The 57671-nt window shown below is 49.1% G+C and carries 57 protein-coding genes, 4 tRNA genes and 1 other RNA gene (2 of these 62 only partly in view); 39 read left to right on the forward strand and 23 right to left on the reverse strand.

Going from position 1 to position 57671, the window contains the following annotated elements; translation table 11 throughout:
• From miaB to ABD028_RS10270, 3 genes are all read right to left on the reverse strand, one after another.
• A protein-coding gene (gene miaB / locus ABD028_RS10260) for a tRNA (N6-isopentenyl adenosine(37)-C2)-methylthiotransferase MiaB (RefSeq protein WP_343844685.1) crosses the window boundary here: on the reverse strand, window positions 1–979 show its 5' portion. The gene continues 461 nt to the left of window position 1, outside the view; 979 of the gene's 1440 nt are visible here — the first part of the coding sequence; its start codon is at window positions 977–979; its stop codon lies off the left edge, out of view.
• A 115-nt stretch (window positions 980–1094) separates the two neighbouring features.
• Complete coding sequence (locus ABD028_RS10265) at window positions 1095–1946, reverse strand: DMT family transporter (protein WP_343844687.1); 852 nt, start codon at window positions 1944–1946, stop codon at window positions 1095–1097.
• An 86-nt stretch (window positions 1947–2032) separates the two neighbouring features.
• Window positions 2033–2317 carry a hypothetical protein gene (locus ABD028_RS10270; protein ID WP_343844689.1) on the reverse strand — a complete coding sequence of 95 codons (285 nt, stop codon included), beginning with the start codon at window positions 2315–2317 and terminating at the stop codon, window positions 2033–2035.
• 201 nt (window positions 2318–2518) lie between these two features.
• Here ABD028_RS10270 and ABD028_RS10275 point away from each other — a divergent pair, with 201 nt between their 5' ends.
• Together ABD028_RS10275 and ABD028_RS10280 are read left to right on the forward strand one after the other, a co-directional pair.
• Entirely contained in the window at window positions 2519–3679 is a 1161-nt protein-coding gene (locus ABD028_RS10275) for an FAD-dependent monooxygenase (RefSeq protein ID WP_343844817.1), read from the forward strand.
• A 183-nt stretch (window positions 3680–3862) separates the two neighbouring features.
• Window positions 3863–4549: a hypothetical protein gene (locus tag ABD028_RS10280; protein WP_343844691.1), complete on the forward strand. Its 687-nt coding sequence runs from the start codon at window positions 3863–3865 to the stop codon at window positions 4547–4549.
• A 4-nt stretch (window positions 4550–4553) separates the two neighbouring features.
• Here ABD028_RS10280 and ABD028_RS10285 read toward each other — a convergent pair whose 3' ends face one another.
• The 12 genes from ABD028_RS10285 to lolB all read right to left on the reverse strand — a co-directional run bounded on the left by ABD028_RS10285 (window position 4554) and on the right by lolB (window position 12208).
• Entirely contained in the window at window positions 4554–5951 is a 1398-nt protein-coding gene (locus ABD028_RS10285) for an alanine/glycine:cation symporter family protein (protein ID WP_102798418.1), read from the reverse strand.
• A gap of 130 nt (window positions 5952–6081) precedes the next feature.
• Window positions 6082–6156 (reverse strand) — tRNA-Gln (locus tag ABD028_RS10290).
• 27 nt (window positions 6157–6183) lie between these two features.
• Window positions 6184–6258: transfer RNA gene (locus tag ABD028_RS10295), tRNA-Gln, on the reverse strand.
• 3 nt (window positions 6259–6261) lie between these two features.
• Window positions 6262–6346, reverse strand: a tRNA-Leu gene (locus ABD028_RS10300).
• A 5-nt stretch (window positions 6347–6351) separates the two neighbouring features.
• Window positions 6352–6428, reverse strand: a tRNA-Met gene (locus ABD028_RS10305).
• Between the two features lie 309 nt (window positions 6429–6737).
• Window positions 6738–7829 carry a redox-regulated ATPase YchF gene (gene ychF / locus ABD028_RS10310; RefSeq protein ID WP_102798419.1) on the reverse strand — a complete coding sequence of 364 codons (1092 nt, stop codon included), beginning with the start codon at window positions 7827–7829 and terminating at the stop codon, window positions 6738–6740.
• A gap of 14 nt (window positions 7830–7843) precedes the next feature.
• The gene (gene pth / locus ABD028_RS10315) at window positions 7844–8428 is read right to left on the reverse strand and encodes an aminoacyl-tRNA hydrolase (RefSeq protein WP_102798420.1); all 585 of its coding nucleotides are present in this window, start codon (window positions 8426–8428) and stop codon (window positions 7844–7846) included.
• Between the two features lie 5 nt (window positions 8429–8433).
• Window positions 8434–9063, reverse strand: coding sequence for a 50S ribosomal protein L25/general stress protein Ctc (locus ABD028_RS10320; protein WP_102798421.1), 630 nt, complete (start codon window positions 9061–9063; stop codon window positions 8434–8436).
• Window positions 9064–9194: 131 nt separating this feature from the next.
• Window positions 9195–9572 (reverse strand): hypothetical protein, encoded by a 378-nt coding sequence (locus ABD028_RS10325; protein WP_146027228.1) that lies wholly within the window; start codon window positions 9570–9572, stop codon window positions 9195–9197.
• Window positions 9573–9674: 102 nt separating this feature from the next.
• Window positions 9675–10622, reverse strand: a complete 948-nt coding sequence (locus ABD028_RS10330) for a ribose-phosphate pyrophosphokinase (protein ID WP_102798423.1) — start codon at window positions 10620–10622, stop codon at window positions 9675–9677.
• 153 nt (window positions 10623–10775) lie between these two features.
• Complete coding sequence (gene ispE, locus ABD028_RS10335; RefSeq protein WP_343844698.1) at window positions 10776–11633, reverse strand: 4-(cytidine 5'-diphospho)-2-C-methyl-D-erythritol kinase; 858 nt, start codon at window positions 11631–11633, stop codon at window positions 10776–10778.
• On the reverse strand, window positions 11618–12208 hold the full coding sequence (lolB, locus tag ABD028_RS10340) for a lipoprotein insertase outer membrane protein LolB (protein ID WP_343844700.1): 591 nt from the start codon (window positions 12206–12208) through the stop codon (window positions 11618–11620). The genes ispE and lolB overlap by 16 nt, the downstream gene beginning before the upstream one ends.
• A 125-nt stretch (window positions 12209–12333) precedes the next feature.
• Between lolB and hemA the strand changes: the two genes are divergently transcribed.
• The 9 genes from hemA to ABD028_RS10385 all read left to right on the forward strand — a co-directional run bounded on the left by hemA (window position 12334) and on the right by ABD028_RS10385 (window position 21422).
• On the forward strand, window positions 12334–13590 hold the full coding sequence (hemA, locus tag ABD028_RS10345; protein WP_343844702.1) for a glutamyl-tRNA reductase: 1257 nt from the start codon (window positions 12334–12336) through the stop codon (window positions 13588–13590).
• Between the two features lie 15 nt (window positions 13591–13605).
• The gene (prfA, locus tag ABD028_RS10350) at window positions 13606–14694 is read left to right on the forward strand and encodes a peptide chain release factor 1 (RefSeq protein WP_102798427.1); all 1089 of its coding nucleotides are present in this window, start codon (window positions 13606–13608) and stop codon (window positions 14692–14694) included.
• The gene (prmC, locus tag ABD028_RS10355) at window positions 14684–15532 is read left to right on the forward strand and encodes a peptide chain release factor N(5)-glutamine methyltransferase (protein WP_102798428.1); all 849 of its coding nucleotides are present in this window, start codon (window positions 14684–14686) and stop codon (window positions 15530–15532) included. The genes prfA and prmC overlap by 11 nt, the downstream gene beginning before the upstream one ends.
• 156 nt (window positions 15533–15688) lie before the next feature.
• On the forward strand, window positions 15689–17257 hold the full coding sequence (locus ABD028_RS10360) for a DUF3369 domain-containing protein (RefSeq protein ID WP_343844819.1): 1569 nt from the start codon (window positions 15689–15691) through the stop codon (window positions 17255–17257).
• Between the two features lie 190 nt (window positions 17258–17447).
• Entirely contained in the window at window positions 17448–17816 is a 369-nt protein-coding gene (locus tag ABD028_RS10365) for a SirB2 family protein (protein WP_342751428.1), read from the forward strand.
• 47 nt (window positions 17817–17863) lie between these two features.
• Window positions 17864–18667 carry a SirB1 family protein gene (locus ABD028_RS10370; RefSeq protein WP_343844706.1) on the forward strand — a complete coding sequence of 268 codons (804 nt, stop codon included), beginning with the start codon at window positions 17864–17866 and terminating at the stop codon, window positions 18665–18667.
• A 45-nt stretch (window positions 18668–18712) separates the two neighbouring features.
• On the forward strand, window positions 18713–19960 hold the full coding sequence (locus ABD028_RS10375) for a DUF819 family protein (RefSeq protein ID WP_102798431.1): 1248 nt from the start codon (window positions 18713–18715) through the stop codon (window positions 19958–19960).
• A complete protein-coding gene (gene kdsA / locus ABD028_RS10380) occupies window positions 19957–20808 on the forward strand; it encodes a 3-deoxy-8-phosphooctulonate synthase (protein WP_102798432.1) in 852 nt (283 codons plus the stop codon). Before ABD028_RS10375 ends, kdsA begins: the two co-directional genes overlap by 4 nt.
• Window positions 20808–21422 carry a hypothetical protein gene (locus tag ABD028_RS10385; RefSeq protein ID WP_343844710.1) on the forward strand — a complete coding sequence of 205 codons (615 nt, stop codon included), beginning with the start codon at window positions 20808–20810 and terminating at the stop codon, window positions 21420–21422. Before kdsA ends, ABD028_RS10385 begins: the two co-directional genes overlap by 1 nt.
• 49 nt (window positions 21423–21471) lie before the next feature.
• Here the strand turns inward: ABD028_RS10385 and ABD028_RS10390 are convergent, their stop codons facing one another.
• Window positions 21472–21735 carry a hypothetical protein gene (locus ABD028_RS10390; RefSeq protein WP_102798434.1) on the reverse strand — a complete coding sequence of 88 codons (264 nt, stop codon included), beginning with the start codon at window positions 21733–21735 and terminating at the stop codon, window positions 21472–21474.
• Window positions 21736–21941: 206 nt separating this feature from the next.
• On the opposite strand from ABD028_RS10390, the gene ABD028_RS10395 reads away from it, so the two are divergent.
• The 4 genes from ABD028_RS10395 to rlmM are packed head-to-tail and all read left to right on the forward strand — an operon-like array spanning window position 21942 to window position 24880.
• Complete coding sequence (locus ABD028_RS10395) at window positions 21942–22850, forward strand: transcriptional regulator GcvA (protein ID WP_102798435.1); 909 nt, start codon at window positions 21942–21944, stop codon at window positions 22848–22850.
• Entirely contained in the window at window positions 22837–23451 is a 615-nt protein-coding gene (locus ABD028_RS10400; protein ID WP_343844712.1) for an alpha/beta family hydrolase, read from the forward strand. The genes ABD028_RS10395 and ABD028_RS10400 overlap by 14 nt, the downstream gene beginning before the upstream one ends.
• Window positions 23448–23822 carry a DUF423 domain-containing protein gene (locus tag ABD028_RS10405; protein WP_343844713.1) on the forward strand — a complete coding sequence of 125 codons (375 nt, stop codon included), beginning with the start codon at window positions 23448–23450 and terminating at the stop codon, window positions 23820–23822. Before ABD028_RS10400 ends, ABD028_RS10405 begins: the two co-directional genes overlap by 4 nt.
• Window positions 23822–24880 carry a 23S rRNA (cytidine(2498)-2'-O)-methyltransferase RlmM gene (rlmM, locus tag ABD028_RS10410; protein ID WP_343844714.1) on the forward strand — a complete coding sequence of 353 codons (1059 nt, stop codon included), beginning with the start codon at window positions 23822–23824 and terminating at the stop codon, window positions 24878–24880. The genes ABD028_RS10405 and rlmM overlap by 1 nt, the downstream gene beginning before the upstream one ends.
• Window positions 24881–24894: 14 nt before the next feature.
• On the opposite strand, the gene ABD028_RS10415 is transcribed toward rlmM, so the two are convergent.
• The 4 genes from ABD028_RS10415 to ABD028_RS10430 form a co-directional block, all read right to left on the reverse strand.
• The gene (locus ABD028_RS10415; protein ID WP_343844715.1) at window positions 24895–26901 is read right to left on the reverse strand and encodes a transglutaminase TgpA family protein; all 2007 of its coding nucleotides are present in this window, start codon (window positions 26899–26901) and stop codon (window positions 24895–24897) included.
• On the reverse strand, window positions 26888–27664 hold the full coding sequence (locus ABD028_RS10420; protein ID WP_343844717.1) for a DUF58 domain-containing protein: 777 nt from the start codon (window positions 27662–27664) through the stop codon (window positions 26888–26890). The genes ABD028_RS10415 and ABD028_RS10420 overlap by 14 nt, the downstream gene beginning before the upstream one ends.
• Before the next feature lie 203 nt (window positions 27665–27867).
• Window positions 27868–28785, reverse strand: coding sequence for an AAA family ATPase (locus tag ABD028_RS10425; RefSeq protein ID WP_102798441.1), 918 nt, complete (start codon window positions 28783–28785; stop codon window positions 27868–27870).
• 214 nt (window positions 28786–28999) lie between these two features.
• Window positions 29000–29395 carry an H-NS family histone-like protein gene (locus ABD028_RS10430; protein WP_343844718.1) on the reverse strand — a complete coding sequence of 132 codons (396 nt, stop codon included), beginning with the start codon at window positions 29393–29395 and terminating at the stop codon, window positions 29000–29002.
• Window positions 29396–29935: 540 nt separating this feature from the next.
• Between ABD028_RS10430 and yoaA the strand changes: the two genes are divergently transcribed.
• From yoaA to ABD028_RS10485, 11 genes are all read left to right on the forward strand, one after another.
• Window positions 29936–31864, forward strand: coding sequence for a DNA repair helicase YoaA (gene yoaA / locus ABD028_RS10435; RefSeq protein ID WP_343844719.1), 1929 nt, complete (start codon window positions 29936–29938; stop codon window positions 31862–31864).
• Window positions 31861–32547 carry a tRNA (adenosine(37)-N6)-threonylcarbamoyltransferase complex dimerization subunit type 1 TsaB gene (tsaB, locus tag ABD028_RS10440; RefSeq protein WP_343844720.1) on the forward strand — a complete coding sequence of 229 codons (687 nt, stop codon included), beginning with the start codon at window positions 31861–31863 and terminating at the stop codon, window positions 32545–32547. Before yoaA ends, tsaB begins: the two co-directional genes overlap by 4 nt.
• Window positions 32548–32678: 131 nt before the next feature.
• Window positions 32679–32996, forward strand: coding sequence for a hypothetical protein (locus ABD028_RS10445; protein ID WP_102798444.1), 318 nt, complete (start codon window positions 32679–32681; stop codon window positions 32994–32996).
• Window positions 32997–33114: 118 nt separating this feature from the next.
• Window positions 33115–33738, forward strand: a complete 624-nt coding sequence (locus ABD028_RS10450) for a Slp family lipoprotein (protein WP_102798445.1) — start codon at window positions 33115–33117, stop codon at window positions 33736–33738.
• Between the two features lie 99 nt (window positions 33739–33837).
• The gene (locus ABD028_RS10455) at window positions 33838–34689 is read left to right on the forward strand and encodes an alpha/beta fold hydrolase (RefSeq protein ID WP_343844721.1); all 852 of its coding nucleotides are present in this window, start codon (window positions 33838–33840) and stop codon (window positions 34687–34689) included.
• 116 nt (window positions 34690–34805) lie between these two features.
• The gene (gene fadD, locus ABD028_RS10460) at window positions 34806–36461 is read left to right on the forward strand and encodes a long-chain-fatty-acid--CoA ligase FadD (RefSeq protein ID WP_102798447.1); all 1656 of its coding nucleotides are present in this window, start codon (window positions 34806–34808) and stop codon (window positions 36459–36461) included.
• 105 nt (window positions 36462–36566) lie between these two features.
• Entirely contained in the window at window positions 36567–37691 is a 1125-nt protein-coding gene (gene rnd, locus ABD028_RS10465; protein WP_343844723.1) for a ribonuclease D, read from the forward strand.
• Window positions 37692–37745: 54 nt separating this feature from the next.
• The gene (locus tag ABD028_RS10470) at window positions 37746–38039 is read left to right on the forward strand and encodes a YcgL domain-containing protein (RefSeq protein ID WP_343844724.1); all 294 of its coding nucleotides are present in this window, start codon (window positions 37746–37748) and stop codon (window positions 38037–38039) included.
• On the forward strand, window positions 38032–39030 hold the full coding sequence (locus ABD028_RS10475) for a lytic murein transglycosylase (RefSeq protein ID WP_343844822.1): 999 nt from the start codon (window positions 38032–38034) through the stop codon (window positions 39028–39030). Before ABD028_RS10470 ends, ABD028_RS10475 begins: the two co-directional genes overlap by 8 nt.
• Entirely contained in the window at window positions 39008–39676 is a 669-nt protein-coding gene (locus ABD028_RS10480; RefSeq protein ID WP_343844823.1) for a fumarylacetoacetate hydrolase family protein, read from the forward strand. The genes ABD028_RS10475 and ABD028_RS10480 overlap by 23 nt, the downstream gene beginning before the upstream one ends.
• Window positions 39670–40164, forward strand: coding sequence for a YcgN family cysteine cluster protein (locus tag ABD028_RS10485; RefSeq protein ID WP_343844726.1), 495 nt, complete (start codon window positions 39670–39672; stop codon window positions 40162–40164). The genes ABD028_RS10480 and ABD028_RS10485 overlap by 7 nt, the downstream gene beginning before the upstream one ends.
• Window positions 40165–40215: 51 nt before the next feature.
• Here ABD028_RS10485 and ABD028_RS10490 read toward each other — a convergent pair whose 3' ends face one another.
• Complete coding sequence (locus tag ABD028_RS10490; protein ID WP_102798453.1) at window positions 40216–40608, reverse strand: DUF3718 domain-containing protein; 393 nt, start codon at window positions 40606–40608, stop codon at window positions 40216–40218.
• Window positions 40609–40773: 165 nt separating this feature from the next.
• Complete coding sequence (locus tag ABD028_RS10495; RefSeq protein ID WP_343844728.1) at window positions 40774–41829, reverse strand: sulfite exporter TauE/SafE family protein; 1056 nt, start codon at window positions 41827–41829, stop codon at window positions 40774–40776.
• A gap of 149 nt (window positions 41830–41978) precedes the next feature.
• Between ABD028_RS10495 and ABD028_RS10500 the strand changes: the two genes are divergently transcribed.
• From ABD028_RS10500 to ABD028_RS10560, 13 genes are all read left to right on the forward strand, one after another.
• Window positions 41979–44387, forward strand: a complete 2409-nt coding sequence (locus ABD028_RS10500) for a hybrid sensor histidine kinase/response regulator (protein WP_343844730.1) — start codon at window positions 41979–41981, stop codon at window positions 44385–44387.
• Window positions 44388–44404: 17 nt separating this feature from the next.
• Complete coding sequence (locus tag ABD028_RS10505) at window positions 44405–45547, forward strand: response regulator transcription factor (protein ID WP_343844731.1); 1143 nt, start codon at window positions 44405–44407, stop codon at window positions 45545–45547.
• 576 nt (window positions 45548–46123) lie between these two features.
• Entirely contained in the window at window positions 46124–46780 is a 657-nt protein-coding gene (locus tag ABD028_RS23265) for a methyl-accepting chemotaxis protein (RefSeq protein WP_425542096.1), read from the forward strand.
• Between the two features lie 23 nt (window positions 46781–46803).
• Window positions 46804–47088, forward strand: a complete 285-nt coding sequence (locus ABD028_RS10515; RefSeq protein WP_102798457.1) for an STAS domain-containing protein — start codon at window positions 46804–46806, stop codon at window positions 47086–47088.
• A complete protein-coding gene (locus tag ABD028_RS10520) occupies window positions 47075–48769 on the forward strand; it encodes a SpoIIE family protein phosphatase (RefSeq protein ID WP_343844733.1) in 1695 nt (564 codons plus the stop codon). Before ABD028_RS10515 ends, ABD028_RS10520 begins: the two co-directional genes overlap by 14 nt.
• A gap of 7 nt (window positions 48770–48776) precedes the next feature.
• Window positions 48777–49145 (forward strand): response regulator, encoded by a 369-nt coding sequence (locus tag ABD028_RS10525; protein WP_102798459.1) that lies wholly within the window; start codon window positions 48777–48779, stop codon window positions 49143–49145.
• 12 nt (window positions 49146–49157) lie between these two features.
• Window positions 49158–51008, forward strand: a complete 1851-nt coding sequence (locus ABD028_RS10530; RefSeq protein WP_343844734.1) for a chemotaxis protein CheA — start codon at window positions 49158–49160, stop codon at window positions 51006–51008.
• Between the two features lie 2 nt (window positions 51009–51010).
• Complete coding sequence (locus ABD028_RS10535) at window positions 51011–51508, forward strand: chemotaxis protein CheW (RefSeq protein WP_102798461.1); 498 nt, start codon at window positions 51011–51013, stop codon at window positions 51506–51508.
• Window positions 51509–52147: 639 nt separating this feature from the next.
• Window positions 52148–54211: a methyl-accepting chemotaxis protein gene (locus ABD028_RS10540; protein ID WP_343844825.1), complete on the forward strand. Its 2064-nt coding sequence runs from the start codon at window positions 52148–52150 to the stop codon at window positions 54209–54211.
• Window positions 54212–54226: 15 nt separating this feature from the next.
• The gene (locus ABD028_RS10545) at window positions 54227–55048 is read left to right on the forward strand and encodes a CheR family methyltransferase (RefSeq protein ID WP_343844826.1); all 822 of its coding nucleotides are present in this window, start codon (window positions 54227–54229) and stop codon (window positions 55046–55048) included.
• A complete protein-coding gene (gene cheD / locus ABD028_RS10550) occupies window positions 55045–55659 on the forward strand; it encodes a chemoreceptor glutamine deamidase CheD (RefSeq protein ID WP_343844736.1) in 615 nt (204 codons plus the stop codon). Before ABD028_RS10545 ends, cheD begins: the two co-directional genes overlap by 4 nt.
• Window positions 55660–55668: 9 nt before the next feature.
• Window positions 55669–56715: a protein-glutamate methylesterase/protein-glutamine glutaminase gene (locus ABD028_RS10555; protein WP_343844737.1), complete on the forward strand. Its 1047-nt coding sequence runs from the start codon at window positions 55669–55671 to the stop codon at window positions 56713–56715.
• Window positions 56716–56865: 150 nt separating this feature from the next.
• Window positions 56866–57330, forward strand: a complete 465-nt coding sequence (locus tag ABD028_RS10560; protein WP_343844739.1) for a DUF6491 family protein — start codon at window positions 56866–56868, stop codon at window positions 57328–57330.
• Window positions 57331–57420: 90 nt separating this feature from the next.
• Here ABD028_RS10560 and ssrA read toward each other — a convergent pair.
• Window positions 57421–57671, reverse strand: a transfer-messenger RNA (tmRNA) gene (gene ssrA / locus ABD028_RS10565); it runs 109 nt beyond the window's last position.

A 57671-nucleotide genomic window follows, 5' to 3' on the forward strand; every position in this document is an offset into this window, starting at 1 on the left:
CCTGGATAAGATCCATGGTGGCCTGAAAATCGTCGTCGCTTTCGCCGGGGAAACCAATGATAAAGTCTGAAGACATACTCAGGTTGGGGCGGATCTTTTTCAGACGGCGGATCCTGGACTTGTATTCCAGTGCCGTATGGCCGCGCTTCATCAGGGTCAGAATACGGTCTGAGCCACTTTGTACCGGCAGATGCAAATGGTCCACCAATTCAGGAATGCTGGCATAGGCCTCAATAATGTCATCGGTGAACTCCACCGGATGCGAGGTGGTATAACGAATACGATCAATGCCGTCTATGGCCGCCACCAGATGCAGTAATTCTGCGAAAGTACAGATACTGCCGTCATGGTTAACGCCGCGAAAGGCATTCACATTCTGGCCAAGCAGGTTCACTTCACGCACGCCCTGTTCGGCAAGCTGAGCAATTTCATAGATTACATCATCGGCCGGGCGGCTGACTTCTTCACCACGGGTATAAGGCACCACACAGAAACTGCAATACTTGGAGCAGCCTTCCATAATGGACACAAAGGCACTGGGGCCTTCTGCGCGGGGTTCTGGCAAACGGTCAAACTTTTCAATCTCCGGGAAGCTGATGTCCACCACCGGGGAATGGGTGCCTTTGACCTGATTGATCATCTCCGGCAAACGATGCAGGGTTTGCGGACCAAAGACGATATCGACATAAGGCGCGCGGTCACGAATATGCTCGCCTTCCTGGGAGGCAACACAGCCACCCACGCCGATAATCAGGTCGGGTTTTTTCTTTTTCAGGGTCTTCCAGCGGCCCAACTGGTGAAACACCTTCTCCTGAGCTTTCTCGCGGATGGAACAGGTATTCAGCAGAATGACATCGGCATCCTCAGGATTTTCGGTTGCCTGGTAACCATGGGTGGAATCCAACAGGTCGGCCATTTTCTCCGAGTCATACTCGTTCATCTGGCAGCCCCAGGTTTTGATGAATAGTTTCTTGCTCATACTGCTTAAGTAAAACCCTAATAAGTAAAAAAGAAAGGCAGTGGGCCTTTCCTTGTTAATTTGGTCCGTGATGAACCGGGTATTTTACCGCCACTGGCGGCAGGTTGCCAGCTAATCACCACAACCATCGTTGCCGAATGGTCAGATTGGCGGCCCAGATAATCAATAGGGTGCCTGCCAGTAAGCCTGCAGAGACAGGTTCCTGCCAGAACCAGTAGCCGAGAAAGGCAGCAAACAGCACACTGCTGTAGGTTAACAGGCCAATGCGCACCGGCGATGCCAGTTGGAAGGCTTTGGTCATCAGCAACTGACCGATAGCCGCCATCAGCCCCATTAACAATAACCAGGGCCAGGCTGCATCTGGCATAGGTTGCCAATTGTACAACAAGGGGAACAACGAGACACCGGTGGCCAGGCCGGTAAAATAAAACACGATACGCCCCGATGGTTCAGAGCCTGACATCTTTCTGATAGTGCATTTAGTGAATGCGACAAAGCAGGCGCAGCACAGCGCCAGTAGTACATAAATATTCCAACCGCCGGATTCGGGGCGCAGCACAAAAGCGCAGCCAATAAAGCCAAGACCAATGGCCATCAGACTTTTCTGGCTGATACGTTCCTTGAGCCAGAAAAAAGCAATTATAGGTACGATAAACGGGGCAACCAACAGGGCCATCATGGCCTGGGCCAGAGGTAAATGAGCCAGCACGTAAAAAAAGCAATACATACCGACTAATCCTGAGGTGGAACGCAGTAAATGCAGACCAAATTGCTCGGTCTTCAGTTCCGACAGGCCGACGCGGAACAACCAGGGCATTAAAAATACCAGCGCAAACAAGTTGCGGAAAAACACCAACTGCGATTGGCTTAAACTGTCACTTAAATATTTGACCAGTGCGCCAACCCCGGCAAATAAGGCTTCGGCCACAATCAGGCACAAGGCCCCGAGCAGCATGGGAGAACGCATACAACACCGTTAGAAGGGAATTCACCGGCTATTCTAACAGAGCTCAGTGCTGGATGCGGCCAACTGTCGTAAATAAATGCGGCGACTTATTGCTGCTCGGTTTCCTCGGTGGGCAAGGTTCCAGCCAAAGGCGGATTGCTGACCATGGCCTGTACGGCCAAAGCGCCCATCACCTGATCGTCAATATCCTGCTCCAGATTGTCATCAATATCCTGTTTTACCAGCAGGTATTGATACTCCATATAGCTGGTGGGTTTATTTAACTGATAGGTAAACACATAGCGAGGAACTTCCTCATCCTTATTCAAGGCGGCCAGGCTTGCAGTGCTGACGGTTAAACAGACAATTGCTACTGAAGTGAGTGCTTTCATGTTCGGCTCCGGTTGGTATGACCATTCGTTATATTTGTAGCTGCTACTGGCAAAAAGGTTGTGGTCAGGATGTAAGCATTTTTGTCAAACGGGCTATTTGGCCTTGCCTTGTTACAAGTCAAAGAAAAACTGTCAGTGAGCGACGAAACAGGTCGGTTTAACGTGCTATCCTTGTCGGCAAAGAACCATGGAAAAGATGGCATGCAGGATTTTGATATTGTGGTGGCTGGCGGCAATATGGTGGGGGCAGCACTGGCCCTGGGGTTGACCAGACTGGGTTATAAAGTGGCCGTCCTGGAACCTCATATGCCAGTGCCTTTTGACAGACTACAGCAGCCGGATATCCGCGTCTCGGCTATTAGTCTGGCGTCTCAGCGCTTACTGGAACAGTTGGAAGCCTGGCCATATATCCAAGGTATGCGGGTTTGCCCTTACCGCCGCTTATCTGTATGGGAAGGGCAGGGAAGAACCGACTTCTCGGCCACTGAGCTGGATGTCCCACATCTGGGTCACATTATTGAAAATCGTATTTTGCAACTGGGTTTACACCAGGCCATGGCTGATAAATCGGTTGTGTGGTTTGAACAGGCACTGCTGTCAGTCAGGCAGGATACAAAGCATGTGCAACTGACCCTGACTGACCAAACTGTGCTGCAATGCCAACTGCTAATAGGCGCTGATGGTGCTACATCTAAGGTCAGGACGCAGGCCGGTATCGCCACCCATGGCTGGCAATATGCTCAGCAGGCCCTGGCAGTATCGGTAAAAACTCACAGCCCTATGCAGGATATTACCTGGCAGCAGTTTACGCCATCCGGACCCATGGCATTTCTGCCGTTATTCGACGGTTATGCCTCGCTGGTGTGGTATCACAGTGCTGATGAGGTAAAACGCCTGAAAAGGTTGCCTTTTGAGCAGCTTAAAACACAGATCTGCCAGTCCTTCCCTGATGAGCTGGTGGACTTTAGTGTGATGGAAACCGCCAGTTTCAGCCTGACCCGAATGCATGCCAATCATTATTATCAGGGCCGTATGGTACTGGCCGGTGATGCTGCCCATACCATTAATCCATTGGCAGGTCAGGGAGTAAACCTGGGATTTAAGGATGTTGCTTGTTTGTTGGAACTACTTGGCGACAAACAATGGCTGGACGACAGTAGTAAGCTTGATGGTTTGTTGGGGCGATACCAGCGCAAACGCTACAAAGACAACCTGCTGATGATGACGGCGATGGATGGGTTGTATGCGACTTTCAGCAACGCCTTGCCACCCGTTCGTTTGTTACGCAATTTAGGGCTGGGATTGGCCCAGCGTGCCGGGCCCCTGAAAAAACAGGTGACCCGCTACGCCATGGGGCTTTAAAACCAATAAAAATACCAGCCCCAGGGTATTCAATGCTGGAGTATTCGGAGTGTGGGAAAAGCAATCTGGGCCTTAGCGGTATGTTTTAAGCCGAACAATTAAGGCTAATTCATTTAAATACAAGTGCTTATTTACAGGGTAAACTTTGCGTTAATTCATTGCATAGGCTCCTGGGAAATCTGCATGTCGGTCAACAACACGGAAGAATTTTATCAACAGTTAGGCCGTAATCTTTCTGATACTATGGCCTATATCAGGCAACATCCGGCGTTAATTCTGTCGGTGCTATATCTGTTGGCCAGTACTTGTGGCCTTATGTATATCCATGCTTTATTAGCTCAGTTCGAGGTTGATGGGCTTCAACATATAGAGCTGGCAGACTTCTTTTTAGCCGTGATTGCTAAACCCACCCCAATGGTAGCCTGGCTGTGTATCAGCCTGTTGGTTTATGGCTTCTACATGCTGGATAAACGACTGCGAGGCCGATGGAGCTGGTATTGCCGTTTTTCTGATATTTCCAGTAAGCCGTTTTTCAAATTCAATCCACTTTTGGTGTTTGTACTGATGTTTGGCTTCTTTCTTTATTGGTATGCGATGATCGTAGCCCAGGCCGACAGCGCCAGTATAAAAGAGGGCAAAAGACCTGGCTTTAAGGTCTTTACCCAATATGCCATAGGCTATCCAAAAGAAATGCCGACCAACCTGATCCTGGATGATGTACAGATTATCGTCTCGACTAGCCGGTATTTATGGCTGTTTGATAAAAACAATCAGCAGGTGCTGATGCTGCCACATGCCAATGTGGCCAGCATCATGCCTTTATCTGATCAGCCTATCGCACTGCTACCCCAATCAGACATAACTCACTGATTATCTAGCTTCGCCATTGCTCGGTTTGGCCCTGAATATCACAGTTGCCATGTCGATATTCTGGGGTCTGACCGGCTTTGCGCTGCGCCAGGTAGTCGCGGCTGACATTCACTATGGTCGGTGTCAGCCACACAATAGCGATGATGTTGATAACGGTCATCAGGCCCAGCGCCATATCTGCCATGGCCCACACCTGGGGCAATGACGCCATGGAGCCCCACAGGATCATGGCTAGGTAGCCTGCGGTATAAACACTGCGACCGGCTTTGTTATCCAGTTTAAACATATGCAGGTTACTTTCGCCGTAGGCGTAGTTGGCTACCACCGACGTGAAGGCAAACAAACTGATGGCAGCTGCGACAAAATCATTGCCACCGCCACCTAAATGAAAGGCCATGGCGTCCTGGGTCATACGAATGCCTTCCATATGCTCGCCCTGAGAGCCGCCAGCTAACAGAATGATCATGGCGGTACAGGTACATAACACCATGGTATCCAAAAACACCCCCAGCATCTGCACATAGCCCTGACTGGCGGGGTGGTTGGGATTGGGCGTGGCGCTGGCCGCTGCGTGAGGCACACTACCAGAGCCCGCTTCATTAGAATACAGACCTCGCTGAATACCGTGCTTAAGGGCCGCGCCAAAGGCCCCACCGGCCGCTTCCTGTAAACCAAAAGCCGAGGTGATGATGTTATACAACATGGCTGGTACCTGCTCGATATTCAGCAGGGTGATACCAATGGCGACCAATACATAGCTGATGCCCATAAAAGGCACCATCCATTCGGAGAAACGCGCAATGCCGCGCAAGCCGCCAATCACAATCACACCGGCCAGCAGAATAATCACCACACCAGCATTAAGGGTTGGGATCCCATAGGCATGATTCAGTGCATCAGTAATGGAATTGGCCTGTACGGCACTGAAGATAAAACCATAACCAAGAAATAAACACAGAGAAAAGGCGATGGCCAACCAGCGCTTATTGAGCCCTTGTTGTATGTAATAGGCCGGACCACCACGGTATTCGCCGTTGGCATCTTTTACTTTGTAGAGCTGACCTAAAAGGCTTTCTGCAAAGCCTGTGGCCATGCCTAAAAAGGCAATCACCCACATCCAGAATACGGCACCGGCGCCGCCCAGAGAGATGGCCACCGCCACGCCGGCCAAATTACCGGTACCAACCCTGGCAGATAAACTGGTGCACAGCGCCTGAAATGAACTGATACCGGCCTTATCATGCTGGCTGCTGCCTTTTAGCAGGCTGAACATATGACGAAACTGGAATATCTGTACACCACCGAGGCGAACGCTGAACCAAATACCGGCGAGAATTAGCATGGCAATGAGTAGCCAGCCCCAGAGTACGCCGTTAACGGCGGAGACGATGTCGTGGATCACTGTTGCTCTTCATTCTTATTGGACTTCTGGACGCCTATACTGGCGTGATTGCGAACAACTGTCCAGCCGCACGGCTAAGATAAGGGCGATAAAAAGCAAAAAGCCGGTCAGAGACCGGCTTTTCTTAATATGGCTGGGGTAGCTGGATTTGAACCAACGCATGGCGGGATCAAAACCCGCTGCCTTACCGCTTGGCGATACCCCAAAAGGGTCAAAACAATACCGAAGAAATTGGCTGGGGTGGCTGGATTTGAACCAACGCATGGCGGGATCAAAACCCGCTGCCTTACCGCTTGGCGACACCCCAACATGGTGCGGAAGGAGAGACTCGAACTCTCACGCCGTGAAGCACTGGAACCTAAATCCAGCGTGTCTACCAATTTCACCACTTCCGCATTGATGGTGGCTACGGCGGGATTCGAACCTGCGACCCCAGCATTATGAGTGCTGTGCTCTAACCAGCTGAGCTACGTAGCCATCTTCGGTACTCGTCTTGAGTGGCGCGTATTATGCTGATCCTCTTTTGGAGCGTCAACCCCTTTTTTGACAGCTTTGTGTCAAGTGCTCAGTATCTGTTCACTGCGGCGTAAATTCTCCGCAGTTGGGTGAAAATATCCGCGAAATCGACGTTAGTTTGACAAAGTGATTGAAGGTATTGGGATTATCAGCAAAACAAAAGTGGCAAAAACGGTGGCGTTTTCTGCCACTGCTAAAGAGATGGCTATTAGAAAATTACTGACAGCCAGAAAAAGACATTAAAAAACCCGGCGAACCGGGTTTCTATCATTATACGTTGAAGCGGAAGTGAATCACGTCACCGTCTTTAACAATGTAGTCTTTTCCTTCCAGACGCCATTTCCCAGCATCTTTTGCACCGGCTTCGCCTTTGAACTCAACATAGTGCTCAAAACCGATGACTTCAGCGCGGATAAAGCCTTTTTCAAAATCCGTATGAATCTTTCCTGCCGCCTGAGGGGCAGTGGAGCCGATTGGAAAGGTCCAGGCCCGCACTTCCTTCACGCCAGCGGTGAAATAAGTATTAAGGCTCAGCAGGCTGTAACCGGCGCGAATAACACGGTTCAGACCTGGCTCTTCCAGGCCCATATCTGCCATAAATTCGTGGCGCTCTTCATCATCCAGCTCGGCAATTTCCGATTCGATGGCGGCACACACGGCCACGACCACGGCGTTTTCGGCGGCGGCAATGTCCCTGACTTTATCCAGGTAAGGGTTATTGTCAAAGCCATCATCATTGACGTTGGCAATGTACATGGTGGGCTTGAGGGTCAGAAAGTTCATGTAGGCAATGGCCGCCAGCTCTTCTTTTTCAAGAGCGACCATGCGCAGCATTTTGCCTTCATCCAGGTAAGGTTTGATCTTTTCCAACACCTGCATTTCGTATTTGGCGTCCTTGTCTCCACCTTTGGCACGCTTGCCTACACGTAGCAATGCCTTTTCGCAGGTTTCCAGGTCTGACAGGGCCAGCTCGGTGTTAATCACATCAATATCACCGGCGGGATCCACCTTGCCAGCCACATGCACGATATTGTCGTTGTCGAAGCAACGCACTACATGGCCGATGGCATCAGTTTCACGGATATTGGCCAGGAACTTGTTACCCAGACCTTCACCTTTGGAGGCACCTTCTACCAAGCCGGCGATATCCACGAACTCCATGGTGGTGGGGATGACGCGTTGTGGATTGACTATTTTGGCCAGTTCATCCAAACGGGTATCCGGCACGGGTACCACGCCGGTATTGGGCTCTATTGTGCAAAATGGGAAGTTGGCTGCCTCAATTCCGGCTTTGGTCAGCGCATTAAATAAGGTGGATTTACCCACATTGGGTAAGCCCACTATGCCACATTTAAAACCCATGTTGATTCCTCAAGTTATTCCGCTTTAAACGAGTGCAGGCGATTCATCGCCTTGGTCATCCCGTCTTTCAGCAATATGTCGGTGCATCGTATGGCTTCGTCAATAGCCGCATCGATAAGTTGTTGTTCTTCGTTACGCGCTTTACCCAGTACATGCCCGGTAACCTTTTGTTTATCGCCGGGATGGCCTATGCCAATGCGTAAGCGGTGAAAATCTTTATTGTTGCCTAATTTGGCAACAATATCGCGGATGCCGTTCTGACTGGAACTGCCGCCGGTTTTCAATCGTACAATGCCCGGTGGAAGATCAAGCTCATCAAACGCCACCAGCAGATTTGCCGGTTGGATCCGGTAAAAATTAGCCATCGCGCCAACGGCTTGGCCGCTGCGATTCATAAAGGTCAGGGGAAGCAGCAAGCGCACATCCTGACCGGCAATAGTGCCGCGTCCGGTAAGGCCGGAAAATTTGTTTTCCAAATTCAGGGAAATGCCATGTTGGCGGGCGAGGGCAGTAACAAACCAGGCACCTGCATTGTGCCTGGTTTTTTCGTACTCGGGACCTGGATTGCCCAGGCCCACGATCAGCTGGATATCAGCCAAGAGGATTATTCCTCAGTCTTGGCTTCTTCCTCGCCTTCAGCAGCAGAAGCGCCTTTAGCAGCCTTAACGGTCACAACGGCCTGGTCGTGATCGGCACCTTTGGCCAGTTCAACCAGCGTTACACCTTTAGGCAGCTTCAGATCAGACAAGTGCAGAGTTTGACCCAGTTCAACCGCAATCAGGTCAACTTCAATAAACTCTGGCAGGTTGGCAGGCAAGCAGCTGATGGCTACATCTGCAACATGGTGCTCAGCATGACCGCCGTGAGTTTTGATTGAAGGCGCTTTGTCTTCGTTGATGAAGTGCAAAGGTACGTTGGTGGTCAGGGCTTGCTTGGCGTCAACACGCAAAAAGTCAATGTGCGTGACTTTTGGCTTGTAAGGGTGACGCTGCATGTCTTTGACCAGGGCTTCTACTTTTTTACCGGCAATGTTCAAGGTCAGAACATGGCTGTAGAAGGCTTCGAATTCCTGGGCTTGCAGCACTTTGTTGTGCTCAAGAGTCAAAGAAACAGGCTCTTCGCCAGCACCGTACAGGATAGCAGGTACTTTGTCTTCACGACGCAGGCGGCGGCTCGCACCTTTCCCCAGGTCTGTGCGGACTTCTGCATCCAGATTAAAAATCGCTTCAGACATAATTTACTCCAAATAGTGGGTGGAATTTCGCGACCAAAATCCCACAAATGATAAATACCTTTAGAAAAAAGGCGGCGAATTCTACCACCACTGTTTGGCAGAGACAAGGATAAGGAGAATCTGGAGGGGGCTTACATACGGTTATCTTTATTGGATATCTGACTGTCATCCAGCACTTTAATACTCAGGATTTTAATCGGGGTACCATATTGTTGGATGGTCAGCAGATCCGGGACGGTTTGCGCTTCAACTTCGACAATTAAACCGTCACGTCTATGCTCCTGACTTAGCCCCATAGGGTGGTACTTGCCACCATCCGCGGTGTCGATAGCATAAAAGCCGCCTTCGAAACTTTTGTATTTCACCGTACCGGTAAACTTAAGCTTCTGCACTTTATTGGCGTCATTTTTCATGTCTACCTCCTTTTTAGTGGCAGTGACAGGTTGTGTGCTCTGTGCCTGACATGCCGCCAGCAGACCAACAAATAACCAGCAGAGTGTTCTTCGCATGGGCTGTCCCTAATCTAAGTTTGAAGCAGTATACAATACTGAATCAAGGGCATAAAAAAAACCGCATAGGCATGCGGTTTTCTTACATCTTGCTGTTTGCAATTAGTATTCAAACATAGCGGAGATGGATTCTTCGTTACTAACCCGGCGGATAGCCTCAGCTAACATATTCGACAAACTTAGTTGCTTAACTTTGTCCAGCGCCCGGATTTCTGCTGACAGCGGGATACTGTCTGTGACAACGATCTCATCGATAACGGAATCCTTCAGGTTCTGCGCTGCATTACCTGAGAATATTGCATGAGTAGCATAAGCAAAGACCCGTTTGGCACCATGCTCTTTAAGGGCCAACGCCGCTTTGCATAGTGTGCCGCCGGTATCAATCATATCGTCAACAATAATGCAGTCGCGGTCCTGAACATCACCAATAATGTGCATCACCTGGGAAACGTTGGCCTTTGGACGACGCTTATCGATAATCGCCAGGTCCAGATCATTCATCACTTTGGCCAGGGCCCGGGCACGCACTACGCCACCGATATCCGGTGATACCACCACAGGGTTATCAAACTGGCGCTCCAGCATGTCTTCCAACAGAATCGGTGTACCGAAGGCGTTATCCACTGGGACATCAAAGAAGCCCTGAATCTGCTCTGCGTGTAAATCCACTGTCAATACACGGTCTACGCCAACATTAGATAAAAAGTCAGCCACGACCTTTGCGGTAATCGGCACCCTGGCACTGCGTACACGGCGATCCTGACGGGCATAACCAAAGTAAGGGATAACCGCGGTAATACGCCCTGCAGATGCGCGGCGCAAAGCGTCGATCATCACAATCAGTTCCATCAGATTGTCGTTTGTCGGAGCACAGGTGGATTGGATAATAAAGACATCAGAGCCGCGCACGTTTTCGTGAATTTCGACACTGATTTCGCCGTCGCTGAATCGTCCTACACTGGCATGGCCCAGTTTGGTGTAGAGTCGGTCGGCGACTTTCTGGGCGAGTTCTGGTATGGCATTACCAGCAAATAGCTTCATATCCGGCACAGTAGGATCCTCAGTAGGCTATCAATAACAAGGTTCAAAAAAATGGGGTCAGGGTAAAATTCACGTATTCACAGGTGTTGTCTGACAAATCCCGGCTGTGTAATTTTACCCTGACCCCATTTTTCTGTTTGGCAACTGGTTGACGCATTAAGTCTAGCCGTTTTTCCATTGCTCAAGTTGACTGTGCAAAGGAGAAATATTGACCCCTTGAGCAACAAACCCTGCGAATTCTGCCGGCATTGCCTGCAGGACTTTCACGGCCTGGGATTGGTCTGGAAATACGGCGAAGACACAGGAACCCGTGCCCGTCATTCGCGACGGCGCGTATTCTAACAACCAGTGTAACAGCTTTGCAACTTTAGGATGGTATTGGCACACCAAAGTCTGGCAGTCGTTAGCCGTGCTATCAAAATGATAATCCTGCCACTGCATAGTGGGGGTGTTTCTGGGAAGTTCGGCATGGCGGAAAATTTCTGCCGTGGCGATATGCACACCGGGGCTGGCCACCAGAAACCAATGCTTTGGTTGTTCGGTATCGACAAATTGTTCACCGACGCCACTGGCGAAGGTGGTACGGCCATGTACAAAGACCGGCACGTCAGCGCCAAGCTGCAACCCAAGCGCTTCAAGCTGCTCAAGTGTCAAGCCACATTGCCACAGAGTATTGAGCACCACCAGGGTGGTGGCGGCATTGGACGACCCCCCGCCGATACCGCCCCCCATAGGTAACCGTTTGTCTAACCAGATGTTGGCGCCCTGACTAACGTGGCAATACTGCTTCAGTAAGTTGGCCGCTTTAACAATAAGATTATCTTCATCGGCGACACCGGGCAGTGGGGTCATCAGTTGAATGGCACCATTGGTGGTGGTTTCAAAGGCTAACTGGTCTCCCTGGTCAAGCAATTGAAACAAGCTTTGCAGATGATGGTAACCATCCTGGCGTCGTCCGGTGATATGCAGAAACAGATTTAACTTGGCCGGAGACGGCCACCAGATCAGTTGATTTGCCATGTATTTACCCGAATTCTAATAAGCTCAGTAGGGGTCTTAAGTTCCAGATTGTAGGGCAAAATGTAGGCGCCAGTTGGCCGGTAGTCGCTCATATTTACCTGCCATCCCTGTGCGGTATTTAATTGTTGTAATAGACCATTGTCAGAAAACAGCGGTCGGGTATCGGGTGAAACCTGGCCTTTGATCCACAGGGGAATTTGCTCCACCGGAATGGGCCAGCCGGTTAACTCGTATAACAGTTCACTGGCATTTTGGTGTTGATAGTCTTTGTCTTCGTATTCCAGCGTGACCAGTGCACCGTTTTTATGCAATGTCAAAATACGTGTACCGATAAAACTGCTCAGGCCCAATTCATACTCGTCTGGCGATTGCTGCCAGTTTAAGGTGGCACTGAAACGCTCTTCTTTACCTTGGTAGGCCAATTTGCCATTGATACGCCAGCTGTGCAGGTTTTGCAGCTTGATTTGATTGGCTTTGGCGTCAACGGAGTAGGTTACATCCGGGCGGGTGGTGCAGGCACTCAACAGGCTGAGCAACAAACAAGCACCTAAAAGGCAAAAAAACGAACGGAACATTGACGAAATCCGGGTCTTGAATGGCCGCTATGGGAACACAGATTGCCCGGTGCTTTCAATAGGTTTGGCTTTTGCGTACAATGCCACGCCGTAATCCTTGGCGCGTAAAGACACTAAACACCCACATGGCCCTAATTGCACTCGGTATCAATCACAACACGGCTCCTGTGGATGTCCGAGAGAAAGTGGCGTTTTCGGCGGATGCGCAGCTTGACGCCTTATTGTCACTTCGAAATGAACTTGGCAGTCAGGAGTCGGTGATTCTTTCCACTTGTAATCGCACAGAGATATATGCCCAGCTTGATGCTCAGCAACAGCAGGCTTTGTTGGCCTGGCTGGCCGACTTCCATAATCTCGAGCAGCAAAGTCTGCAACCCAACAGTTATGTATATCAGGAGCAGGATGCAATCCGCCACCTGATGCGTGTGGCCAGTGGTTTGGACTCACTGGTACTCGGCGAGCCGCAAATTCTCGGACAAGTGAAGCAAGCCTTTGTCAGCGCCAAAGACAGCGGCATGGTAAGCAGTGGTTTTGAGCGACTGTTTCAACAGACCTTTGCGGTGGCCAAAAAAGTGCGGTCAGACACGGATATCGGTGCCAATGCTGTCTCTGTGGCCTATGCCTCGGTGCAACTGGCCAAGCATATTTTCTCTTCTCTGGACAAAATTAAAGTCCTGCTGATTGGGGCCGGTGAAACCATTGAGCTGGTGGCGCGCCATCTGCATGAACAGCAGGTAAAAAGTATGCTGGTGGCCAATCGTACCCTTGCCAGGGCTCAGGAACTGGCTGAACCCATTGGTGCAAGAGTCATCACCCTGGCGCAAATACCAGAGCACCTGGCAGAAGCCGATATTGTGATCAGTTCCACAGCCAGCCAGTTACCGATTCTGGGTAAAGGTGTAGTGGAAAGAGCACTGAAAAATCGTCGCCATCAACCTATGTTTCTGGTGGATCTTGCTGTGCCCAGAGATATAGAAGCTGAAGTGGCGGAGTTGGATGACGCCTATCTTTATACGGTAGATGACCTGCAACAGATTGTGCAGCAGAATCTGGCATCCAGACAAAGTGCCGCGCAAAAAGCCGAGCAGATGATAGACCTGGCGGTGCAAGAGTTCCTTCAATGGCATGGCGCCCAAGCATCGATGGATCTGGTGCGGGACTATCGGGCCCAAAGTGAAGCAAATAAATTTAAGTTGCAGGAGCGCGCGCTCAAGCAACTGGCAGATGGCAAAGACCCGCAGGACGTCATTGTCGAGCTGGCAAACAAACTAACCAACAGCCTGATCCATGCGCCAACCCAGGCTATTAAGGAAGCAGCGCTAAGCCAGGATACAAATAGTCTCAACCTGTTACAACGGGCTCTGGGATTGGAAAAGATTTAGGAAAACCGAGATTCTATGAAAGCATCTGTATTGAACAAATTGGAATCCCTGATGGAGCGCTTTGAAGAAGTGCAGGCGTTGTTGGGCGACGCCGGGGTGATTGCCAATCAGGAAAAGTTCCGCAACTTGTCCAGGGAATACGCGCAGTTGGAGGAACTGGTAAAGTGCTTCAGAGCCTACCGCCAAGCGCAGCAGGATTTGGTTAGTGCTCAGGAAATGCTGAAGGAAGAGGATCCTGAGATGCGTGAAATGGCGGAAGAAGAAATTAAAGCCGCCAAACACAGCTTAGAGGAATTAGAGACTGAGCTGCAGGTGTTATTACTGCCCAAGGATCCTAACGACGATAGAAACTGTTTCCTGGAAATTCGTGCCGGAGCGGGTGGCGACGAGGCGGCCATTTTTGCCGGGGACCTGTTTCGTATGTACAGTCGATATGCAGAAAGCCGCAGATGGCGAGTGGAAGTGGTCAGCGCTAATGAAGGCGAACATGGCGGCTATAAGGAAATTATCGCCAATGTAATGGGGGACGGCGCCTATGGTATTCTGAAATTCGAATCCGGTGGACACCGGGTTCAGCGCGTTCCCGAAACCGAATCCCAGGGGCGTATCCATACATCGGCCTGTACCGTGGCGGTATTACCTGAGTTACCTGAGTCCGAAGCCATTACCATCAACCCGGCAGAGCTTAAGGTGGATACCTTCAGGGCCAGTGGTGCAGGTGGTCAGCACGTAAACAAAACCGACTCGGCTATTCGTATTACTCACTTACCCACCGGGTTGGTAGTGGAGTGTCAGGATGAGCGCTCCCAGCACAAAAACCGTGCTAAAGCCATGTCGGTGTTGCAGGCCAGGTTAAACCAGATGGAGCAGGATAAACGTGCACTGGAAGAAGCCAGCACCCGTCGTAATCTGGTGGGCAGTGGCGACCGGTCTGAGCGCATACGAACATACAACTTCCCACAGGGCAGGGTCACAGACCATCGCATAAACCTGACCTTATACAAGCTGGACGAAATTGTTGAGGGCGATCTCAACGGTATTCTTGAGCCAATTCGCCAGGAACACCAGGCCGATCTGTTGGCATCGCTATCCGATGAAGGCTGATGATCTGACGATTCAGGATGCGTTACAATGGGCCAGGCAAGTGCTGAGCGATTCTGAGTCGGCTGCCTTAGATGCCCGTGTGTTACTTTGCCATAGCCTTGATGTCTCGCCGGTTTATTTGCACACCTGGCCGGAAAAACCTTTGCAAGAAAATCAATGGGTTGCGTATCAGGCATTAATTGAAAAGCGTAGCAAAGGCGTGCCTGTGGCCCATCTGACCGGGCGACGGGATTTCTGGAGTCTGACCCTTAAGGTTAACAATTTGACCTTGATCCCACGGCCGGAAACTGAATTGTTGGTGGAAACGGCGCTGGCGCTGTTTGATCACAGCCCTATTAATGTATTGGATTTAGGCACGGGCACCGGGGCCATTGCCCTGGCATTGGCCAGTGAACGACCAGGCTGGCAGGTGATAGGGGTTGACTTTGAGTCACAGATTGTTGAACTGGCCGAACAAAATGCCCAGTTGAATCAACTAACTAATGTCAGGTTTTTGCAGAGCCATTGGTTTAACAATGTGCCAAAGCAGACATTCTCTCTGATCCTCAGCAATCCACCTTACGTAGAACCCGACAGCCCCTTTTTGCAGCAAGGGGATGTGCGCTTTGAACCTTTGTCTGCTTTGACCGCAGATGAAAATGGATTGGCAGATATTCGCCAAATTATTTCTCAGGCCAGCCTTTATCTGGTCGATTCCGGTTTCCTGTTACTGGAACATGGTCATAGTCAAGGGGAAGCGGTCAGACAGTTACTTGAGCAGGCGGGTTTTGCACAGGTGGATACCCTGAAGGACTTGGCTGGACTGGACAGATTGAGTATGGGGCAATGGCACGTATAAAGTGCGTGTTGGCCTTTTGAATTTGAATGACATCTATACTCAGAAGGTCAACTCGCTCTGGTCGCTTTTACTTGCCGTCCTGCCGAAACAAGCTATTCTGCTAACTGATTGAATCGACAAAATTTAGCTTTTAATTGGCAGACTGGAGGCGCCATGATGTCCGATGACCTGTTGTTCCTGGATGAGTCTGATGATGAAATCATTGAGGAAAGAAGTACCTGGAAGGTTTTAATCGTTGACGATGAGCCCGAAGTGCATGCCGTCACCAAGCTGGCCCTGAGTGATTTTGTCTTTCAGGACAAAGGTATTGAGTTTATTAGTGCTTATACCGGTGCTGAAGCAAAGAAATTGTTTCTGGAGCATGATGACATAGCCATTGTGCTGCTGGACGTTGTGATGGAAACCGACGATGCAGGTTTGCAAGTTGCCGAATTTATTCGTGGTGAAGCCAACAACCATTTTACCCGCATTATTCTGCGTACCGGACAGCCAGGTCAGGCACCGGAAAAACATGTCATCATCAATTACGATATCAACGACTATAAATCCAAGACGGAGCTGACGGCACAGAAGCTGTTTACCGTGGTTATTGCCACCCTGCGCTCTTATCGCGACATTATGGTTATCGAAGAGAACCGTAAGGGGCTGGAGAAAATCATATCTGCCTCTGCAGATCTGTTCAGCATTCATTCTCTAGAGCACTTTATTGACGGCATAGTACAGCAACTGTCTTCGTTGTTGGGCGGCACACAGGACGCCGCTTATATTACCTCTGCGGTGGCAGGCCCCCGTCCTATCGATAACGATGTGTCCTCTGATTTCTATGTGTTTACCGGCAAAGGCGACTTTGCCGATCATGAAGGTAAACCTCTGGATAATGTGCTGAGCGGTTCGCAACTGGATGCCTGCCATCAGGCGTTGCGTGAAAGGGAAATCGTTTATGCCGAAGAATATCTGGTCGCTTACTGTAACAGCAAAACCATGCGTGGCTCGTTGTTGTACTTGTCTGGGTTGCCGCGCAAATTAACCGAGACTGACAAACGCTTACTGGAAATTTTTGCTCAGAACGTGCAGATTGCCTTTGACAATGTACTGCTGACCAAAGATATCGAAGATACTCAGCGGGAAATTGTCGAGCGCTTAGGACAGGCCTTGGAAAAGGAAATGGGCGGTGGCAAGCATATTCAACGAATGACGCTGATGTGTGAGTTGCTGGGCCGGGAATATGGTCTCTGTGACGAGGAACTGGACATACTCAAGTTGGCCGTACCATTGCACGACGTCGGTAAATTAAAGATCCCAGAGTCCATTTTGCTCAAGCCTGGCAAATTAAACGCTGAAGAGATTGAAATTGTGCGGAATCATGCAGAGTTTGGTTATCAGCTTCTTAAGGATTCCCGTCGTCCAATCATAAAAGCGGCCGCACTGCTGGCCAGGGACCATCACGAATACTGGGATGGGCAGGGTTATCCACGTGGATTGAAAGGCGATGAAATTCATATTTTTTGCCGCATCACTGCGCTGGCCGACGTGTTCGATGCATTGCATGCCAAACGTTGTTACAAAGAAGCCTGGCCGCTGGATAAGGTACTGGACTTAATTCAGTCGCAGCGCGGCAAGCAGTTTGACCCCAGGTTAGTGGATATCATGCTGGCCAATCGGGATAAAATAGAGGCTATTTGCTATGCCTATCCGGACAACTTGCCAGAATCGCCATGCAGCTAATGTTAGTTGGTTGACAATATTGATATTGAGTTGCGGTTTTAACCTGAATTCATCGCAAAAATAGCCAGTTAGTCCTAAATCGCATTTCAGGGCTCGATTTTGCCTCTTTGGCAAAGTAAAGTTGGGCTCCGGTGGGGCACGAAGCGCCTCACAATATAATTACAATAACAGGGTTCGTGCTATGTATATGATGGTCAAACACCTTCACCTGACCGCAATTGCTATCAGTCTTTCATTGTTTATATTGCGTTTCTTCTGGCAGCTTAGAGGGTCTCCGATGCTGCACAAGAAATGGGTCAAAATTGTTCCCCATGTCGTCGATACTTTGCTGCTGGCCAGTGCCGTCACCTTGTGTGTGATGATTGCGCAATATCCGTTTGTGCATGCCTGGGTAACAGAGAAACTGATGGCTGTACTGTTCTACATTTTGTTGGGACTGGTGGCCCTTAAGTTAGGCCGTACCAATACCATTCGTTGGATTGGCTTTGTTGGCGCCATCAGTTGGTTAGCCTTTGCCGCCAAAGTCGCCATATTCAAGCAACCCATATTGTTCTCCTGAAATTCGTCGGATTGTCGACCTTGATGTAGTTGCCCCAGAGGTAAATAGTGTCGCCTGTATTTTCTAGTATTGCGCAAGAGCAGCCGCTGAAGGCTGCCTTGCAACTTGGCCTGTTGTTTGGCCCGGTGGATGTGGATGCACAGATACGTCAGGTGCATGAGTGGATCGAGCTTGGACGAAAGCGCCTGACTGGCCCTGACCCCTTTGGTGCCTTTCTGCATTTTTTCTATAAAGAACTGGCCTTTGGCCAGGGGCCAGACATACATGCTTCCAATATGGTAAGAATGGATCAGGTTTTGGCTTATCGCTCCGGAGGGAGCATTTGTCTGGGCTTACTGTTTTGCTATATGGGCAGGCAGTTGGGGTTTGAATTGACTGAAATTAATTTTCCCGGTCATTTTCTGATTAGTCGTCAAAAAGGGGCATTGCGTCGGCAATTTATCGATCCTCTCAATGGCAAGATCCTCAACTGGCAGCAAGTGGAAGCGTTGTATCATACGCTGCTGGACGACATGCATGAAGAAGATGATGAGTCTCAACTCGCTAACTGGTTACAACCTGGCAGTTGCAGAGATATCGTCGTGCGGTTGCTTAACAACCTAAAAGCCACGTTTATTCAAGAGCAACGTTTTGAACAGGCCTGGCAGGCCAGTGATCTGCTGGTGCAGCTATGCCCTGATGATCCATATGAGCGCCGGGACAGAGGTTTTTTATTACAGCAGCTTGATTGCCCTGGTGGCGCACTGGCAGACTACCGCTATTACATCAGCCAATGTCCCAGAGACCCGGCTGCCCAGTTGCTGAAGATGCAGCTTAAACATTTTACCCAGGAATTCGTTGTACTGCACTGAGCTGGTAGTGTAACGATAAAGGGTTAACGATATTTAGGAGGTCTGATGGCCCATCCCGCTTTGATCACCAACGATGCAGTAGTGATAGGTATTTTGGCGATTATTCTGGGGGGGGTATTTTATACATCCCACAGTAATCATGCTTTTTTTAAAGGCTTTTATCGCTATGTGCCAGCCTTGCTGCTGTGCTATTTCATCCCATCATTACTGAATACCTTTGGCATTGTTGACGGCCACACTTCCAATGCTTATTACATGGCGTCACGTTATTTATTACCTGCTTGCTTGGTGTTACTCACCCTGAGTATGGATCTCAAGTCTATTATTGGCCTTGGGCCAAAAGCCTTGATCCTGTTTTTGACCGGTACTGTGGGCATTGTGATTGGTGGTCCTATCGCACTGCTGATAATGTCTGCCGTGGCGCCAGAAGCGATGAATGGGCAGGGCCCTGATGAAGTGTGGCGGGGCCTGACGACTATCGCAGGTAGCTGGATTGGTGGTGGTGCCAATCAGGCGGCCATGAAGGAAATATTTGAAGTAGGGGGCGGCATTTTTTCCACTATGGTGACGGTGGATATTATTGTGGCCAATCTCTGGATGGCGGTATTGCTAGTGATGGCTGCCAATGCCAAGCAGTTGGATGCCAAAAGTGGAGCGGATACCTCAGCCATTCAGGACATCATCGAAAAAGTGGAAAAATATGAAGCGGAAAAACGCCGTATCCCACATTTGAAAGACTTGGTCGGTATTTTTGCCGTTGGTTTTGGTGCTTGTGGCATTGCCCATTTTCTGGCCGATACTATTCAACCCTGGATGGTGGTGAATGCGCCGTGGGGTGAGCAATACAGCCTGCACAGTCAATTTTTCTGGCTGGTGGTTACCGCAACCACTATAGGTATCGCCTTGTCATTCAGTCCCATGCGCCACCTTGAACAAGCCGGTGCTTCTAAGGTGGGCAGCTTGTTTGTCTACATTCTGGTGACCACCATCGGCTTGCATATGGATATTACTAAGATTGCTGAAACCCCGGTATTTTTTGTTCTGGGTATTGTCTGGATGATGATCCATGCTGGATTAATGCTGGGGGTTGCGAAGCTGATTCGGGCACCGATTTTTTACATGGCGGTGGGTAGTCAGGCTAATGTGGGAGGCGCCGCGTCTGCGCCGGTTGTTGCGGCAGCATTCCACCCATCACTGGCACCAGTGGGTATCCTGCTGGCAGTGATGGGGTATGGTCTGGGTACCTATATGGCCTATCTTTGTGGTTTGATTATGAAAGGAGTAGCGGGATGAGTAATCTGCAGCAAATCGACTTTGCTGGTTTACAAGTGGCAAACAACCAGCCTTTTGTCTTGTTTGGCGGTATGAATGTGCTGGAATCCAGAGACTTGGCCCTGCGCATCGCCGAGCATTATAAACAGGTCACCAACCGCCTGGGCATTCCCTATGTATTTAAGGCGTCCTTTGATAAGGCTAACCGCTCATCGGTGCATTCATACCGGGGACCCGGTATGGAAGAAGGGCTGCGAATTTTTGAAGAGATCAAGCGTGAGTTTGATGTGCCCTTGATTACCGATGTACATGAACCCCATCAGGCAGCCCCTGTTGCAGAAGTGGTGGATGTGATTCAGCTCCCGGCTTTTCTGGCCCGCCAGACCGATCTGGTGGTGGCCATGGCCAAGACTAATGCGGTTATTAACGTTAAGAAACCGCAATTTCTGGCGCCGCATGAGATGCGCCATATCATCAGCAAGTTTATCGAAGCTGGCAATAACCGCGTGATTTTATGTGAGCGGGGAAGTTGCTTCGGTTACAACAACCTGGTGGTGGACATGTTAGGCATGGATGAAATGAAGGCCTTTGCCCCGGTTATATTTGATGCCACTCATGCATTACAAAAACCAGGTGGTCGCAGTGATTCGGCGGATGGCAGGCGTGCTCAGGCTGCACAACTTGCCCGCAGTGGCATGGCTCTTGGACTGGCAGGCCTGTTTATTGAAGCGCACCCTGATCCAAATCAGGCCCGGTGTGACGGTCCCTGTGCCCTGCAGCTAGACAAGCTGGAGCCTTACTTACAGCAAATGAAAGCCTTGGATGATTTAATTAAAGGTTTCGCACCTTTGGATACCAGTGCCAGTTGATGAACTGCCTGTTGGTGACCGATATCTTTGGCGATGGTCCCTGGCTGCAACAGGTCAGGGAAACTATCGAGCCCTATGCACAAATCACTTGTGTCAGCCCTTATAGTAGCAAACAGGCATTTGATCATGAACAGCAGGCCTATCAGGCTTATTGCCAAGACTGTGGTCATGAGAATTATCTGTATAAAGTCAGGGCTGCTTTACAACAACTGAGCACCTACACCCTGGCACTGGGATTTAGCGCTGGTGCGTCAGCCCTCTGGCGTGCCCTGAGCGACTATTCTGGTGATCATGTTCAGCATTTTATTGGTTTCTATCCTGGCCAGATTCGTAATGCATTGGCGCTGAATACACAGATAAGTACAACGCTGGTGTTTCCAAGCCATGAGTCACATTTTGATCTGGTACCGGTGAAGTCGGCTTTGCGTAAAAAAGACAAGGTTGAGGTGCTGGACAGTGCTTGGCTGCATGGTTTTATGAACCCCTGTTCTGAAGGGTTTCATGTTTATGGGCAGAAAATGGGTTTAGAGATTATTGAGCAAAAGTTGATGCTGATGAGGGAAAGTTTGATGAGGGCACAAGAAGGCGGGGATATCCCCGCCGTCCAGGCGTAAACATCAACAGGGGCAATCCTTGCCTATGGCAGGATTGCAGATAAGGTGACTAGTCAGCCTTGGTCTGCAGATCCTGGCGGCTGTCAGCCTTTACCAGCAGCTCAGCGTTGTTATCTTTGCTGTCCAGTGTCAGACTGTCTTCGGTCAATATAATAACCGGTTTAATTTGAGGCAGTTCCAGGCTGTCTGCCGCTGCTTTTACCTGGGCCTGGATGAGCTCGGCTAACCAGTCTTTGTCCAATGTATTGGCATTAACGGCCTGGCTGCTAAGCAGTACTAGGCCACAAGTGAGAATTCTGTTAAAGTTTTTCATCTGCAATACCTTAAGTAAACATAATGTTAAAGTTACGCTTTTATGAGATCTTTGTTACAGTTTTGTTTTGGTGATGAACTGTTAACTTGCTTTTTATAAAGCAATTTTTTTATCTCACGGTTAAAATATAACCGATAAGTTGCAAGCGTTAAATTGACATTAATTCAGGTAAATGGATTAGAAAAAATAATGAAAGAGTCATTTTGATGTCACGCCGCTTACCGCCGTTGAATTCCCTTAAAGCCTTTGAGGCTGCAGCCCGACACCTGAGTTTTACTCGCGCAGCGGATGAGTTGTTTGTGACGCAGGCCGCGGTTAGCCACCAAATTAAGGCCTTGGAAGAATTTTTGGGTATCAAACTTTTTTTGCGGAAAAATCGCTCATTGTTACTCACAGAGGAAGGCCAGGGTTACTATCTAGATATTAAGGACATCTTCAGCTCACTGCAGGAAGCCACCCAGCGCCTATTAGCCAGGGGCGCAAAGGGAGCCATTACGGTGGCTTTACCTCCCAGTTTTGCTATTCAGTGGTTGGTTCCGCGCATTCATAAGTTCAGCGCCCAATATCCGGATATTGACGTACGTATCAAGGCGGTAGATTTTGATGAAGGCCATTTGACCGACGATGTGGACGTTGCCATTTATTATGGGCGCGGCAAGTGGCCTGGCTTGCAGGCTGACAAGCTGCATACTGAATATCTGACCCCCATATGTTCGCCTATGTTGTTTCAGTCAGACAAACCGCTGGATACCCTGGATGACCTGCGTTATCACCAACTATTGCATGATGCCTCACGTGAACCCTGGAAAAACTGGATCCGTGAATTTAACGTGCTGGGGGTGAATGTTAATCAGGGGCCTATTTTCAGCCATTCCATGTTGGTTTTACAGGCCGCAGCCCTAGGGCAGGGTATAGCACTAGGACACTCCGTTCTGGCGCGCCCGGAAATACAGGCTGGGCGTCTGATCTGTCCGTTTGCCGAAAAGTTGATCACTAAAAATGCCTACTATGTGGTGTGTCATGAGTCTCAGACCGAATTGGGTAAAATTGCCACCTTCAGAGACTGGGTATTGGCTCAGGTAAAAGAAGAACAGGAAAGCGATGATTTTAGCTGATACTGCCCACCAACCCATTGCCAGCTTATTGCTGGCACATGGTGCCGGTGCTGGTATGCACAGCGACTTTATGCAGCAGGTCGCTGCAGGTCTGTGCGAACGGGGTGTTAATGTCTACCGGTTTAATTTTCCTTATATGCAGTTAGCCGAGCAGCAGGGTAAAAAACGTCCACCGGATGGCATGGCCAAATTACAATCTGCAATGCAGGACGCATTGGCACAAGTACCGGTTAATCTTCCCCGTTTTATCGGCGGTAAATCTATGGGCGGGAGGGTTGCGTCGATGCTGGCTGATAGCCTGGAAGTTCAGGGCTGTTTGTGTCTTGGTTATCCTTTTCATCCCCCAGGTAAACCCGAAAAATTGCGTATTGACCACCTGCAAAAGCCTGGCAAGCCCATTTTGATAGTGCAAGGGCAGCGGGATCCCTTTGGTAGGGAAGAAGAAATTGCTGGCTATTCACTGCATAGCAGGGTTCAGGTGGCGAAGATAACGGATGGCGATCACAGTTTTGTACCGCGTAAATCGTCGGGGTTGGTATTCGAGGATAATTTGCATACAGCCTGTCAGCAGATGGTGGCATTTATCGGAGCTAATAAATGAAGTGGATTTTAACCCTGGCGGCTTTTTTTGGGCTGACCGGCGTGATGTTGGGGGCCTTTGCAGCCCATGGTCTTAAGGGCAAACTGGAAAATCAACTACTGGCGGCGTTTCAGACCGGAGTTCAATATCAGCTTTGGCATACATTGGCGCTTATTCTATTGGTGCTGCTGTACCGTCAGCAGCCTCAGCCACTGTTGCAATGGGCTGCAATCAGCATGTGCTCCGGGGTCGTATTGTTTTCCGGTTCGTTGTATTTGCTGGCAATAACCGGAATGAAATGGCTGGGACCCATAACCCCTTTGGGCGGATTGGCCATGATTCTTGGTTGGTTGTTGCTGTTGATTGCAGCACTGCGGGGAGGCCAAATCTGATGGCTGGATTATTAGCCTATTGCCGGGCTGGCTTTGAATCGGACCTGGCCAACGAATTACAGGAAAAAGCGGCACAGCGACAGATATTTGGTTTTCCCCGGTTAAAACCAAACAGTGGCTTTGTGTTGTTTGAATGCTATCAAGCCGAAGATGCGCGCCCTTTGGCCGAAGCCTTACCCCTGAGTGAGGTGATTTTCTCCCGTCAGCAGTTTGCCTGTCTTGCCAGCCTGACGTCGCTGGATCCTGCTGATCGCATCAGCCCTATTCTGACCGCGTGTGCGGATTTTCCCCTTTGTGGCGATTTGCGCGTGGAGTACCCAGACACCACAGAAGGGCGGGAACTGTCTAAGTTTTGTCGAAAATTTGCTGTCCCTTTGCGTCAAGCGCTGCGAAAAGCCGGCAAGCTGACGCATAAAGAGAATGCCAGCAAGCCGGTGCTTTTCGCTTTTTTCACCGATGGCCAGCATTTACATCTGGGCGTAGCCGAGCCGGATGCAATCAGCCCACATCCGCTGGGGATTATGCGTCTGAAAACCCCTGCGGATGCCCCCAGTCGCTCCAGTCTTAAATTGGATGAAGCGATTCAGACCTTTCTAAGCGAAGCGGAACAACAAAGTAGGCTGCAAAGTGGTATGCAGGGGGTGGATTTGGGGGCCTGTCCGGGAGGCTGGACCTATCAATTGGTTCGGCGTGGGCTATTTGTGCAGGCTGTTGACAATGGTGCTATGGCACCCAGCCTGATGGAAAGCGGTCAGGTTCGCCATTATGCTGAAGATGGCTTTAAATTCAGGCCAAAGAAAAAGAATGTTCACTGGCTGGTATGCGATATGGTGGAGCAGCCGGTCAGAGTGGCGCGACTGATGGCTGATTGGGTAAGAGATGGCTGGTGCAAAGAGGCCATTTTTAACCTTAAACTGCCAATGAAAAGGCGTTTTGAAACTGTGCAGCAAGCGCAGAATTGTATCGAAGAGGCCATGGCCGGTCAGGCGTATCGCCTGGTAGCCAAACACTTGTACCATGATCGGGAAGAAATCACCCTGCACTTGTTTAAAAAATGAGTCGTTTGATGGGGCTACTTTTTAGCCAGACTGCGCTTTAGTTTGCGCAGCTGATGCCGCATTTGACGCACTAGTCGTTTTTTCTGCTGCGCCGTTAAAGGTCGATAATTTAGATGGGTAAAACAGCGGGTCAAGATTGCAAAGTGTTGCAGGGATTGCTTATCTGATTTTGTTGCCAGACTCATACTGAAGTCCTGTGGCCCCTGCCAATATGGGCGCCGTATGTCATACCTGGCCAGTAATTTAAGTGCTTTTTGGTAGTACCCGTGGGGCAGATTTTGTCTGGCCTGCAACCAGGGCCTGATATGGTAAGCCGCCAGTAATAAGGCAATGACAGCCACCAGGGTGAAGCTAAATAACAGCAGTTTCCAAAGTTTCAAGTCGCCCAGCAATGCTTTAAGCAGATCTTGTTGATTTTGCTGGTCAAATCCCAGGATCCAACGGCTCCACCAGTAATCCATGTCGGCCATTAATCCACGTAGGTTGTTAAACCACTCAATATTGCGAAGATTGGCAAGTGGTGCATCGGCAAGAAAGCTTTGTTCAAATTCAACCGCCTGTTCCAGACCAAATTGCAGTCGTAAAGGCGCTACCCAAGCGGTGGGATCCAAGCGTTGCCAACCGTCATCAGACAGCCATTCCACCCAGGCGTGGGCATCATATTGGTAAACGCTCATGTAACGGTCACCGCGCATTTCCCCGCCCAGATAACCCGTAACTAATCTGGCAGGAACACCGCTCAGTCGCAGCAAATAGGCTGTTGCACTGGCATAATGGCTGCAAAATCCAGCTTTTTCTTCAAACAAAAACCTGTCTACAGGGTCAACGGGCATACGGCCGGGTTTGAGGGTATAACGAAACTCCTGCTGCTGCATAAACTTGGCAATGGCCTGAATGATCTGTTCTGCTCTGGTGTTCTGAGCTTTTAATTGGCTGGCCCATTCGCGAGTGCGGGGATTTGCCTGCTCAGGCGTTTGCAGATTCAGGCGTTTATCCAGATTTGGGATCCCTTCGTACAATGCGGTTTGGTAGTAAGAGCGTACCCGATAAGCCAGGTTGGACTGTAACGGGATTCGACTTTGCAATGTGTAGTCATGACTTTGCCATACGTGGTTATCCTGGCTGGTTGCCACATCCAGGGCAAACAACCAGCGTTGTTTGGTCGGCTCGGCGATGATTTGATAGCTATGTGCCGGTCCGCTCACTTGTGGTGAAAAGGTCTGATTAGCCCCCTTGAATCTTTCCTGCAATTTGCGGCGATAGGGATGCACCTGCCAATTGCTGCCGTCAAAGTCCTCCATTACCAGTGCCCGCCAGTAACGCTGAGACATGGGCGGGGCATTCCCTTCAAAGGTCACGCGAAAGGCTAAATCATCGGTGCGTGCCAATTGAGCCAGATCACCTGGGGAAACTTTATCGCTAAGACCGGTCTGGGTGCCTTTACCCGTCGGCATCTGCCAAAGTGGCCCCAGTTTCGGCAGGACAAGTAGCATCAGCACGGCAATAGGTAGTGCCTGAAGACATAATTTGCCAACCCGCTTAATCAGTATCGGCCACCTGGCAGACGGATTAATATGACAGGCCAGACTCAGCAGCAGTAAAACACAAAGCAGGGCATAAAACAGGCTGAAGGCAATATTCTGGTTAAACACCAGTGCAGCCCCTAACAGGAAAAACTGCACGCCAATCAGTTGGAAGTAGTCCCGGCGACTGGCCAGCAACATTAATTTTAAACTACTGGCCATGACCAGCAGATTTAACATGCCGAGCAACAGCCCTAATTGCCAACCAAAGTACGCCAGTACAATGGCGCATAGTATGGCCATTAAGTTCAGGGTACGAATAGAAAGTTGATGCTTCTGCCAATTCAAGTAAAGGCTGACACGAATAATCACGGCGCAAAGTACTAAAAGCAAAACCCACAACTGCAATGGCTCAAAGAGTGTCAGACTGAGTGCCATCAATATCAGGGTCAGTAACAAATGGGCATTGTTATGAGCCGAGGGATTAAGACGTAACATCCGCCACTCCTTTGACCAACGCCAGCGCGACCAGGCATTGACGAACATGTTCTTTGCCTTTGCCAGGTGGAATGACCTTGCCGGGTATATCCAGTCCAAATTCCCAGCCTCTGGCGTCCATTTCGAGACAAGTTTGGCAAAGTCGGCACAGATTATCTTCCAGATGCTGATCAATGTGGTGCAATATCAGCCATCCTGATTGTTGAGTTTGCGAACTGAACTTTTTACTGAGTAACCCCTGGCCTTTTGCGGCTTGTTTCCAGGCAATATGATAGAGAGGTTGCCCCAGTCGGTAATCGGTCAGACTGTCAAAATCATCCAGGCCCTGACCTTCTTTGACACAACGGACACTCTGCTGCCCTGCAGATGTGGTATCGCGATGGCTCACTGGCCATAAAGGGAGCATCGGCGTGGGATAGACTATCAGGTGAAAGTCAAAGGCAAGGTGTGTCCAGCAGCGGAACAGACCCAAAGGATAGTAGCTACAGAGTGTTAATCTGGGTAATTGCAGTTTTCCGCGCTTTGGGCTGAACAGATTCAATGTTGCCGGGTTAGTAAAGTTGTCCAGCTCCACGGCACTTTGGACTTTTTCACCATACCAGGCTAAATGCAGCTTGCCAGCTTTGCCTTCTTTTCTACTTTCAATCCAAAGAGGAAAGCTCACCGGGTTACCTGCATAGATATTGGCCAGCTTCCCGGGTTGAAGATTAAGCCCGGCGAAATTCAGGTAACTGCTGAACAAACTCACCAGCATCAAGGCCATCAGAAAAAAACTTAATAGCAAAATCAGATTATTTTGGTAGTTGGTCCCGAGGATAAACAGGGTCAAACATAAAAGTAGATATAACCAACCAAACCTGGAGGGAAAAATAAATATATTGCCACGGTGCAAACTAAATCGCGGTTGTGCAGGAATTCTTTTGTCCAGCCAACGAAGCAAGCGTTGTTGAATAAAACCAGCCATGTTCAGGCAGCCAACGGGTCAACACATTCCAGTAACTGCAGGCTTAGGCCTGAATTTGTCTGACTGTCGGCCTGCGATGATCTTAATCTGTGTTCAGCCACCGCGGGCAATACCGCTTGAATGTCTTCCGGGATCAGATAGTCACGATGATCCGTTACCGCCCAGGCCCGTGCTGCCAGCAGCAGCGCTTTACTGGCTCTGGGTGACAATGCATTGGCAAAGCGTTCAGACTCACGGCTGAAGGTAACAAGGCGAAGTATGTAATCCAAGATAGCGTCGGAAGCATGCACTTCCAATACCTGCTGCTGAAGTTTGAGGCGCAATTCATCGTTGATAATGGTGGGCAGAGCCTGACCTCTTTGGGATTGCGGTTGTTGTAACATAGCTTTCTCAGCTTGCCAATTGGGATAGCCTAATTGTATGCGCATCAAAAACCGGTCCAGTTGGGACTCTGGCAATGGATAGGTACCTGCCTGATGCAATGGATTCTGTGTACCAATAACAAAAAACGGTGATGGCAACATATGGGTCTGTCCATCCAGGCTGACCTGTCGCTCCTCCATTGCCTCTAATAAAGCGCTTTGAGTTTTGGGGCTGGCACGATTGATTTCGTCGGCCAGCACAATTTGGCTGAAGATGGGACCGGGATGGAAGTGAAAGGCTTGTTTCTGATTGTCGAAAATATTGACTCCCAGCATATCGGCTGGCAGAAGATCGGAGGTGAATTGGATACGGGAGAAATTCAGGCCAAACACTTGCGCCAAGGCATGAGATAGCGTGGTTTTCCCCATGCCGGGTAAGTCTTCAATTAACAGGTGTCCGCCCGCCAGCATGCACGTCAGGGCCAAGCGTATTTCCTGTTGTTTGCCAATGATTAGTTTGCCAATTTGCCCTATGGCTTGCTGTACTTGAGCTTGCATAGTGGGTCCTTGATGATTCCATGTTGTGATGACCTGATGGGCCACAATCGATTGGTTGTTACTGCATTATAGGCGTTCTGCCGCTGCAGACTGGCAGGCATTAAGCTCATCCTGCCACAACATGAAGGAAAGCAAATTATTCGGGATAATAATTAGGTATAAATAAAAAAGGCCGGTAAAGCCGGCCTTAATTCAAATGAAAACATCGCAGATGTTAAACTGCGTAATTCTCCAGTTTTCCTTGCTCTTTCAGTTCAGCAAAGACTTTAGGCGTGCGGCCAATACCAGTCCAAGTGTGCTCTTTACCAGCATTGTCGGTAAACTTGTATTTTACTGGACGCTTCTGACCTGTGCGTTTGGATGGTGCACCTACCTCACTACCAGCCAAATCATCAAGATCCAGCCCGGCTTCCTGCATTTGTTTGAGGATGGCATCTTTCAGAGCTTGTTTCTTTTCCAGCTCGCGGGCTTTCTCAGCTTCCTGCTCTTTTTTGGTTTCGATAACGGCAGCCAGTTTTTCTGCTACCTGTTCAAGTTCAGAAACAGACAACTCTCTAACGGCCGCTTGCAATCTTCTGGCGTGGGTCAAAATACTGATGAAGTCACTCATTCTTCCACCTTATTCGAAATTGGAGTCATAATTGTTGATGGGTTCGGCATATAAAAATACTGCCTAATTAATATATTTGCAATAGATAATCAAATTGCCAGTATTACGCATCATTTATTTTTAATCCGGCAAGTCCTGCCGATTTTTATAAGTCTGCCGGTTCGCGATGAACACCAGCAAAGATGAATTTAGTTCAGTTGGATAAAAGTGCCAAAATATTGACGCAGTTTGCTTAAAAAATATTAAATCTGATGCCGTTCGTAATGACATCAGGCAATTGTGAATAGGCTGAATACATTTTTTTACATTTTACTCAGGAAAGAATGGACTAAAGGTCCCATCAGGCATTGTGTTGATTTGCGCAAATTATGCGATAAGTAGCAGCATTGTGGCTAACTGGTTGACATTAAATTTGCAATTAAACATGTCTCATCTGCAAGTGCGGCAATATACCTTATACCTTGACCTGTGCGTGATGAGGATAAATCCCTGTACGCTTTTGAGCTTTTTGGCATAATTGCGCGTCTTGAGGGGGATTCGATGCCGACAATTGAACAGGTTTTTGCCAAACAGGGTGCGCTGGCCGGCGTTATTCAGGGCTTTACACCGCGCAAGGCGCAAACTGATATGGCTGAGGCAGTTCAACAAGCCATCAAAAATAAACAGCAACTCGTTGTCGAAGCAGGTACTGGCACAGGTAAAACCTTTGCATATCTGGCACCGGCACTACTAAGCAGTAAAAAGGTCGTTGTTTCAACCGGCACCAAGAATTTGCAGGAACAGTTGTTTCATCGTGATTTGCCATTGTTGAAAAAAGCCCTTGCTACTAATAAACGCACAGTGTTGCTCAAAGGCCGATCTAATTATCTGTGCTTGCATCGATTGTCACAGCATGGTGGCAAAAGTAATCTGGTGGATAAATCCGTATTACATGAACTCACGTTAGTGCGGCAATGGGCAAGTGGCACTAAAAGTGGTGACATCGGGGAATTAAAGAGCTTACCCGAAGATGCCAGGGTGTTACCTTTTGTCACCTCTACACAAGATAATTGCCTGGGCAAAGACTGTCCCGATTACGAAGATTGTTATTTGGTAAAAGCACGTCGTGAGGCGTTGGACGCCGATCTGGTGGTGGTCAACCATCATCTGTTCTTTGCTGATATGGCGCTTAAAGATACTGGATTTGGTGAACTTATTCCTGACGCAGATGTTATTTTGTTTGATGAGGCTCATCAAATTCCAGACATTGCCAGTGAATATTTTGGTGAATCTCTTTCCAGTCGGCAATTGCAGGACCTGGGTATGGATCTTGAGCTGGTATATCGAACTAAACTAAAAGATGCTCAGCAACTAAGTAAAGTGGCGGAAAAGCTTCGTTATATCACTGGTGACTTGCGGCTGCTTTTTCCTGAACAGAGGGAAAAAGGCAATTGGCGGCTGGCACTCGAGCGAGAAGACGTTCAGGCGCAACTGGATAAACTGCATGAAATTCTGGATCTGGTCTACGAGGTGATTAAGCTGCACCTGGGTAGAGATAAAGATCTGGATACCATTTATGAACGATGTGCTCAGGCACGCAGTCAGTTGGAAAGGCTAACCGATGTGGACAAAAAAGGCGTCAGTCTTTGGTATGAAACCACTATCAAGCATATTGTGTTACACCTGACGCCGCTTTCTATCGCCAGGCGCTTTGCTGATTACATGGCTGAGCCAAAACGTACCTGGGTGTTTACGTCTGCCACCTTGATGGTCGGCGGCGGCTTTGAGCATTTTATTCGCCAAATGGGTCTTCAGGGTGCACAGACCCTTGCCTTAGACAGCCCCTTTGATTATCAACAGCAGGCACTTTTATGTGTGCCCCGTTACCTGCCGGAGCCCAGCGCTTTTGCTATGCGCCAGACCTTGACGCGTATTGCTCAGCAGCTAATCAAGGCCAGCAATGGCCGCTGTTTTTTGTTGTTTACCAGTCATGCCATGCTCCGTGAGGTGGCTGATGGGTTGGAAGCTGTGATTGATAATCCTATTCTGGTGCAGGGAAGCACCAGTAAACGCGCCTTACTCGAGGCCTATTTGCAAGCGGACAATGCTGTTTTGCTGGGTACCGGTGCATTTTGGGAAGGGGTGGATGTTCGAGGGGATGCGCTGACATGCGTGTTGATCGATAAACTCCCCTTTGCGGCACCAGATGATCCACTGCTGGAGGCCAGAATTGAAGATTGCAGAAAACATGGCGGCAATCCTTTTGCTCAGATACAGATACCGCAAGCCGTTATTACACTGAAGCAAGGCGCCGGGCGCTTAATTCGGGATAGTGCCGATCGTGGTGTATTGGTCATATGTGACAACCGCTTGGTTACCAGAGACTATGGAAAAACCTTTTTGGCCAGTTTACCGGATATGCGTCGCACCAGAACGCTGGACAGCGCGCTGACTTTCTTAAAACAGATACAAGAGAATCAGGTTACATGAATATATTGGTTATAGATACAGCCACAGAAGCCTGCTCAGCCGCCCTGAGTTACCAGGGGCAAGTATTGGCAAAGTTTGAAGTATGCCCGCAACAACATAGCCAACGACTATTGCCCATGGTGGATGAATTACTTGCTGAAGCCGGAATAACGTTGAAAAACCTGGAATTACTGGGGTTTGGTCGGGGGCCCGGCAGTTTCACCGGGGTGCGGATCGCCACAGGAATGATACAAGGACTGGCATTAGGCTCAGAGTTACCTGTGGTTCCTGTATCCACCTTGGCTGCCATGGCGCAACAAGCCTATATTGAGTATGGAGTTGAACAGGTTATCGCTGCTATTGATGCGCGCATGGACGAAGTCTATATGGGGAAATACTCCTTGGTTGACGGGACGATGCAACTGGTGGGCGATGAGGCAGTATTACCACCTGAACAGGCGCTGTCTGGGATGGTGGATATTCGCCAGTGGGCAGGTGTTGGCACAGCCTGGGGCACATATGAGAGTTTAAACCCGGACGGCCAGGTAAGGGGATTGTCTGACATTCTGTATCCATCAGCCCAGTTTATGCTGCCTTTGGCAACAAGAGCCGCCGCCGATGGGGCTGCTGTCTCGGTGGACCACATAGAGCCGGTGTATCTACGTGACAAGGTCACCTGGAAAAAGTTACCGGGTAGAGAATAGATGACGATATCGGCATGATTTTTGCGAACCGCCTTAGTCTGACTGGTGATATGGCAAGAATGGCAATTTGCTGCCATAGATTAAAGCTGTGCTTAGCTGGATAAGTTGTATCCTACTTCGGTGGTAAATTAGTGGACATTGAATCTTCTCTTATCGCCCAGCAACAAGGGCTGGTGGTTAATCCTGCGGTCAAGGGACCTGCCAGGGACCAACCAGCACGCCAGCCTCAGGACAACGCGCCTACAGAATATCCTCGTAGCCAGGTGGTTGCGCGACAGGGCAATGAAGAAACCCAGGTACAGGCAGACAAGTACCGACGCCAACAACAACAATTTTACGATCAACCAGATTCACGAGGCAGACAAGCTGTCGATGCTTATCAAAGCCTGGCCCGGCTGCAACTAAAAGACGAAATTCAGCAATCTATGGGAATCGACACTTACGTCTGACGCGCAGCTCTTGACGCATCGGAATCAGTTAAATACCCTCGCCATATACCCAATTCAGTACGGGTTCAGCTATTTGTTAGATAATGGACCAGACAATAACGCCAGTTGTGGGGTGAATATGAAGAAGTTAATGTTGGTCACATTTGTGTTGGCCATTGCCGGTTGCTCTACCTTACCCAAGGATTTACAGGTGGCAGAAGGCGCTAAGCTGCTTAATTATCAAGAGGTGGCTGCTCAGCCCCAACAGAGTTCGGGTGGGCAGGTATTGTGGGGTGGGGTGATTGCTGATGTAAAGAACAAGGCCGACGCCACAGTGCTGGAAATGGTGCATTACCCTATACGCAGTTACGGACGACCTACCACAGATGATGAAAGTGTTGGTCGCTTCAGAGTTTATGTGGATGGATTTCTGGATCCTATGGTGTATAAACCAGGACGCAGCCTGACTGTCAGCGGGGCGGTAACGGGAAGCGAAGAAGGACAGGTCGGCGAATACAAGTATCAGTTTCCAACATTGAAAGCCAATGGCTACCACTTGTGGAAAGATGTTCAGGAAGTGGAAGTTAGCACCATGGGGTATGGTTATGGCCCTTACCCATACAATTGGTGGGGCTGGCATATGTGGCCTTACCATGAACGGGTTATTATTCGAAGCAAAAGCAAAGGGTATGTCGATGGACCACTGCCCAATCGGGCTCCTCAGTCCTCGAATTCACCAGCACCTAAAAAGGTGACACGTTAAGCGGCAAAACGTTGCCTTGCTTTACAATGGTGTGGCAGATTATTGCAGTGAAGCGGCAGATTGTTGCCGCTTTTTTTGTTGTGTATGGAGTGAAGTGGATTGCAGGACATTCAAATTAACCTTAAACACCTGACATTGTCGGCCCTGCGATTTGGCAATCCTGATGGACCCAAAGTACTGGCATTACATGGCTGGCTGGACAATGCTGCCAGTTTTGTTCCGATGGCGGAATATTTACCAGACTGGGATGTCGTGGCGGTTGATTTAACTGGACATGGACACTCCGCGCATCGAAGCGCCGATGCGCACTATCATTTTCTGGACTGGGTGCAGGATATCAGGGAATTGCTGAATGTATTAGGCTGGCAACAATGTCACCTGCTTGGACATTCATTGGGAGGCATTCTGTCTTCCGTTTATGCCGCCACTTTTCCGGAACAGATAATCTCTGTGGTGATGATCGAAGCATTCGGTCCTTTGACTAAAGAAGCAGCAACCAGTGCGGAACAGTTAAGGGAATCCGTTGTAAGTCGTCTTGCCATCGATGATAAGACGGCTCGTCATCCCCCCAGTTTTGCTAAAGCTGTGACAGCCAGATTGTTGGCTGGCGATCTCAAAAAGACATCCGCCACTTTGCTGGTTGAGCGTAATTTACGTCAACTGGGGCAGGAGTGGGAATGGCGCACGGACCGGCGTTTGCGCACCGTCTCATCTTTGCGTCTTACCGAACCTCAGGCAGAAGCGTTTCTTATGGCAATAACCTGCCCGATCTTGGCAATAACCGGAAACAAAGGATTTGAAAAAGTGCGAGGGAATGTGCAGCGACGCAAGGCCTTGATTGCAGATTTGAGTTTGGCTCAAGCCGAAGGGGGGCATCACCTGCATATGGATAATCCGGGTGACGTTGCAAAGCATATTCGCAGCTTTTGGCAGCAGGTAGACAAACTTTAACCGCAACTTTTCTGATTTATCTTTTTCCGGGCTTTGGCTACTATTGGGGCTGCGCCGTTTGCCGGGCAATCCCCGGCCATGAAGATAATAAGTAAAAAAATGCCACAGGAGGCAATGTGGAAAAGATTTGGCTAGAACATTACCCTGATAATATCCCTACAGATATTGACGCAGACCACTACGCGTCGTTGGTGGATATATTCGAACAATCTGTGCAGAAATACGCTGACCGTGTTGCCTTTATTAATATGGGTGCACAGATGACATTTAAAGAGCTGGATCAGTATTCCAGGCAGTTTGCCGCCTATCTACAGCAACAAGGGTTAAAGCAGGGCGATGCTGTCGCTATCATGATGCCTAACTTGCTGCAAAACCCTGTGACTATTTTCGGTGTGCTGCGCGCTGGTTTAACGGTCGTTAATGTTAACCCTCTGTATACGGCCAGAGAGTTAAAGCACCAATTAAATGATTCCAATGCCAAAGCCATAATCATTGTTGAAAATTTTGCCCACACCCTGGATAAAGTAATAAAGGATACGCAAGTCAGTCAGGTGTACCTGACGCGCCTGGGAGACATGTTACCAGCGCCCAAGCGCTGGATAGTCAATCTGGTGGTGAAACACATCAAGAAAATGGTACCAGCCTTTTCACTGCCGGGCAGTCGCAGCCTGATGGAGGCAATTAACAGCGGTAAGAACATGAGCTACCAACGTCCTGAGGTGAAAGGCTCAGATATTGCGTTTTTGCAATACACTGGCGGTACTACAGGCGTATCAAAAGGGGCCATGCTTACTCACCGGAATCTGGTGGCGAATTTGCAACAGATTTCCGTGATCCTTGAACCTGTAATAGAACCTGGGCAGGAATTGGTGGTAACAGCCTTGCCGCTTTACCACATCTTTGCTTTGGTGGCTAACTGTCTGACTTTCGTTAAGTACGGTTGCCGTAACCTGTTAATAACTAATCCCAGGGACATGCCAGGCTTTGTTAAAGAACTGGGAAAGTATCCTTTTACCGTGCTAACCGGCGTTAATACCTTGTTTAATGGCTTGCTGAACACGCCAGGATTTAAGGAACTGGATTTTTCCAATTTTAAGTTTGCACTTGGAGGCGGCATGGCCGTGCAGCGTCCGGTTGCGGAGCGCTGGGCCAAAGTGACCGGGCATGTGCTATTGGAAGGTTATGGACTGACTGAATGTTCACCTGTGGTCAGTATTAATTATCCAACTATCACGGATGAATATAACGGTTCCATAGGGATGCCTGTGCCTTCCACGGAAATCAGGTTGCTTGATGACAGTGGTAATGAAGTGGCTGTTGGCGAACCTGGTGAAATGCATGTACGCGGTCCTCAGGTCATGAAAGGCTATCTGAATCGTGACGAGGCAACCAGCGAAGTGCTAAACGATGGTTGGCTGGCCACTGGTGATATTGCCAAAGTGGATGAGCTGGGACGCTTTTATATCGTTGATCGTAAGAAAGACATGATTCTGGTATCCGGCTTCAACGTATTCCCCAATGAAATAGAGGAAGTGGCGGCCATGCACGATGGTGTGGCAGAAGTCGCTGCCTTGGGGGTTCCCAGTGAATCAACCGGTGAGGCGGTTAAACTGTTTGTAGTGAAAAAGGACCCCGCACTGACTGAAGATGAACTGATAGCCCATTGCCGTAAGCATTTGACCAATTACAAAGTGCCACGTCAGGTAGAGTTTCGTACCGAGTTACCTAAAACCAACGTGGGCAAAATACTACGCCGGGAGTTAAAGGGTTAGCATCCTCGATACTAACGCCGCTCTGTGACAGGATGGCGGCGTTTTCCACCCTAAGATTGTTGTGAACCCTAACTAAGGCACCGCATTTTTCTGATGAAATATCAAATGATTACCGAAACAGGGCAGTTGGCATCCTATTGCCAGCAAGCCTCCGGCAAGTCATATATTGCTGTTGATACCGAATTTGTTCGTACCCGCACTCTCTACCCTCAGTTGGGATTAATTCAGCTCTATGACGGAGAACAATTAGCCCTTGTTGATCCGCTCGCTGTCGATGATTTATCCGCCCTGGTTCAATTACTGACGGATGAACGGGTGATTAAGGTACTGCATTCCTGCTCTGAGGATCTGGAGACCTTCTGGACCGCCATGAAGGTGGTACCAACGCCACTATTTGATACTCAGTTTGCTGCTGGATTGCTGAATATGGGGCCATCCCTGGGCTACGCTAAGCTGGTGGAACAACGTTTGGGGATCAGTTTAGACAAGGGTGAGTCCCGAACAGACTGGCTGGCCAGACCTCTGAGCGAACAGCAACTGGATTACGCCGCCAATGACGTTTTTCATTTATATGCGTTGTATCCGCAGTTGGCCAATGAGATCGAAGCGCTGGGCCGTACTCAATGGGTGTTTGATGAAATGCAGCAACTGGCCGAAAAAAAGCGTCGTGAGTTGCCGGATGACTATGTATATCTGACCATAAAGAATAACTGGCAGATAAAAGGTAAGGCTTTGTTAGTGCTCAAGGAACTGGCTAAGTGGCGGATTCAGAAGGCTCGTAGCAAAAACCTGGCCTTAAATTTTGTCTTCAAAGAGCAATATCTACTGGAATTGGCCAAACGCCAGCCGATGCAACGCAATGCGTTGTTTGCCATATCCGGTATGCCGCCACAAGATGTACGTCGCCATGGCGATGAGCTATTGGCGATTATGAACGCATGCATGGATGTACCTCCCGAACATTTCCCACCTAAGATAGAGCGTCTGGTGGATTTTTCCGCCTACAAGAAAGTGTCTCAAGCACTCAGACAGCTTTGTGAAGAGGTGTCGCAGGGGCTCAACATTCCGGTTGAGTTGCTTGGTTCAAAAAAACAGATCAATCAATTGCTAAAATGGCTGTGGTTCAGTCTGGATGAAGGTAAACTGGCAGACCTGAAACCTGATTTAATCTGTGGTTGGCGGCAACCTTTGTTGCAAGAAGGGATTCAGCGTATCTTAGGTAAAGACTGAGAATGCTGACACAAACCTGCCCCAATCACTCTCATGGGAGTCCGAGCAGTCGCCATGTTGTGCGCTATTTATAAAAGTAGTAAGAAAGACGAAACCTATCTTTTCGTACCCAAACGCGATGATTTTTCTGATGTACCACAAGCGCTTATGCAGCATTTCGGTACCCCTTCTCTGGTGATGGTAATGGCCATTAAGCCCGATAGTAAACTTGCCATCGGTGATGCCGCGAAAGTCTGTCAGGCTATGCAGGAACAAGGTTTCTACCTGCAGTTGCCGCCACCAAAGGAAAATCTACTGGAGACGCATCGTCGTCAACTTCATCAAACAAAGGAGCAGGATGATGTTTAGACCTATATCTGCTGCACTATTATTATTCTGCAGTCTGGGAGCCGTTGCGAAACCCGACTTTAATCAGTATGTACAAAATATTAAAGCAGAAGCACTGCAACAGGGCTTCAGCCAGGCCTTAGTTGACCAGGCCTTTGCCGATGTTGAATTTTATGAAAGAGCCGTCAGTTCTGATAAGAATCAACCTGAATTTAAGCTGACATTGGACAAGTATCTGGCCAGCCGGGTACCTGACTGGAAGGTTAAGCAGGCGGTAGAGAAATACAAAGAAAATAAAGAAGTGCTTGAAGCGGTGGGGCGTAAGTTTGGTGTACAACCTCGGTTTATAGTGGCCTTGTGGGGGAATGAAAGCAATTTCGGCCGTATACAAGGGAAATTTCCGGTCATCTCGGCCCTGACGACCCTGGCGTATGAAGGGCGCCGTGAAGCCCTGTTTAAGCGTCAGTTATTTGCAGCCCTGACTATCCTTCAGGAAGGGCATATTGATAAATCAGGTTTTGTTGGTTCCTGGGCCGGAGCAATGGGGCAAAGTCAGTTTATGCCCAGTTCGTTTTTAGCGTACGCCTATGATTTTGACGGCGATGGTAAAAAAGACATTTGGTCCAATCAGGCCGATGTCTTTGCGTCGATTGCCAATTACCTGAAGACAGTTGGCTGGGATGACAGTCAGACATGGGGACGCCAGGTGACGATCCCGGCTGATTTTGATACTAAGCTCAGTGGGCTGGATAAAGATAAAATGAAATCACTGAGTGAATGGCAGGCGTTAGGGGTAAGACGCTATGACGGCTCCGATTTGCCGGCGCGGAACCTGCGCGCCAGTCTGGTAATGCCGGATGATGCCAAAGGGCGTATTTATCTGGTATACGATAATTTCCATACCTTGATGAATTGGAATCGCTCCACCTATTTTGGTAGTGCGGTGGGATATTTGTCAGATCGAATCAAAGCTGAATTGCGAGATAATGATGTATCAGCACCTGGACAATAAAGGCAATGTTATTGGCCTGCCTGCAGGCAAGACCGTATGTGTGGGGCGCAATTACCTTGACCATATACAAGAACTGAACAATGAAGTACCGGAACAGCCGCTGCTGTTTATCAAGCCATCAACCGCCCTGGTGACATTTGCCGGTGAGATCCGAATCCCTAGCGATTTGGGGGCTTGTCACAACGAGCTGGAAATTGCTGTGCTGATAGGGCAGACCTTGAGTCATGTTGCCCCAGAGCAGGCTATGCAGGCCGTGTGGGGTTATGGACTGGGGCTGGATCTGACCCTGCGTGATGTGCAGGACAAGATGAAAGCCAAGGGGCAACCCTGGGAGCGGGCCAAAGCCTTTGATGGCAGCTGTCCGCTCAGCGGCTTTGTGCCTGCCATTGAAGTGCAAGAGCCGCAACATCTAAGCTTTAATTTGTGGGTGAATGAACAGGTTCGTCAGCAAGGCAATGCAGCATTGATGATCCACAACATGGCGGCGCTTATCAGTGAAATCTCCAGGTGTTTTACCTTGCTGCCGGGCGATGTGGTGTTAACCGGGACCCCTAAAGGGGTAGGGCCCTTACTTCCAGAGGATAGTCTTAAAGCTGAACTGTGCGGGTATCTGCAGGTTGATGCACAAGTGAGGGGCGTTTGTTAGCCGATAAATTCTGGGAGCAAAAGCCTCTCGAACAGATGAATGATATTGAGTGGGAAGCCTTGTGCGATGGCTGTGGCAAGTGTTGCCTGCATAAAGTCATTGAGGATGAAGAAGGTGATGGCATGGCAACCGATGAGCTGCGTCCGGGAGAAGAGGTCCAGTATACTAATGTCGTTTGTCATCTTCTCAATACTAAGCGTTGTGAATGCACTCAGTATCAACAACGGACCATGCTGGTGCCGGATTGCGTTAAGTTAACCAAAGCGAATCTGAAAGATATCTTTTTTATGCCTGCCAGTTGCAGTTACAGGCGACTTTATGAAGGGCGTGGTTTACCTTCCTGGCATCCACTTCTGCATAAAGGGAAGAAATCGGCTATGCATAAAGCCGGTATGTCTGTACGTGGTAAAACCGTGTCGGATGAAGGTATTTCGGTGGATGACCTGGAAGATTATATTGTTGTCTGGCCACTGCAGGATCTTGATTAGAGCCATATAAAAAATCCCGCATCAAGCGGGATTTTTTATTGCTGAGTAGGATTAGCTGATACGATCCAGTAATTCTTTACCGATTTCGGTGGTCAGGTGGCCATTTGCTTCGGCCCACTGCTGCAGCGCCATACCGTCTTGCTCCGCCTGGCTCAGGTCAGATTTGCTCATTTTTTTAATCATAAAGGTACCGACTTCCGTGGCGTTATTTTCCATGGAGTAGCGAATCAGGCTGTTACCACCGCAGCTGATACCTGTGTAATAGTCACCCAAACGCAGGTTGTAGTCGTCTTGCACTTTTTTCAGCTTCTTGCGCAGCTCTGATTTGTCATCGTTTTTAACGATGGTGCAGATGTTTTGCAGATCTTCATTAATATCAGCAAAGCTTGTAGGTGCAAAAATCAGGCTGCTCAGGGTCAGGATAGCGATGGTGGTCTTTTTCATGTGAATTGCCTCTAAAGTTAAAAATTCGTTAACGGTCTTGACGGGAAGCAGTGTATGAAAATCGAACTGAGGGAAACAGCGGGTAAAATCGTACCTTAGTATATAAAGTTATACGCTATGTGAGAGGTGAGAGGTAGGTGAAACGTCAGAACTAAGCGCTGAGGATCAGCGCTCTTTCACCTCGGATAGCAATGCCCTGTGCGCAGGGGCAGCGGGTTCGGTTTTTTCACCCACCAACACTGCTCCCCAGCGACGCAGCCGTTCAAAGCCCGCCAGGCAGGCCGCGACAGCCAGTAACGCAATCAGTATGCCGGTCAGACCCAAAACTTGGCGCTCGGTCATCAATGTCCAGATAAACTGGCCAACACAAAGTGTTGCCACCACCAGCAGGGTAGGTTTGCGACCAATTTTAGCTACAATAAACACCCCCAGAGGCGCTCCAAGGGCCACTACCGGAGCGGCTGCCAGCCAGTTCTCAAACACCCCAGCTTGCAAACCATCACCGATAAACAGTTTCACGGCGACACCCAGGACAGAGGTATAAGCCATAATCACAACCGACGTTGGTATGGCAATTTTTAAATCTGCCCGACACAACAGCACCAAAGCCGAATAGACTACCATATCGATTCCGACACCGGTCACTGCTGCCACGGTGGCGCCAGACAGCAGCCCAAGCCAAAGGCCAAGACGGAAATCCCAGTTCTCATCAAATTCCGTCATACCGCTGTGTCCGGCAATTTCATTCAGACGGTACAAATGAAGCAGGCCAAAGCTGGCCCACACCACCGCAAAAACCAGTTTTATCCATAGCTCAGGGACATAAGGGGCGATGAAAAAAATCCCCAGCGGTGTCCCGACAAGTGCGCCGAGCATAGCACCTTTGAGTAAGGCCCAGGCTAAAGGTTGACGTCTGGCTAAGATAAAAATGCTGGCACTGGTCATACCGATGGATTGGATGGCGAAACTAAAATCCCTGCCCAGGCTGGCAGGAAGTTCGAATAACAAGACCAGGACAGGAAATCCCACCGTGCCGCCGCCCATTGGGGTCGAGCCGGCGGCATAACTGCCAATGGCCATCGCCAGCGCCATTGGCCAATGCTCAATGGCCTGTGGCCAAAGGGACTGACCTACCATCAGCCACAACCATATGCCGTAAAAACCGGCCAGCCATAGCCACCAGATCCATAAAAACTGCTTTTGGGGAGACTGCAACGACATTGTGACTGACTACTGGTTGGTTTTGCGCATTCTAACAGCTGCCACAGCAGTGTGAACAACGCCCGGCCAGATAACTGGCAAATATTTAAGTTTTTGCTGTACTTACCCATGACACCTTCATTTAAAACTAACATAGCCAAATGGAACTTATGGATAAGGCATTACTGACAGGCGGTCCCAGCAGTTCCGGGAAGCAAAACAATTTAACTTCCGGTTTGAATTTACTGGATTTAGTCCGCCCGCTGGTAAAGCAGGGCTGCTTCACTGGTGAATTGTGCTCAACTATGGGCGCAGTGTTGCAGTTATTCAGCTTTCCAGTGGTGTTGGTTAAAACGGATGGCAGGGTTTGCTTTGGCAATAGTGCTGCGTCCAGATTATTTGGTTGTGATAGTGATACCCGTTGGCAAAAGTTGAATCTGGCTGATTTAGAGAGTTCAGAACCTATCGCCGATTTTCTCAACGATCTGCACGAAAAAGGTGAAATACCTGCCGCGCATTATAGCCTGCAATTAGATTCCAACACATTAGTTACCTGTCGGTTATCCGGTTTGAGATGCACTGAGCAAATTGACAGCAGTGCGCTTCTACTGATATTTGAACCCGAAGAGTTGCCCTTGATGAACAGCCTCAGAATTGATTTGTTTGAGGCAAACCCTGCGGCCATCTGGGTTGTTGAACGACACCATTTTCAGTTTTTAAGTACCAATAAAGTGGCGTTGGATTTGTTGGGGCAGCATGCGGAATATCTGCGGCACACAAGTTTGCTGGATTTATTGAATAAGCAGGATGTGGACTCGTTTCTGACCCGCCTCGAATGTGTAATCAATGATAAGTCGCAACAAGGGGCGCTGGGATTGTGGCGGGTTAGTTGCAGAGTGGAGGGCAGAGCAGAGCCTCGCTGGTTGGAACTGCTGGTAAATCCTATCCATTATGGCGGCAGGCATGCATTGGCCATGATCGCTTTTGATGAAACGTCCAGAGTGCTGGCTGAGCAGGAAACCTTGTCCTGGTTTCGGGATATCAGTCATCAACGCACCGAGTTGGAAGAAATACTGGATAATATGGTGGATGCAGTGATCACCATCAACGAAAAAGGCTTGGTGGAACATTGCAATCCCAGTACAACCAAGCTGTTTGGCTATAGCGCCAAGGAGCTGCTTGGGCAAAATATCAATACCCTGATGCCTGCCGACGTGGCCGCTCAGCATGACGGCTATCTGATGAACTACCTAAAAACTGGTAATGCGCAGATTATTGGGGTGGGCAGAGATGTCACCGCCAAGCATAAAGAGGGGTGGGAGTTTCCTATTCGTTTGTCGGTCTCTGAGCTCCCTCCTGCAGAGAATGGCTTGCGGCGATTCCTTGGTACTTGTCATGACCTGACTTTGTTAAAAGAGCAGGAAAAACAACTGTTGCTCAATCAAAAGCTAGGCGCGGTTGGCAGCCTGGCTAATGGGGTAGCCCATGATTTTAATAATATTTTAGGCATTATTTCTGGCTACGCGGAACTGAGCCAGATGGAGCTGACCGATGAACCCGCTGGTAAGTATCAGGAAAAAATACTGTCTGCCTGTGAACGGGCTGCGGTATTGACCAGAAAGTTATTGGACTTTTCCTCCAGTAAACCGGGCCAGGAGGATATCCTGGATATAGGTCAGGTAATTGAACATATGGATGAAATGTTGGTTGAGGCGGTGACCCGCTCGGTCAATATTCACTACCAGTTGCAGGACAACCTCTGGCTTGTGCTATTAGACAAAGGCGGCTTTGAAAACGTTTTGCTGAATCTGGCCATTAATGCCCGTCAGGCCATGCAGGAAGGGGGCAATATCCTGGTTATTACCCGCAATCTGATGATTGGCGCATTGGAAGGGCAATCACTTGGTATTGTAGCCGGTGAGTATGTTCAGGTCAGTGTTGTGGACAATGGTTGCGGTATGGATGAAGAAACCAAACTCAGAGTGTTTGAACCATTTTTTACCACCAAGGGCCGGGATGGTACTGGGCTGGGGTTGGCTCAGGTCTATTCCTTTGTGCATCGTAGTGGCGGCGGAATTGGGCTGGAATCAACGCCTGGCCAGGGCAGCCGCTTCGAGTTGTATTTCCCCCGCTACCATGCAGACGAACAGGATATTGCTGCACAAGCCCCTGCTGTCAGCAATGACATAAGGCCACAATTCAGGCAACACGCCAGCATTTTGCTGGTGGACGATGAGAAGGAGTTACTTAGTGTAACCCGAGCGGTACTTGAAGCCGCAGGTTACAGAGTACTTCAGGCCAATAATGTTGACGATGCCATGCGATTATTGGGCACCCACAAGATTGATGTGGTGCTCACTGATGTCGTTATGCCCGGACGGGGCGGTATCTATTTATCCGAGCAAATAGACAAGTATTACCCGCATATAAAAGTTCAGTTGATCACGGGCTTTGCCAGTGAAAGGTCCAATCAACTAGAGCAGGAAAACCCGTATTACCGACATCGTTTAATTAAACCGGTTTCAGCATCAAATTTATTGAAGCGCATGGCTGAGTTATTGGTTGAGGCTCGTGCATAGCTTACCAGGAGTGACGTATGGAGATGGTTGATAAATATATTCTTTACTTTGAAGACGATCCGGACATTGCACAGATGACGACGACCGCGCTTGAAGCACAAGGTTTTGTGGTGCGTCATTTTCTTTCCTTTCCGCATGAAGGGGTGAGTGCGTTGCGGGATAGCTTACCAGTCTCCCCCTGTCTGGTGATTCTGGACGTGCAGTTGCCTGGCGTTAACGGCTTTAGTATATGCGAAATACTACGCCGCGAATTCTTGCAAGACGACGTACCTGTGCTTTTTACCTCCGGGCTTATGCAGGAAGAAGATATTTTACATGCTTATGCGGTAGGCGCAGACGACTATCTGATTAAGCCTGTTCGTCTCAAAGAGCTGACATTAAAAGTAGAACAGTTACTTCGTCAGTGGGAAATACGCCAACAGGCAACCGAACAGTTTGATTCGGCCATGAAAATGGCGTTTGATGCGATGAAAACCAGCGCCGAGCTTGGCGATATTCTGCGCTTTATGGAATCAACCCATAAGGTGTCAACAACGCCGGAATTGGCAGCACTGATATTTTCAGCACTGGCCGGATTTGGGGTCAAAGGCACAGTATATTTTGAGATGGATGAGAAGTCGTACTTTCGCGATGATGGCCGGCAGGTCAGTCTGGAATTACAGTCCATTCATGAAGCGCGCAGTAAAGGAAGAATTTACAGCTGGAAGCAGTTTTCTTTTTTTAATTACCAATATTTCACCGTGTTGATCCGTGATATGCCCATAGATGATGAAGAAAGGTATGGCGTGTTAAAGGACCAATTCTGCCTATTATTAAATGGTGTTGATGCCAGAATTGAAGCCATTTTGCTTGAAAGGAATAATGAACAAAAACAAAGGGTTGCTTCAGATGTGGCCAAATCTATCGCTGGTCTGGTATTGGAGATGGAGCAAAGTAAATCAGCCATGTCCGAGCGCTTTGAACAGACAATATTAAATCTTGAAACCAACCTAAGCACCGAACTTATTCATTTTAACTTGCTTGAAGAAGAAGAGCAGACGCTGGTCACTCATGTAAATGCCGCTATTCAGGAAGCAAGCAGCATTTTTGAGGAAAGCCTGCGAAAAGAAAATGAGTATAAAGCGGTGATGCAGCAATTATTGAATAAGTTGGCAGGCTGAATAGAACGAAAAATCACCAGTATATTAGCGCAATTCGTTTTCCTCTCCTAAAGTGGAAATACTGACAGGGACTTGGATAGCATGTTGAAAACTACACTGGTTCTACGCGACGCTCTGTTTATATTCGCAGCGCTGCTCGGCGGTATGCTATTTGAGTGGCTGGGATGGAGTTATTGGGGCATGATTCTGGCCGTTTTGGCGGTATCTGTCGGCTTTTATACACGAAAATCCACCGCACCAAATATTGCAGATAATCAGCCCTTAAATTCTCCGCCAAAGGCACAGACTGAACATTTAAATGCCTTATGTGCTGAACTGGTACCGGCCTTAAAGCGTTGTGAACAAAGTCTGGCAGACAGTATAAGCACACAGGCCGATGCCGTTTTACTGCTCAGGGATTCGTTCGAACAACTGCAAGGGTTAATGTCCCGCCAGGGAAGCTGTATTCATAGATTGCTGGGTACAGGTGAAAGTGAGCAAGAATTTAACAGTGCCCGCATGCATGATTTTGCTATCAATACCGGCCAGATGCTGGACCGCTTTATTAACACCACGGTCGACATGTCTGCTTCTTCCATGGACTTGCTGGAAAAGGTCAACAAGATATACGAGTCCATGCCTTTGGTAATGAAGGCACTTAAGGATATTGATGAGATTGCTTCACAAACCAACCTGCTGGCTTTGAATGCCGCAATCGAAGCGGCCAGAGCCGGCGACGCCGGACGGGGTTTTGCTGTGGTGGCCGACGAGGTGCGAGCCTTATCCAACCGTTCCGCCGAGTTTAGTGAGGCTATTCAGCGTCAATTGAAATCCATTCGTTCGCAGATTGAGGGGCTGACTCATGATGTGGGCAAAGTGGCGTCGCAGGACGTTAGCTATGTAATTGAGTCAAAGAAGAAGATCCAGGGAGCGCTGGATATGATTGTGGCAAAGTCTGATGAAGATGAACTGACCACCAAAGAGTTGGATCAGGTGGCGCATCGCCTCGAAGGCGCCTTGCATAATGCCATCCGAGGTCTGCAATTTGATGATATCAATAGCCAGAACCTGAATTTCAGTAGGGGGGTTATCGAGTTTATCCATGAGCATCTAGCGCAATTGGATGACGATAACTTGCCTGCTTTAATCAAGGAGTTCCACGGCTATCTTGAAACCATGCGCATTGACAGACAGACCCGGCGCAATCCGGTGTCGTCTTCTTCTGTCAGTGCAGGGGAAGTGGAACTTTTCTAAACCGACACCAGGGAGACACGTCGATGTCTGATATTCATGTTATTTCATTACCTGAAAGGTTCGACTTCAGTTTCCACGGGCCTTTTACCCAGGGCTATCAAGGGGTGATTGATAGCAAGTCTGCCAAACACATTGTGCTGGATTTTAGTCGGGTAGCTTATTTGGACAGTTCTGCGCTGGGTATGATGGTGCTGTTGCAGAAACGGGCGTCGGCCGCTGGCATAAAAGCCTCTATACGGGGGGCCAAAGGGACCGCGCAGGAAATATTGAACATGGCCAATATGCAGAAGATTTATGGATTCGCCTGAGTTTTTTATCGAAGCGCCTGAAGATCATACCAAAGTGTTGCTGGTTGAAGATAACGGCGTGCATAGCAAAATGCTGACAGCCTATTTTTTACAAAATGGGCTGAACTGCGATGTGGCTGCCAATCTGGCAGAAGCGCGCAGCCTCGCCGCAGGTAAGGTCTACGACATTGTGTTGCTGGATAACCACTTACCGGATGGCTTAGGCATAGAGTTTATTGATGTGCTTACCCAACTGGGGATAGATATTCCGGTCATGATGATTACCAGCGATGACGATTACCAGTTGATACAAAGTTGTTTCGAACGGGGCATCAGCGACTTTATGCCTAAGCCTCTGCACTTGCCCTTGTTGCTGTTTAAGATGCAGAGGCTGATATTCAACTATTGGTTGCAGCAAAATGTTCAGGTCCAGAACAATCGTTTAGAAGAACTGTTGGGACAAAAGCAACAGGAGGAAAAGCTCGCCAGGCATGTGTATGAACACCTGTCTGCCAAGGAAAACAGCAGCTCATCCTTTGTTCATAGCTTAATGCAGCCTTCCAGTGCTTTTAATGGTGATTTGCTGCTTAGTCGGCTGTCACCCGGTGGTAATTTGTTTGTTTTGTTGTTGGACGCCACCGGGCATGGATTGGCTGCCGCTATCAGCATTTTGCCGGTGGTGTCTGTCTTCAGGGCCATGGTATCCAAGGGCTGCCCCTTATCTATGTTGGCCTATGAATTAAACCATAAGCTGACCAAAGAAATTCCCGGTGACAGATTTGTAGCTGGCATTTTAATCGAGCTGGATCCGCATAGAAAAGAGCTCAACTTGTGGAATGGTGGTATGCCGGAAGCACTGTTGTGTGACGCCGATGGGCATATTCAGCACAGGTTTGTGTCCCGGCATATGCCCTTGGGGGTGCTGGAAGCGGGGGACTTTGACGCTGGTAGCGAAACCATCGCTATTACTCCTGCTCATGAGCAACTTTTTATGTTTAGCGATGGTTTGATTGAACAGCTATCGGCAACAGGTGAATTATTTGGCATACAGCGTGTAGAGCGACTGATTGAGCGAAGCAGCAACTCTGAAGCTATTGTCAACCTGGATAAAGCGCTACGCCATCATTGCCAGACGAGAGAGTACAACGATGATGTGTCGATCTGCAGGATAGATATTCAGGGGTTTATGCACGAGGCCCGCAGTGCCAGCCTGCATGACTACTACCTGGACGGACGCCTGCATATTGCGAGCCGTTTTTGTGGCTATCAACTGGCCGAAATGGATTTACTGGCCTGGTTGAATTCCATATTACAGGCCAGCCCGATGAAGCCGGAGTTGCGTCAGCGCGTTTTTACTGTCAGCGCCGAACTTATCAGCAATGCCGTGGATCATGGCGTATTGAAGCTGGATTCCGTGCTAAAGAACGGTGTAGACGGTTTTATCACCTACATCGAGCAGAAAGAACAGCGCACCGCATTGCTGGCAGAAAATGATTGGGTAGAGCTGGCCTTGGATTGGGTCACACCCAGCAATGAGGTGACCATCAGGGTGAAGGATTCAGGTCAAGGCTACAGCCTGGCGGAGCACGCCCAAGCTGATGTAGACGACTTGTCGGGGAGGGGACTGTCTTTGGTTCGCACCCTGGCAAGCGTATTTCAGTGCGAGCCACCCGGCAACCAAACAACAGTGTTAATCAGGTGAGAACATTATGACGAAACAGGTACTGATTGTTGACGACTCGCCGTCTATCCGGCAGATGGTAGAGGCCACACTTAAATCGGCAAGCTATGGCGTCACCGCCGCCAAGGACGGACAGGAAGCCTTTGATATATGCAAGGGCGGTAAAAGCTTCGACTTTGTATTGACTGACCAGAATATGCCCAGAATGGACGGTCTGACCCTGGTTAAATCATTGCGCTCATTGCCTGCTTTTGCCCGCACCCCCATTGTGGTGCTGACGACCGAAGCCAGCGATGAGATGAAAGCGCAGGGCAGAGCAGCCGGGGCGTCTGGCTGGATGGTCAAACCTTTTGATCCACGTAAGTTGTTGGAAGTGGCTGCCAAAGTGATGGGATAAGGAATCGCGCACATGTCTATCGAGATGGAGCAGTTCCACAATGTGTTTTTTGAGGAAAGCCAGGAGCACCTGGACGAGATGGAACAGTTTCTGATGGAGCTGGATCTTGATTCCCCAGACAAGGAATTACTCAACAGCATATTTCGGGCAGCCCATTCCATTAAGGGCGGCAGTGGCATTTTTGGTTTTGATGCCTTGACCGGTTTGACCCATGTGATGGAAAACCTGCTGGACAGGGCTCGCAAGGATAGCTTGACGTTGACCTCATCTATTGTGGATGTATTGCTCAGTACCGTGGATATTCTCAAGGGTATTTTGCACAGCTATCGTACGGGAGGCGATATTGATTGGTCAGCCATTGCGGCCGGAACAGAGGCTCTGGATGCCGTTTTGGGGACCTCTGCTCCTTCAGAAAGCCAAACACAAGGGTACGGCTTGTTTGAGCAGCCATTGCTGGTAAACGAACCTGAAGGATTTGGATTTTTTGCTCCGTCAGATGAGCCTGTAAGTGCCAGAAATGAGGATGAGCAGGCTTTTGGATTGTTTGAACCTTTGCCTCCTGCGTCTGAGAAACCGGCTGAGGCAGAAACAGCACAAAAGCAGCCTGAAGAAAAATCAGCGCCACAGCCGCTAAGCAGATCTGCAACGGAGCGAAAAGGGGGAACTGCTGCCAGCGAGTCCAGCACCATTCGGGTTGACACTCAGAAGATTGATGCGCTGGTTAATCTGGTTGGCGAGCTGGTGATTACTCAGTCCATGTTAAGCATGATCTCTGGTAACGATAGCGCCGAGGCCGAGGAAAGAAGGCTGGCGGCGTTAGCTGAACTGGAGCGCAACACCCGTGAGATTCAGGAAGCGGTGATGTCAATGCGTATGTTGCCCATGTCATTTGTGTTTAATCGATTTCCGCGTTTGGTCAGGGATTTATCCGGCAAGTTAGGTAAGAGCGTCGAGCTTTGCATAGAAGGTGGTAGTACCGAGATAGACAAAGGCTTAATCGAAAAACTGGTGGACCCACTAACGCATCTGGTTCGCAACAGTATTGATCATGGTATTGAGAAGCCGCAACGCCGAACTAAATGTGGCAAGAATGAAGAAGGCTTGCTGACGCTTCGGGCGGCCCATAAAGGCGGCAGCATACTGATCAGCATTATTGATGATGGTGCGGGGCTGAACCGTGAAAGAATTTTAGCCAAAGCCTATGAAAACTCGGTATATGTGCCTGAGCACCCCAGTGACACCGACGTTTGGAATCTGATTTTTGCTCCCGGCTTTTCCACCGCCGCAGAAGTTACCGATGTATCCGGGCGCGGTGTCGGCATGGATGTGGTAAGGCGTAACATTGAAGCGTTGGGCGGACGGGTGGAGATTGAATCTGAACAAGGGCAGGGAGCGGCATTTCATATTCGCTTGCCATTAACCCTGGCGATTCTGGACGGCATGTGCGTTGCAGTTGATGGGCAAGTGTATGTGGTACCGCTGGTGAATATTATCGAATCCATTCAGCCGCAACCTGAACAAATCAAAAGTATGGGTAATGACAAGCTGCTGTGGGTACGTGACGAGTATTGGCCTTTGCTGCAACTTGGTCAGCATATGGGGGTTCAGGCCAGGCACCAGGATGCCACACAGGGCATTGTGGTACTGATAGAAAGCGCGAAGAAGCGATTTGGCTTACTGGTAGATAGCCTGGTGGGACAGCAGCAAGTGGTGATTAAAAGTTTAGAACAACACTACAAAAGGGTCGCTGGCGTCGCCGGAGCAACCATTATGGGGGATGGCAGTGTTGCGCTGATAATAGATGTTGAATCACTGTCTTCCAAGGTGAAAACAGCCCCACAACCAGTGCGTGAGGCATCCTGATTATGGCAACCAATAGTGCACTAGCGACACATACACAGCAACGTGAATTTCTGACCTTCGTACTTGGCGAAGAACATTATGCACTGGATATCATGGCAGTGAAGGAAATCCGTGGCTATGAAGCCGTGACACGCATTGCCAATGCCCCGCCTTTTATCAAAGGGGTATTGAATTTGCGTGGCGATATCGTTCCGATAGTGGATTTACGTATGAAGTTCAACGTCGGCGAGGCCACTTACACTGAATTTACTATTGTCATCATGCTGCATGTGGATAACCGCATTGTCGGCGTGGTGGTGGATGGTGTGTCTGATGTTATCAATCTGTCTGACGACGAAATTCGCCCACCTCCGGAGTTCGGGGTGGCGTTTGACAGTCAGTATCTGGTGGGATTGGCCGCAGTTGATGAGCAGTTGGTGATTCTGGTCAATATAGAGAAACTCATTTCCAGCGACGAGTTGGGCTTGTTCGAGCAAAAGCAGAACACAGTACAGGAGTGAAACATGAAAGCGCTCAAATGGATAAATGACCTGAGTATATCAATGAAGATGTTAGGTGTTGGTTTGTTAGTCGTGGTTGGTGTTTCATTGCCTACTTACATGCTGCTTGAAACATCTTATGCTGCCCAGGAGGCAGCCGAAGCTGAGTTAGCTGGCACCCATCCTGCTGACTCAGCGCTGGATCTGATGCGAAATATCGCTATGCATAGGAATTTGTCGACCCGGATAATCCAGGGGGAAGGCCAATTGCACGCAGAGATGTTGTCCAGACGGACGCAGGTTAGCAACAACCTGGATAAGCTGGCAAATCAGATGCAGGGCGTATCCACAACGTCTATCGACCCGTTGAAGCAAAGCTGGCAGCAAACACTGGCGTTGGTGGACCGTAATGAAGCGGTAAAAACGGTATTTGACGCACATTCACAGAATATCGCTGAAACCCGTAAATTACTCTACGCCGTCATGCGGGAGTCTGGCATGGCTTATGATCCGGAGCCTGTCAGTTACCACCTGATTATTGCTAACTATGAGGTGCTGCCGCGGCTGGTGGAAGTACTGGCACAGATTCGTGGTGTGGGCAGTAAGGCTTTGTCGGCAGGGACGGCAGTTGAAGCAGACAAAATAGCCATGGTATCGGCGATGGACCAGCTACAGACGCCACTGGAAAACTACATCGATAACCTCAGTGAGGCAGGTAAATACGACCGTTCACTGGATGGATACCTATCCAGTGCCAGACAATTACAGGAACGCATTGGTGCACTGTTGCAATTATCACGTCGTGAAGTTGTGGAAAAAACTTCCCTGGATTATTCAAGTGAACGTTTCACTGCAGATTTTAATCAGGTGCTGGCAGGTTTTTATGAGCAAGGTGACAAATTATCCAGTGAACTCAATCAACTCATTGCTAAACGAATAGACAGATTAGCCAATGAAAGGCTGGGCTCTATTACGGGGTTATTGGTATTTTTCTTATTGGCCGCAATAGCGGCATTCTATCTGGTCAGGGAGTTGATAAAAGCCATTAACAGAGCGATTTCTGCTGCGTCGGCGATTGCCAATGGCCAGTTTGACACTGAGCTTGACAATGCGCGGCGCGATGAAATCGGCAAACTGAATCACGCACTGGTTGAAATGACCGAAAAGCTGCGCGAAGCCGCCAGACTGGCTACCGAATCCATGCGTGTGAAGCAGGCATTGGACGGTGCTACCACCAATGTGATGATTGCCGATACAGAGCGAAAAATCATCTATATGAATAAATCAGTGGAGGCGATGTTAAGAGGCGTGGAACCTGAGCTGAAAAAAGCACTGCCGGGCTTTGCTGTTGATAAAATCATCAATGGCAGCATGGACGGTTTTCATAAAAACCCGGCTCATCAGGCGTCTTTGCTTGAGAACCTGAAATCCACTTATCAGACAGAAATTAAGGTAGGTAATTTACATTTCCGCCTCACGGCTAATCCCATTGTGGCCCCCGACGGTAAAAGATTAGGGTCCGTAGTGGAGTGGCTGGATCGCACCCAGGAAGTGCTTGCCGAGCAGGAAGTGACCAGGATTGTATCAGCTGCATCGCGCGGAGAATTCAGTGACCGAATTGAAGTTCAGGATAAGTCAGGCTTTATGCTGACGATTGCTGAAGGCATTAACAGTTTACTGACCATCACCGACACCGGGCTTAAGGACATTGCCAAGGTGCTTATGGCGATTGCCGACGGTGATTTGACCCAGCGTATCGATAGTGAATATCAGGGCACCTTTGATGCGCTAAAAAATTACTGTAATGACACCTCTGACAAGCTCACCGATATGATAGGTCAGATACGTGAAGCCGCAGATACCATCAGCAGTGCCTCCAGTGAGATAGCGAAGGGCAATTCTGACCTGTCATCACGCACCGAGCAGCAAGCTGCCAGCCTCGAAGAAACGGCGTCAAGCATGGAAGAGTTAACCAGTACGGTGCGATTAAATGCCGATAATGCTAAACAGGCCAACGGTCTTGCCTCTCAGGCTGCCACAGTGGCAACTGATGGTGGCAGCCTGATTCAGCAAGTAGTCAATACCATGGCCTCCATCAACGAGTCGGCGCAGAAGATCTCCGATATTATCGGTGTGATCGACGGCATCGCATTTCAGACTAATATATTGGCATTGAATGCCGCGGTAGAGGCCGCAAGGGCTGGCGAACAAGGGCGGGGGTTTGCCGTGGTTGCATCTGAGGTGAGAACCTTAGCGCAGCGTTCAGCCAATGCCGCGAAGGATATTAAAACGTTAATTTCCGACTCTGTTGCCAAAATTGAAAATGGTAATCAGCTGGTGAATCAATCTGGTGAAACCATGAAAGAAATTGTCACCTCCATTAAACGGGTTAACGACATTATGTCGGAAATTGCCGCGGCGTCTGCGGAGCAATCCTCAGGTATTGATGAAATTGGCAAAGCGGTGACGCAGATGGATGAAATGACCCAGCAAAACGCCGCCCTGGTCGAGGAGGCTGCCGCCGCGTCAGAAAGCCTGCAGGGCCAGGCTCAGCAGTTAGCCAGACAAGTGGCGACCTTTAAACTGGACCAACAGCATCAGGTTGCATCCTTGCCGCCGGCAAAGCCAAAAGTGCAGGCCGTGCGTTTGACTAAGGAAAATCGCAAAAGCAAACCCACTATGGCAAAAGTGGCCGTTGAAGAAGATGAATGGGAAAGTTTCTAGCGGAGATGTCAGGTGATGCAAGGAGAAAAGGAATTCGCCTACACCAGAGCGGATTTTGACAGAGTACGCAAACTACTTTATCAGTTAACCCGTATTCATCTGGCTGATAGTAAAGACTCTATGGTGTACAGTCGGTTAGTCAGACGGTTGCGGGCCTTGAAACTGTCAGGGTTTAGCCAATATCTGCAATATGTGCAGGAGCACGAAGATGAAGTGCAATGCTTTATTAATTCCCTGACAACCAACCTGACGTCGTTCTTTCGGGAGCCACATCACTTTGACATTCTTGCTGATTACCTGCGTGAGCATAAAGTTCAGCGTATCTGGTGTGCCGCCAGCAGCACGGGGGAAGAGCCGTATTCTATTGCTATTACGGTGGCTGAAACCCTTGGCAGCTTTAAAAACGGCATCGAAATTATTGCGTCAGATATCGATAGCGGTGCTCTGCAAACGGCGCAAAACGGTATCTATGATGAAGAGCGAATCAAATCTTTCAGTGCGGACAGACGTAAAAATTTCTTTCTGCGAGGCAAAGGGGCGCAGGCGGGCAGAGTCAAAGTGGTGGCTGAGCTGTCTCGTATGGTGTCTTTTCGCAAGATTAATCTGACTGACAGGCACTGGGGGATTGAAGGACCTCTGGACATCATTTTTTGCCGCAATGTCATGATTTATTTCAACAAAGAAACACAACTGGAAATCCTGGAGAAAATGGTGGGGTTACTTAAACCTCAGGGATTATATATTGCAGGGCATTCCGAAAACTTCAGTCATGCCACACATTTGGTTCGGCATCTGGGGCGAACCACCTACCATCCTGCGCTGGTACAACCGGCATGAACGCCTTTGAACTGAATGATCAGCACCTGGCACCCACTCGGTATTATGACCGACACTTTGATTGTGACGCGGTGAAAATATTGCCCGGTGAGTATTTCGTTACGGTCGAAGGCACCATGATCGTGACTGTATTGGGCTCTTGTGTTTCAGTGTGTCTGCGTGACCCGGTGCGTAAAATAGGTGGCATGAATCATTTCTTGTTACCCAACGATGGTAGCAGTGACAGTTCCACCTGGTCTGAATCTGCACGATATGGCGCGTTTGCCATGGAAATATTGATTAACCACCTGATAAAGCTTGGTGCCAGCCGCAATGGCCTGGAAGCCAAGGTGTTTGGCGGTGGTAATGTGCTAAGAGGCTTAACGCAAAACACCGTTGGAGAACGAAACTGTGAATTTGTGCTGGAATATCTCAGAGTAGAACAAATCCCTGTTTTGGCTAGTGATTTGCTGGACCAGTATCCCCGTAAAGTGTACTTCTTTCCCCATACCGGCAAGGTGATGGTGCGTAAGATCAAGTCTCTGCATAACAGCACTATTATGGACAGGGAAAGCGAGTACAGAATGCGTATTCGTCATGCACGTAAAAGTGGCGATGTGGACCTGTTTTAGGATAAACCTATGGCGACAAAAGTTCTGGTTGTGGATGACTCGGCTTTGATCAGGCAATTGTTAGCGCAGATAATTGCTCAGGCACCCGATATGACGCTGGTGGGAACAGCCCCAGATGCTTATGTGGCCAGGGATCTTGTCAATAAGTACGCACCAGATGTCATCACGCTGGATATTGAAATGCCTAAAGTGGATGGACTGACATTTCTTGACCGCCTGATGAAAGCCAGGCCGACTCCCGTACTGATGATATCCACACTGACTGAAAATGGGGCGGAAGCGACCTTGAGATCGTTAGAGCTGGGGGCGGTGGATTACATTGCCAAACCTAAGTTAGATGTGGCGCAGGGTATCGCTGAATATAGCCAGATAATCCTGGATAAGATCCGTATGGCGGCCACCGCCAGAGTGCAAAAACGTCACGCCACTCAAGCCAAAGCGGTAACAGGTTTTGTTAATTGTGGCACGGAAAAAATCATTGCTATAGGGGCATCTACCGGAGGGACAGAGGCCATAAAAGATGTATTGATGACACTTCCTGCCAACAGTCCAGCTATTGTCATTACGCAACATATGCCGCCCGGCTTTACCGCAACCTATGCCAAACGTCTTAATGGCCTATGCGCTGTGTCGGTGGCTGAGGCCAGAGACGGTGAAAGAGTGTTGCCCGGTCATGCATACCTTGCACCGGGCAATCTACATATGCGTATTGAAAAATATGGCGCTGACTACCGGATTAAACTACTGGATACCGAGAGAGTCACGGGCCATAAACCCTCAGTGGATGTGATGTTTGAGTCGCTGGCAGTCTGCGCGGGCAAAAACACGCTGGCTGTGCTTTTAACTGGTATGGGCAAGGATGGTGCTCAGGGCATGCTGGCGATCAAAACCGCCGGCGGTTTGACATTGGCACAGGATGAACAAAGCTGCGTCGTCTTTGGTATGCCCAAGGAAGCGATTCGCCTTGGCGCAGCAGATAAGGTGCTACCCTTGGCAGATATTGGCAAAGTTGCGCTCGACGCTATTACCAGGCTGGGTGGGGGCACCCGCTTGTAGTTTGTGAATATTCAGACCAGTGACTGCTGGCGAATAATTGTTCATTTTTTTGATGACAAACCACATCAGACTTTGCATTATCTCATCATCAGGCAAGGCTTTGCATGAGAGGCCGGTCTGATGGAAATTCAATAAAACAAGGGAAGTATTATGAAAAAAATAGTAACAAGCATCTGCATTGGTCTTTTGACGGCGTGTACCTCTACGTCCGACACATCGTCAACGAATAACGCCAATAGTGAGACAGTTTTTCAAGACTTTGTACTTAATCAGGAATTGTCATCTGTTGACCGAGTCGCCCCATTTATATTGTCCGATTACATGGTGTTGGATAAACAATTCGTTGCCTTGGAAACCAGAAATAGAAAGTATTTTCTGGCCTCAGTCTCACAACAAAATTGTGCTGACTTGAATTTTGCAGAGCGTATTGGCGTGTTGCAACATGAGAAAGACGTTTTGAATGTCAGCGACCAGATTGTACGGGTGGGGTTTGAGGACCAGGGGTGTATAGTGAATAACTTATATAAACTAAATAAAGTACAGTACGAAGAGTTATCCAATATCAATATACGTCGTCGCTACAACACTAGCGTGAATGCACCTACGCGTTTTTAATATTTTACCTCTGTCACTTTGAGCAATCCCAGTGGCATTTTTTGAGCTAATAAAAAACCCCGAGCCTTGGCATCGGGGTTTTTTATTATTTGGTGGAGCTGGCGGGACTTGAACCCGCGTCCAGAAAGCGTCTACCGTTGGTACTACATGCTTAGTCTGTCTTTTATTTAACTACGTTGGACCCCGGCAGACAGGGTTCCTGGTAGCTGTCCTGATACTATTTCGCGGTTCAACCTCAGGAAGTTTCCCTCGCTAGTCCATGATGATGACCTTCCGAACCTCTACCCATGGACAAGGCCAGAGTGGAAGGGCACTAAACCGGTTATTAAGCGGCTAGAGCG

It is taken from the genome of Bowmanella denitrificans, assembly GCF_039522935.1.
GTDB lineage: Bacteria > Pseudomonadota > Gammaproteobacteria > Enterobacterales > Alteromonadaceae > Bowmanella > Bowmanella denitrificans.

Bases quoted from the DNA above. Each gene is read 5' to 3' on its own strand.
- ABD028_RS10400 (WP_343844712.1), top strand. From the start codon at position 22,837: ATGATTTTAGCTGATACTGCCCACCAACCCATTGCCAGCTTATTGCTG.
- ABD028_RS10520 (WP_343844733.1), top strand. From the start codon at position 47,075: ATGGATTCGCCTGAGTTTTTTATCGAAGCGCCTGAAGATCATACCAAA.
- ABD028_RS10505 (WP_343844731.1), top strand. From the start codon at position 44,405: ATGGAGATGGTTGATAAATATATTCTTTACTTTGAAGACGATCCGGAC.
- ABD028_RS10395 (WP_102798435.1), top strand. From the start codon at position 21,942: ATGTCACGCCGCTTACCGCCGTTGAATTCCCTTAAAGCCTTTGAGGCT.
- ABD028_RS10270 (WP_343844689.1), bottom strand. From the start codon at position 2,317: ATGAAAGCACTCACTTCAGTAGCAATTGTCTGTTTAACCGTCAGCACT.
- ABD028_RS10535 (WP_102798461.1), top strand. From the start codon at position 51,011: ATGGCAACCAATAGTGCACTAGCGACACATACACAGCAACGTGAATTT.
- ABD028_RS10540 (WP_343844825.1), top strand. From the start codon at position 52,148: ATGGACCAGCTACAGACGCCACTGGAAAACTACATCGATAACCTCAGT.
- lolB (WP_343844700.1), bottom strand. From the start codon at position 12,208: ATGTTCCGTTCGTTTTTTTGCCTTTTAGGTGCTTGTTTGTTGCTCAGC.
- ABD028_RS10365 (WP_342751428.1), top strand. From the start codon at position 17,448: ATGGTCAAACACCTTCACCTGACCGCAATTGCTATCAGTCTTTCATTG.
- ABD028_RS10545 (WP_343844826.1), top strand. From the start codon at position 54,227: ATGCAAGGAGAAAAGGAATTCGCCTACACCAGAGCGGATTTTGACAGA.
- ABD028_RS10420 (WP_343844717.1), bottom strand. From the start codon at position 27,664: ATGGCCTTGATGCTGGTGAGTTTGTTCAGCAGTTACCTGAATTTCGCC.
- ispE (WP_343844698.1), bottom strand. From the start codon at position 11,633: ATGGCAAATCAACTGATCTGGTGGCCGTCTCCGGCCAAGTTAAATCTG.
- ABD028_RS10280 (WP_343844691.1), top strand. From the start codon at position 3,863: ATGTCGGTCAACAACACGGAAGAATTTTATCAACAGTTAGGCCGTAAT.
- ABD028_RS10405 (WP_343844713.1), top strand. From the start codon at position 23,448: ATGAAGTGGATTTTAACCCTGGCGGCTTTTTTTGGGCTGACCGGCGTG.
- tsaB (WP_343844720.1), top strand. From the start codon at position 31,861: ATGAATATATTGGTTATAGATACAGCCACAGAAGCCTGCTCAGCCGCC.
- ABD028_RS23265 (WP_425542096.1), top strand. From the start codon at position 46,124: ATGGACTTGCTGGAAAAGGTCAACAAGATATACGAGTCCATGCCTTTG.
- rnd (WP_343844723.1), top strand. From the start codon at position 36,567: ATGATTACCGAAACAGGGCAGTTGGCATCCTATTGCCAGCAAGCCTCC.
- ychF (WP_102798419.1), bottom strand. From the start codon at position 7,829: ATGGGTTTTAAATGTGGCATAGTGGGCTTACCCAATGTGGGTAAATCC.
- hemA (WP_343844702.1), top strand. From the start codon at position 12,334: ATGGCCCTAATTGCACTCGGTATCAATCACAACACGGCTCCTGTGGAT.
- yoaA (WP_343844719.1), top strand. From the start codon at position 29,936: ATGCCGACAATTGAACAGGTTTTTGCCAAACAGGGTGCGCTGGCCGGC.
- ABD028_RS10325 (WP_146027228.1), bottom strand. From the start codon at position 9,572: ATGCGAAGAACACTCTGCTGGTTATTTGTTGGTCTGCTGGCGGCATGT.
- ABD028_RS10320 (WP_102798421.1), bottom strand. From the start codon at position 9,063: ATGTCTGAAGCGATTTTTAATCTGGATGCAGAAGTCCGCACAGACCTG.
- ABD028_RS10265 (WP_343844687.1), bottom strand. From the start codon at position 1,946: ATGCGTTCTCCCATGCTGCTCGGGGCCTTGTGCCTGATTGTGGCCGAA.
- ABD028_RS10375 (WP_102798431.1), top strand. From the start codon at position 18,713: ATGGCCCATCCCGCTTTGATCACCAACGATGCAGTAGTGATAGGTATT.
- ABD028_RS10275 (WP_343844817.1), top strand. From the start codon at position 2,519: ATGCAGGATTTTGATATTGTGGTGGCTGGCGGCAATATGGTGGGGGCA.
- ABD028_RS10530 (WP_343844734.1), top strand. From the start codon at position 49,158: ATGTCTATCGAGATGGAGCAGTTCCACAATGTGTTTTTTGAGGAAAGC.
- prfA (WP_102798427.1), top strand. From the start codon at position 13,606: ATGAAAGCATCTGTATTGAACAAATTGGAATCCCTGATGGAGCGCTTT.
- ABD028_RS10555 (WP_343844737.1), top strand. From the start codon at position 55,669: ATGGCGACAAAAGTTCTGGTTGTGGATGACTCGGCTTTGATCAGGCAA.
- ABD028_RS10430 (WP_343844718.1), bottom strand. From the start codon at position 29,395: ATGAGTGACTTCATCAGTATTTTGACCCACGCCAGAAGATTGCAAGCG.
- ABD028_RS10415 (WP_343844715.1), bottom strand. From the start codon at position 26,901: ATGTTACGTCTTAATCCCTCGGCTCATAACAATGCCCATTTGTTACTG.
- kdsA (WP_102798432.1), top strand. From the start codon at position 19,957: ATGAGTAATCTGCAGCAAATCGACTTTGCTGGTTTACAAGTGGCAAAC.
- ABD028_RS10450 (WP_102798445.1), top strand. From the start codon at position 33,115: ATGAAGAAGTTAATGTTGGTCACATTTGTGTTGGCCATTGCCGGTTGC.
- ABD028_RS10500 (WP_343844730.1), top strand. From the start codon at position 41,979: ATGGATAAGGCATTACTGACAGGCGGTCCCAGCAGTTCCGGGAAGCAA.
- ABD028_RS10515 (WP_102798457.1), top strand. From the start codon at position 46,804: ATGTCTGATATTCATGTTATTTCATTACCTGAAAGGTTCGACTTCAGT.
- ABD028_RS10525 (WP_102798459.1), top strand. From the start codon at position 48,777: ATGACGAAACAGGTACTGATTGTTGACGACTCGCCGTCTATCCGGCAG.
- prmC (WP_102798428.1), top strand. From the start codon at position 14,684: ATGAAGGCTGATGATCTGACGATTCAGGATGCGTTACAATGGGCCAGG.
- ABD028_RS10480 (WP_343844823.1), top strand. From the start codon at position 39,008: ATGTATCAGCACCTGGACAATAAAGGCAATGTTATTGGCCTGCCTGCA.
- cheD (WP_343844736.1), top strand. From the start codon at position 55,045: ATGAACGCCTTTGAACTGAATGATCAGCACCTGGCACCCACTCGGTAT.
- ABD028_RS10360 (WP_343844819.1), top strand. From the start codon at position 15,689: ATGTCCGATGACCTGTTGTTCCTGGATGAGTCTGATGATGAAATCATT.
- ABD028_RS10385 (WP_343844710.1), top strand. From the start codon at position 20,808: ATGAACTGCCTGTTGGTGACCGATATCTTTGGCGATGGTCCCTGGCTG.
- ABD028_RS10560 (WP_343844739.1), top strand. From the start codon at position 56,866: ATGAAAAAAATAGTAACAAGCATCTGCATTGGTCTTTTGACGGCGTGT.
- ABD028_RS10475 (WP_343844822.1), top strand. From the start codon at position 38,032: ATGTTTAGACCTATATCTGCTGCACTATTATTATTCTGCAGTCTGGGA.
- ABD028_RS10490 (WP_102798453.1), bottom strand. From the start codon at position 40,608: ATGAAAAAGACCACCATCGCTATCCTGACCCTGAGCAGCCTGATTTTT.
- ABD028_RS10495 (WP_343844728.1), bottom strand. From the start codon at position 41,829: ATGTCGTTGCAGTCTCCCCAAAAGCAGTTTTTATGGATCTGGTGGCTA.
- ABD028_RS10390 (WP_102798434.1), bottom strand. From the start codon at position 21,735: ATGAAAAACTTTAACAGAATTCTCACTTGTGGCCTAGTACTGCTTAGC.
- ABD028_RS10470 (WP_343844724.1), top strand. From the start codon at position 37,746: ATGTTGTGCGCTATTTATAAAAGTAGTAAGAAAGACGAAACCTATCTT.
- ABD028_RS10425 (WP_102798441.1), bottom strand. From the start codon at position 28,785: ATGCAAGCTCAAGTACAGCAAGCCATAGGGCAAATTGGCAAACTAATC.
- rlmM (WP_343844714.1), top strand. From the start codon at position 23,822: ATGGCTGGATTATTAGCCTATTGCCGGGCTGGCTTTGAATCGGACCTG.